Below are 55,308 nucleotides of genomic sequence, written 5' to 3'. Positions count from 1 at the left end.
AAGTTTTAAACATCGAGGTGGTATGTTACGGCATGATGCTCCAGAAAGGTATTATCATACCCGAGTTCGTAAAGGTGCTTCAGGTTTGCATGATACTTGGTTGATTTTAGGTGGTAAAATTTGGGATAAAAATGAAGTTCTTGAAGAAGAAACATTATCATTACGTGTCACTGGCACTAATGGTATGTTACCTAGGAAAGCATTACGAAATGCCCGAATTAATGAATTGTGTAATGCTCACAATAGTATTTCAAAAGTACAAAATTTATGTTCTCCAACATTACCTTGCTATCCACCAACAGAGGATCGTTTTTATTGGCGAGTGTTATCGCATTTAGCACCTAATTATTTGTCATTAATGAACGCTGAGGTTTTGCGAGGGACTCTTGCTTTATATGATTGGACTGATAATGAACTAAATCGCCGGCGTTTAGATGGTATAGTCGAAGTTTCTCATCGAATGATTAAACGCATCGAAAAAGGGATGTTGCAACGTGGTATAGAGATTGAAGTAACAATTAATAGTTACCAATTTACGGGAGAAGGTGATGTGATGCTTTTTGGTGAATTGTTGCACCAATTTTTTGCATTATATGCCGATGTTAATTTATTTACACAATTAATGATTATTCTTTTACCTACAGGAAATAAAATAGTATGGAATCACAGCAAAGCATCGAAAACAGTCCTTTAATGCAGACGCTTGAAAAAGCGTTGCCAAAAATAAATTTTTATCGTTTTTGTCAGTTAATTGAACAAATTTATGCAAATGGAAATATATTAGGTAAAAATGAAAATCCAGCAGCAGATCCTTTGCGTTTTGCCCCATCTATCGATATGTCTTTTCCTGCTAGTGAGTTGAAATATATAGAAAGAGAACCCTATATTAATCGTCCGACTACAGTTCGAACTCGCTTTTTAGGGTTATATGGTGTTGATGCAGTATTACCCCTTGGTTTGCTTGATAATATTATTCGTCGTGAAGAAAATTATCAAGCTATGACAGACTTTTTAGATATCTTTAACCATCGTGTAATAACACAGTTTTATCGAATTTGGTTGAAATATCATTATCCGGCTAGCTTTTTAAGCGGTGGTCGAGATTCTATATCTCAGTGTTTACTTGGATTAACAGGATTTGGTATAGAAGGTGCAGATAAGCAAGTTGGCACACCATTATCTCGTTTTTTGGCTTTATTAGGGGTGATGTCACAAAAAACACGTACAGCCGAAGGGATCGCTGGGTTAGTTCGAGTGTTAGTAAATGATGCAAAAGTTGTTGTAAGTGAATTTTATCCCGTTTGGTATTCAATTAATAATCCTGCACAGTTCGGAGATAAAGGATTACAACGCATTTCTTTAGGTGGAGGGACTATATTAGGATCTCGTTTTAGGGAGTGTAACCAAACAGTTCATATAGCAATTACACCGCAATATGAAAGTCAGGTTGCTGATTTACTACCTGATGGACAATTATATTATGATTTGTTAGCTTTATTAAGAGCTTATCTAGGTTATCAAGTTGATGCTAAAATAACTCTCTATATTCAGCGTCAATTTTTACCTAGAAGCCAATTGATATCGAAAAATAGTCGACTAGGACAAACTGCATCGTTTACTAAAAAAACAGTAAATGGTAATTTTATTCAAGATGAAGTAGCTGTAAATTTAGGATACTATTCTGGAATTGCTTATGCGGCATAATATAAAGGAAGAAAACATGAAAATAATTAATTTATTTATTGCTATTCTATTAACTATATGGCTAACAGGATGTGGTATTGCTCAGAGTGTTACAGAGGAAGTATCTGATTTAAGCAATTCTCTCTTTACATGGGATATAAGGACATTACATTTAGATATTACGGCAAGAGCTGAATTAAATATGGATGATGAAGGGCGTTCTTCACCAGTTGTTATTCGTATTTATCAATTAAAAGAAGCCGACATTTTTAACTCTATTTCTTATCAAGAATTGGTTGATCAAGATAGCGATATTTTAAGAGAGTCATTGGTTGACAGTAAAGAAATAGTATTAAAGCCAAATACTGCTATTTCTATTGATACCTCATTTAATAAAAAAGCTAAAGCAGTAGGTATTGCAGCACTTTATAAAGAACCAAACCTAAAAGATAATAGCTGGCGACTTATTTTGAATCGAGGGGATTTAAATATTAGTAAGCCGCGTGAAATATCTGCAAGTCAATATACAATAAAATTGGTGGATGAAAGTAGATGAGTGCCTCACTATATGATTTGATCTATGGTTATTTTGAATCAGGTATAGCAGTTGATGATATAACTGAAAATGAACAGACAATTATTAGCGTGATGGATAATATTGAGCGTATTTTAAATAGCCGCGCTGGAGCTATAAAGCACATGCCAGACTATGGGTTACCTGACATGTCAACAATTTTCCAAGCCTTACCCTCATCAGCTTACGTGTTAATGAGAGCAATTGAACAAACATTATTAAAGTATGAACCAAGGCTTGCTTCTATTGATTTGAATATTGATGAAAAAAACAATGATGACATGGTATTAGCTTATGAACTGATTTGTCATTTCAAGCAAGGGGGATTGGTTAAATATGGGACTTATTTTATGCCAGATGGTAAAGCTCGTTTAAAATATATACGAAAGGAACGTCGTTATTAAAATTAAATCGAGTAAGTTTTACCTATCAACCCCTCCACACTCTGGCAATAAAGCCACAAAACCTTTATACTATGCAACAGCTTTTAGTACGACAAATGTCATACTAATATAATCCGTTCTTTAACATCATCAATTGGAATAAATTTATGCATCCGATGCTTAATATCGCTATTCGCGCTGCTCGTAAAGCAGGCAATGTGGCCATTAAGGCTTATGAAAACCCTAGTTCAATCGAAATTGACAGCAAAGGCGCTAATGATTTTGCCACAAATGTGGATCGTGCTGCCGAGGCTTTAATTGTTGAAACAATCAAAAAAGCTTACCCTGACCATACTATCATTGCCGAAGAAAGCGGCTTAGTTAAAGGTAATGATGCCGATACTCAGTGGATTATCGATCCGATTGATGGTACAACCAATTTTATTAAAAATATCCCTCATTTTGCAGTGTCTATCGCGGCTCGCGTTAAAGGGAAAACCGAAATTGCTGTTGTTTATAACCCAATGACTAACGAACTGTTTACCGCTGCTCGGGGTAAAGGTGCGCAACTTAATGGTTATCGTATTCGTGTTAGTAATGCTAAAGATTTAGATAATAGCCTGCTGGCAATGGCTTTTCCTTTTAAACAAAAACAATATAGCGATAGCTATTTTGCTGTGCTACAAAAGTTGTTTGTAAGATGTGGCGATTTTCGCCGTAGTGGTTCTGCTGCTTTGGATCTTGCTTATGTTGCTGCAGGTCGTTTAGATGGCTTTTTTGAAATCGGTTTAAAACCATGGGATATTGCGGGTGGTGAGTTGATTTTGCGTGAGGCAGGTGGTGTGATTACGGATTTTGTTGGTGGTAATAATTATATGGTTTCGGGTAATGTGGTGGCGGGTAATCCTCGAATTGTGAAAGATTTGTTGGTTTCAACCCAAAACGATTGGCCAGAAAAGTTACGCAACTAATTCCTCCTTCCTCCTTTCTGTTTTATCACAGGGTTTGTCAAGCCCTGTGAGCGCTGTTTTATTTTTATTCGACCTTTATATTAAGCATAGGCCGACTTTGTATTCCATTCCATTAATCATTAAGGAAAGCATAATGAAAACAGTTCAATATCATTTTATTGTTGAAGATATGAGTTGTGCATCTTGTGTTGGGCGTGTTGAAAAGGCGCTGAAAAAGGTCGATGGCGTTGTTGATGTTAGCGTAAATCTTGCGACCGAAAAGGCAACGGTTGATGCCGATGAGCATGTGACGCTTGAGTCGTTAATGTCTGCGGTTGATAATGCGGGTTATCATGCCGTTAAAATAACGCAATCAGCAAAGTCTTCTCAATTGAAAACACAATTATCTAGTTGGCCGATTGTTGTTGCTGTTATTTTTGCTATTCCTTTTGTGTTTCCAATGTTGTTGGCGCCATTTGGTGTGCATTTGATGATGCCTGCTTGGTTACAATTGGTTATTGCCTCTATTGTGCAATTTGGGCTAGGCGCTAAATTTTATCGAAGCGGTTTTAATGCGGTTAAGGCGTTGTCAGGCAATATGGATTTGTTGGTGGCTATTGGTACCAGTGCTGCTTATGGGTTGTCGGTGTATCAGTTTTTCGTGGGTAATGATGAGCACCTTTATTTTGAATCTTCAGTGATTATTATCACTTTGATTTTGTTAGGTAAATGGTTAGAGTCAAACGCTAAACGGCAAACCACGCAAGCCATCAAAGCCCTGTCAGCACTGCGTCCTGATGTTGCTTTAGTAAGGCGTGGTGATCAAGAGGTGAGTTTGCCTATTAGCCAAGTTAAAGTGCATGATATTGTTATTATTAAACCAGGCGATCGCATTCCTGTTGATGGTATTGTGATTGAAGGCGTATCAAGTAGTGATGAGTCGATGTTAACGGGCGAAAGCCTGCCTGTAAATAAAACCGTTAATGATGCGGTTACTGGCGGTACGATTAATGGTGAAGGGGTATTGATTGTTAAAACTACGGCTATTCAATCGGATTCTACTTTATCCAAAATCATTGAAATGGTTGAATCCGCTCAAGCTAAAAAAGCACCGATTCAGCGGGTAGTTGATCGTATTAGTGCTGTTTTTGTGCCAGTAATTTTGTTAATTGCATTGGTTACGTTATTGGCTTGGGGGATGATGTCGCATGATTGGCAGCAAGCATTGCTCCATGCCGTTGCGGTGTTAGTGATTGCTTGCCCATGTGCTTTAGGCTTAGCAACACCAACAGCAATTATGGTGGGTACTGGAGTGGCTGCGGGGCATGGTATTTTAATTAAAGATGCTGAAGCGTTAGAAACACTGCATAATATCAATACCATCGCTTTTGATAAAACAGGTACTTTAACAATTGGTAAACCTGAATTAGTCGAGATGGATATTATGGGTAGCGAGACGCCCGATCAGATTTTATCGCTCGCTGCATCATTACAAGCTGGTAGTGAGCATCCACTAGCAAAAGCGATTTTAAGTAAAGCTAAAACGCATTGTTATGCTCAAAATATTACTTCGGTTGCTGGATTTGGTGTGATGGCAACGGTTGATAATACGGAATATTATTTAGGTAGTTTGCGTTGGATGAAATCATTAAATGCTTATTTTGTGAATATGGACGATAAGGTTAGTGAATTATCTAGCAAAGGTTATACCATTTCGTTTTTAGCTAAACAACAATTAGAAGGTGGTGTAGTGATATTGGCTTTGTTTGGTTTTGCTGATGTTATTAAACAAGAAGCAAAAACGGCAATTGAAGCATTATATCAATTGAATGTAAAAACCGTTATGTTAACGGGTGACAGTCAGAAAGTGGCCAATATGGTTGGTCAGCAATTAAGTCTAGATAAGGTTATTGCTGAAGTATTGCCACAAGATAAAGCCAATTATATTTATCAATTGCAACAAAATGAAGATACAACCGTAGTTAATCATAAAGTGGCTATGGTTGGTGATGGTATTAATGATGCCCCAGCTTTGGCGGCTGCAGATATTGGTATTGCTATGGGTACGGGGACCGATGTGGCTATGCATGCCGCAAGTATTACGTTGATGCGAGGAAATTTATTTTTGATTGCTGATGCGATTGATATTTCGCGCCGAACTTATCATAAAATTAAGCAAAATCTATTTTGGGCTTTTTTTTATAATTTAATTGGCATTCCACTTGCGGCACTGGGGTTTTTAAATCCAATGCTAGCAGGTGCCGCCATGGCGTTAAGTAGCGTTAGTGTTGTGACTAATGCTTTGTTGCTTAAGCGTTGGAAAGCAAGATCCGCAAATCAATAATCTGCTGTTTTGATTTTAAATAAAAAGGGCTGCTAGGCATCCCTTCTATTGTTGGGTTAGTTGTTAGTGATATTTAAGTATGTTTTACTTTACCTGTTGTACAGCGCTAGGGCCGTATTTTTTTAACATCATATTACTGAATTTGTTTTCTGGGTCTAACTGTGCTTTAAGCTTGAAAAAGCGTTCGGCTTGTGGATATGCACGTTGAAACTGTTCAGAAGTTGCATGTAATTGATAAGGTAAATAATAACTACCACCTTTTGCTAATACTGCATCGATTAATTCTCGAGTCCAGATTCCGACTTCCTTTTTGCTTTGTTCATCGGTAGCTTGTTGATAATAAATCACAAAAGCAAATACTTCGGTTTTAGCCCATGCCAGTAGCGAGCCACTATCAGCATTGGCATGACGAATAGAAATATTAATCACATTAGCCCGATGTTTTTTCAAAATAGCAATTAATTCAGGATAAAAGTCCTCAAACCGATCTACAGGGATAAAATACTCTTCTAGTGCAAAGCTTTTATCTTTATCTTTGATCGGCTGTAAATTAGATACATCAAAACTAGCTTCATAATTACGCCACATTACGGGTTGTTGTATATAATCTAGATCATCATACAATTTGCGTAAGCGTTTGCCTTCGTCTGATGATGCGACGATTTTGATTTTTTGTTCCTGATCATATGAATATTGATCGGTTGGACGTAGTCTGTCTAAAATAGTTAATGGTTCTTGTGTTTCTTTAAAAGTAACAGCGCGAACTTCTTCAAAATCAGGCGGGTAAATGACCGAGTTATGAAATATTGCCCCTTTATCAGATCGAATCTGTTGCATGAAATATGGGTAGTATTTTGTAATTGGCATAACGTCACTAATGCGTTTTACCTTAACATTATCAGCAAGTCGTAAGGTGACTTCTGTAATTACACCTAAGCCACCATAACCGCCGATAGCGCCATAAAATATATCTTGATTTTCTTTTGGGGTCGCCTCGACGATTGAGCCATCTGCTAATACAATTTTGAATTTTTCTACCGATAATATTATTGGACCTTCGCCAATATAACGGCCATGTACATTGACGCTCAATGATCCACCAATGCTAAAGTTGGCATAGCTTTGCATGATTTTTACTGATAAGTTGTAGGGATCAATTAGCTCCTGTACTTGACGCCAAGTTGCCCCTGTTTCAATGGTTAAAAGTTTTTGTTCGGGGTTGAAATCAATTACATGGTTTAGCTTTTGTGTGTCTATTTGAATTCCATTGTTTATTGCTGTTTGTCCACCCATGCTGTATTTTTTACCGGCGATACTGATTGGTCCCTTAGAATTTTTAATCAGTTCGGCAACTTGTTGGGTTGATTCTGGCTGCATAACTGCAGTAACTTCGACAGGTGTCATGCCTGTAACGTCATTAACTACTACTGCTTGCGTTGTTAATGGTAATGCAAGGAAAAGACAGCAGCTCAAGAAAGTGAATTTTTTCATTGTGAATTGTTATATATATGATATTTAATGATAAAAAATTAATTTTACCTGTACTAGGTATATAAATCAATAGGTTATTATTTTTTGAACTAACAGACAAAAACAAACCATAGCGTTTAATACAGTAGCGTTTAATAAATTAAATCGATGTATTGTTATTCCGTAAGAGTAAACCCGATTTGTGTTCCTTTTCCTTGTTCTGTCACAAATACGCCAACTGCGCAGATCAGTTGTTCATTGTAGTAAATCAGTGGGATTCGAGTTCGCATCCATGGTGGAATATTATGCTCTTGCCATAGTTTTTTTATTGGTCGTGAACCATGACGATTAACGATTTGTAATTTTCCTTGAGCATGGAATTGTACAGTCACTTGTTCGTCTTTTTTCGGTAAACGACACGTTAAATGGTGTTGGTGATTGAGCTGTAATTTACCGGCATTATCGGGCAAGAGCAATTCTGACGTTAAGTCCCAGTGGAGTTTTTGTTGTTCAATATTTTGATATAGCGGTAATAGGTAGAGCCGGTTTTGATAACGGCGTATTTGTTTGTTGTTAAGAATAAATTGTGGATTGGCATCTTCTTTGGCTAAGGCAACGGTTGGCCAAATTAATGCTAATTGTTTTTGTGTTGGCATGGCTATTTGTTGAGTTCGCAACCACATGCGCAAAATAGCATTGCGTTTATATTCTGAATAGTTCATTAAAGGAGCAAGGTGCAATTGTCCTTGTTGAGTAACTATTTGTTGAAATTCGGATAATAATAATTCGTTAATCAGTGCTTCTTGTTGTTGGCATAATGTGGCACTGCGTGCCACCATTTGAGAAAAATGAGGCCAGCGTTGATTAATTGTTGGTAAGACATTGAGTCTTAAAAAGTTACGATCGTAGCGGTCATCTTGGTTGCTTTCGTCTTCTATCCACGTTAGATGATGGTGTTTGGCGTAATTTTCAATTTGAGTTCGTGACACAGTTAATAATGGGCGAAGGTGCTGTTTAGTTTCAATAGGCATTGCCGATAATCCAGCTGGGCCACTACCTCGTTTTAACGCTAGAAAAAAGGTTTCGCATTGATCATCAAGGTGTTGAGCGGTGCATAATGTTTCGTTGCTTTTTAGATGATGATAAATCGCTTGGTAACGTGCGTTTCTGGCTTGTTCTTCGATATTTCCTGCATGGGGGGTTAGCTTAACTTTTTCTATGATGAGCGGTACTTGCCACGTTTGGCATTGTTTTTGGCAATGTGTCGCCCAATTGTCAGCATTGTTGCTTAATCCATGATGAATATAAATTGCCCTAAGTGTTAAATTTGGCAATTGGCGTTTGAGCTGTACTAGCGCATGCATTAAGACGCTTGAATCAACCCCTCCACTATAAGCAATCAGGAGGGATGGGTGGTTTTTTATATGATCAAAAATAGTCTGTTCAATGGTGTTTGTAAACAGGGTTTGGTGTTGGTTATTCATTTTCTACCTAATTATACTAAACTCTGTAATGCATTGGTTTTATTTTTTTGTCGTTTTATTCTGTCTAAACCAGCAGCAAGATCGGCAATTAAATCATCAGGATCTTCAAGCCCAATATGTAACCTAATTAGTGTTCCTTTGAAGTCGATGCCTGATACAGGTCTGATGTTAGTAAGTTCTTCAGGTTGGTTAGCTAAAATTAATGATTCAAATCCACCCCATGAGTAAGCCATTGAAAAGTAAGTTAAGTTATCAAGGAAATCAGCTAACTGAACATCAGTTAAATGATCTTTTAAGACAAACGAGAATAAACCACTTGCACCTGTAAAATCGCGTTTAAAGAATTCATGTCCTTTACAGCTTTCTAATGCAGGGTGATTTACTGTGGCAACTTTTGGGTGATGTGCTAACCATTTGGCAACTTTTATGCCGCTTTCATGATGTTGTTTAAGTCTTATTGCTAGTGTTCGTAAGCCTCGGGTTGCCATGTAAGCTGTGTCTGCATCGCACATTTGTCCCATTAGGTAGGAGCGTTCGCGTAGCCTATCCCAACAACGTTGGTTAGCAACTGCGGTGCCTAGCATGGCATCAGAATGGCCAATGAGGTATTTGGTGCCGGCTTGTATTGAGATATCAATATCATGCGCTAAGGCTTTAAATAATATGCCTGCTCCCCAAGTGTTATCCATCATGATAACAATTTCAGGGTTGGCGCTTCGAATAGCTTTGACAATAGTGGGGATGTCTTGCACTTCCATTGTGATGGAACTTGGTGATTCAAGAAATACGACTTTGGTATTGGGTTTTATATAATTGGTGATATTGCTGCCTATTAATGGCGAAAAGTAATCTGTTTCAACCCCGAGATCTTTTAAGATGTGTTGGCAAAATTCTTGGGTAGGTTCGTAAGCCGCTTCGGATACTAAAATATGATCGCCTGTTTTTACAAAGGCTAAAATTGCATTAGCAATGGCCGCTGCACCACATGGGTAAAGGTAACAACCGGCTCCTCCTTCAATGTCTACCATGGCTTCTTGTAGCGCAAAGTGGGTTAGTGTGCCTCGGCGTCCATAAAAAAGTTCACCGTTTGTTCGATTTTTGGTGGCTTCTTTTTTGGCGGCAATGCTATCAAAAACCAGTGATGAGGCTCGTTGAATCACCGAATTAACCGCACCTTGTGTATAACGTTTTTTACGTCCTGCATGGACTAATTTTGTTGGTAATGACATGATGATTCCTTTTGCAATTTAATAAATTTTAATAACAGTTAGCATAGCATGCTGTTAAAATAGTAAAAAATAATTTTTATAAATACCCGTTTACCAATGACGTTAATAATCCAACTAGCTAATTTGAATCATTCAACAATTGATTTTGCGTTATTGCCAAAGCAGATTGTTGATGAGGCCGATAAATTTAATGATGAGCGTAAAAAACAGTTTTTAGTATGTCGCTCAATATTAGCCAATTTACTTAAGCAGTATTGTGATATTTCGATTTTGCCAACAATCGTTGTTGGTGATAATGGTCGTCCTTGTTTTTTAGAGCGTCATTTGCCCGATTTTAATATTAGTCATAGTCAAAATTGGGTGGCGGTAGCGATTTCATTAACGGGTATGATCGGACTTGATGTCGAAGTGGATCGTCCGCGCAAAAATTATTTGAAGGTGGCTAAGAACTTTTTTGCAGATGATGAATATCAATGGTTGATCAAACAAGATGATTCATTAAGGGCTTTTTGGCAATTATGGACGTTGAAAGAATCGGCGTTAAAATTATATGCTAAAGGCGTTTGGCAAATTAAATCGGTTAATGTTGATTTAACTGAGCAAGTGATTACAGCGCCTTTTGCTCAGCATTTTTATTATCAATATCATCAGGTTGATGATGTTCATTTGTCTGTAAACTGTAACGAGCCGATTTCTGAACTTATTTTATTATCTTGATACTGTATTTGATTGCGATTATTTTTTAAATCAATTTAAATCAAATAGATATCTTGTATTATTTGTCTATTATGTTCGTTTAATTGATATTCTTGTGATAACCATTCGTCAATGGTGCCGTAGCGCGCTTTGATCGCATCTAATGCTGCTGTTAGGTACTCTTTTTTAGTTGCAAAGATGATTTTACGCTTTTCAATTTCATCAGGTGTTGCTTTGTTTTTATATTGGCTTAGTAAATATTCTCGATAATCAGATAACAGCTGTTCTGTCTGTAAGTAATCCTGTATTACGCTGTCTTCGCTAACTCCTAATGCAAATAGCACTAATGCAACCCCAACACCCGTACGATCTTTTCCTACTGCACAATGTTGCACTAAAGGTTTGCCTTGCGAAGTTAGTAATAGCGAGGAAAGTTTTTTGTATGCAGGGTTGTTAAATGGTAGTAATTGGTAAAGCTTAATCATAAAATCAAATGGGGAGTTTTTTTTCAGTGCTTGGGTGTGACTTCCCAAGTCACTTGTTAAACTGGCTGTGACTGTATCGCTCAAAGGGTTTGCCGGTACATTAATATATTTTGCGTTATGCCATAGTTTGTCGGGGTTTCGTGCAATTTCATCTTGGTCACGATAGTCTAAAATATAGTGTAGATTTAATTCGTTAGATAAATAAAATTGTTCTTCTTGCGTAATAAGTGAGAATGCCCCTGAACGGTATAACATACCCGATCGTATTTGACGTCCATCAGTTGTTTTGATTCCTCCCAAATCACGAAAATTAATTCCATTTTTTATTGGTACTATTGCGGCCATTATTCTTCCTTATTTCTGCTTAACTTTGCTTGCTATATTAGCATGTTTCTGATTAGAATTAAGCCACTGTTTTTACTTAACTCATGATTAAGGTTCTTATTATGTCAACGTTATCTATTTTGTTATCTGATAAACCCGCACCAACGCAATGGGGCAAGAATGCGTTGTTGAGTTTTTCGGATGATGCTATTACGATTCATTATGATACTCAGCACCGTTTAGGTGCAATTCAGCGGGCAGGGCGCAAGTTAGATAACCAAGGAATAAGTGCCGTTAAATTAAGTGGTGATAATTGGGATCTTGAAGCTTGTTGGCATTTTTGGTTAGGTTATCGGAATGCTAAAAATAGCACTAAAGTTTCTTGGCCAAAACTCAATACTCAAGATAAACAAGAATTAAAACATCGTTTAGCCATTATTGATTGGTGTCGTGATATTGTTAATGAGCAAGCCGAAACGTTAAGCCCGTTAGCACTAGCAACGAAAAGTGCGGAGTTGATTAGTGCCTATTCGTCTGGTGTCTCTTACAATATTATTTCGGGCGAAGCGTTAAAAGAGCATGATTATATGGGGATTTATTCGGTGGGTAAGGGCTCGGATAGACCTGCTGCCTTGCTTGAGCTTGATTATAATCCTTCCAAAAATCCTAATGCTCCAATTGTTGCTTGTTTAGTGGGTAAAGGTATTACCTTTGATTCTGGAGGATATAGCTTAAAACCAAGTAATTTTATGGAATCAATGCGTTCTGATATGGGGGGAGCTGCGTTAGTGACCAGTGCGTTAGCATTAGCCATTGCACGAGGCGTGAATCATCGAATTAAGCTGTATTTATGTTGTGCTGATAATTTGGTTAGTGGTAATGCATTTAAGTTAGGTGATATTATTCGTTATCGTAATGGTAAAACGGTCGAGGTTGATAATACCGATGCCGAAGGGCGTCTTGTCTTGGCTGATGGTTTAATTTGTGCTGATAATGATAAACCTCATTATATTATTGACTGCGCAACACTGACTGGTGCTGCTAAAATTGCGGTAGGGAATGATTATCACTCATTACTTTCGTTTGATGATAACTTTGCTAACCAATTGTTAGCTAGTAGTGATGTTGAACATGAAGCTTTTTGGCGATTACCATTAGCTGAATTTCACCGTTCGCAATTTCCATCATCATTCGCTGATATGGCAAATTCCGGTATACCTAATACCGCTGGAGCGAGCACTGCTGCGGCTTTTTTATCGCATTTTGTTAAAAATTATCAAAACAATTGGCTACATATTGATTGTTCAGCAACATTCCGCAAAAGTGCGACAGCTTTATGGGCAACAGGTGCAACTGGGATAGGGGTAAGAACGTTAGCCAATTTATTAATAGCTTTAAAATAGCTTGGAAATGATAGTTGTAAGTTTAGGATAGATTATTTGGATAAATACCTCTGTAAATCAATTTATTTGCAGAGGTATTTTTTTATTAAGCCGTTTTTTATTAGGATAATAGACGGTGTCAGTTAATTGCTTGTCGTTGTACTATTCTTGAACTACACTCGCTTTTTTAATGTAAATTGGTTCGGTAGGCACATCTCTATGTGGTCCCACGCGTTTAGTTGGGACACTGACAATTTTATCAACGATATCCATCCCTTTAGTTACTTTACCAAATACTGCATAACCATATTGTTGTGGTGATTGATAATTAAGGAAATCATTATTTACTACATTGATAAAAAATTGGCTTGTTGCACTGTTTACTTCACTGGTTCTTGCCATGGCAATAGTGCCTCGGTCATTTTTTAAACCGTTTTCAGCTTCATTTTTAATTGGTGGGTTAGTATCTTTGAATTTTAATTGATCATCAGCACCACCACCTTGAATCATAAATCCTGGAATGACGCGATGGAAAGTTAAATTTTCATAGAATCCACTATTTACGTAATCAAGAAAGTTTTTGGCGGTAATTGGTGCATGTTCGCTGTCTAGTTCGATTTCAATGTCACCCATGCTGGTTTGTAATAGTACTTTGGTGTCAGCTAAAGTAATGCTAGAAAATAAAGTTAGCAATATTGTGATAAATAACAATTTAATTTTTTTCATATAGTTATTCCTTGCTCCAAAAAGAGGGTAGTTGATTATACCGGATATTTAATTATTTTGAATACTATTATGAAAAACCAGATGATTTTTTGTGTTGCAGATCGTAGAAGTATTTAATTGTATAAAATAGTAAAACCAATTGGTTTATTGTATTGATGTTTCCTGAAAAGGAATGCAAAAAAACAAGTGCGTTTATAAATAAAATTAATTTTTTTGTTGTATGTTTTTTATATTAAAACGCTATATTTTCTGAATTTATTTTATAAATAAGTCTATTGAATTTTATGCGATGTATTTTGTGCGATATGCCTTTATTTTTGTCTCATCATGGCATTTGTTGTCAATGTGTTAATAATTTACCTAAATTCAATAAAATTTGTCATCAATGTTGTTTACCACACTCTTTACCGACAGATATCTGTTATCGATGTCGTGTCAAGAAACCCCATTGGGATGAGCTTATTGCGGTTTCTGACTATGTTAATCCATTAAAAAAATTAATTCATCATTTTAAGTTTTACAACAAAGTAGAACTAAATAGAGCATTAGCCAGATTGATGTTTTTAGCTTGGTATCAAAGACGAGAACGAGATGCTTTAGTTAAACCTGATTTGGTAACTTGTGTGCCATTGCATCATATTCGTTATTGGTCTCGTGGCTTTAATCAAGCAGAATTATTGGCAAAGCCTATTGCTAGATGGTTAAATCGGGATTTTTATCCTTATTTGTTGTCTCGGAATAAAGGTAGGCAAGATCAAAAAAGTTTGTCTCTTACAGAACGAATTGCTAATGTCGAAACGCTTTTTATGTGTCATCAAGATCTGTCAAAAAAATCGATAATGCTTATTGATGATATTGTTACAACGGGTAATACAGTTAATGTCATTAGTCAGCAATTAAAAAAATGTGGTGCAACGAGTGTTCAAGTTGTTTGTTTATGCCGTACAGTATTGTAAAATATTAAACAACCCCTATAATAACCAAGAAAGTTAGTCAACTATTATTATATTATAAATGATATTAGGTTTATTAATTACCTAATGACATTAAAGTGAGGGGTTATGTCTATTATCACTATTTCTGAGTCAGCTCAACAACACTTTAAAAAATTGCTTGCTAATCAACCTGATGGAACACAAATCCGGGTATTTGTTATTAACCCTGGTACGCCAAGTGCTGAATGTGGTGTTTCATATTGTCCTGCTGATACGGTGGAAGATAGTGATATTGAAGAAAAGTATACCGATTTTTCAGTTTATATCGATGAAATTAGTGCGCCATTTTTAGAAGAAACCGTTATTGATTACGTGACGGATGAATTAGGTTCGCAATTAACATTAAAAGCGCCAAATTCAAAAATGAAGAAAGTCGCTGACGATGCGCCACTTATTGAACGTGTTAACTATGCAATCCAAGCGCAGATTAATCCTCAATTAGCTAGCCATGGGGGGCATGTTAGTTTAGTTGAGTTAACTGAAGATAATTATGTTATATTGCAATTTGGTGGTGGATGTAATGGATGTTCAATGGTCGATTACACCTTGAAGGAAGGTATCGAAAAGCAATTAATGGCAGAATTTCCAGAGCTTGCCGGTGTAAAAGATATTACTGAACATCAAGCCGGAGCGCACTCGTTTTGCTGAAAATAAATTTTATTTAAGCCTTGCTTATTGCTAGGATTGAGTCATAATCGACTGATGTTTGCCATTTGATATTATGATGAGGTTTTATGAATCAAGTTAGTATTATTTCAGATCTTATCGTTTGGATTGAAAAAAATTTGGAGCAACCGTTATCTATCGATCATGTTGCACAAAAATCAGGTTATTCTAAGTGGCATTTACAACGTATGTTTAAAGAGGTAACAGGTCAGGTACTTGGTACTTATATTAGGCATCGTCGTTTAACTTATGCAGCACTTGCTTTGCGTATGACAAGTAAGCCTATTTTAGATATTGCGATGCAATATCGTTTTGATTCTCAGCAAACCTTTACTCGGTCCTTTAAAAAACAATTTAATGAGACTCCCGCAAGTTATCGCAGAGGTGAATTTTGGGATCCTACCGGTTTAACTCCTGCGATTGAATTAAATAAAAGTCAGTTTTTATTGCCTGAGCCGAAATTCGTTAATATGCCCAAAAAAACTTTTTGGGGTATTACATTTAAGAATAATTGTAATTTTAGTCAATTATTAGATGAAGAAAATAAACTAAGAACTCAATTTTTTTATAATTATATATCACGCTGTAATAGTAAATGTGAAAACCTACCAGATAAAATTTATGCTTTTAGTCGTATATTGAAAAGCAAAGATAATGCTAATGAACAAGAGCTGTTTTATACAATTACCTTAGATCATAATAATGATCTTGAGCATATTGAGCAGTTTGTTAGTGAGGGGGGATTATACCTTTGTTTTAAATATGTTGGTTCACCAGATAAGTTTAGCGATTTTATTTCTCGAGTTCATTTAGCTGCTATGCCTGCATTAAAAGTGCGTTTACGCTACTCTAGTTGTATAATTGAAATTCATCATAACCTTCACGATGATAGTATCGAATCGGTTAAAGATATTAAGCATATGGAGTGTGATTATTGTTTGCCAGTTGTGGCTGAAAGTGGCGTCAATATCCAATCAAATTTATTGTCATAGCAAAATAAGTCAATTTATTGATAGATATTGACAGTTATATTTAATTATCTGATTTTAATAAATTGTTTTCTAGCCATTTTTTGAATTCAGGTGTTGATTCTTTAAGGCTATTGGAGCCTCTGGTTACTGTTGCAATGCCAATTTTGAGTTGTTCTTTTAGTTGGCGTTGATTGATTGAGCCATCGAGGAGTGAATGTACAATTTTGACTCGAGTGATTAGTGCATCGCGTTCATCAGCGGTCATTAATAGTTTTAATATATCAAGTGAGTAACCATCATTAAATGCTTGGTGTAATATTTCAACCGTTTGTTTCCATTCGTTAGTTTTCATTATAATCACCGTTAATATTGTTTATTAAATTCATTTGAATTAAGAATATTGACATTTTTTTGCCCTAGGATTATTTGATAAATATAATCATATACTAATACGTTTTTGACATAATTACGTGTTTCTGTAAATGGTATACTATCTATAAATGCGACAGCATCAAGTTTTCCGTTGCTCGCTTTTAACCAGCGTTTAACATTATTGGGTCCTGCATTATAAGCTGCTGAAGATAATATACGGTTATTATTATTTTGTAGATAAACAGTGTTTAGATACGAAGTGCCTAACTGTATATTGGTTAGCGGGTTAAATAATTGCTCTGATGAAACATAAGTGACTGAATTGACTTTTTTAGCTGTTTCTTTGGCTGTTGCTGGCATTAATTGCATTAGCCCTCGAGCGCCAGCAGGTGACTTAGCGTTAGTATCAAGTGCACTTTCTTGACGAGAAATAGCTAAAGCATAAGATAACGTAATGGTTTTTTCTTTTAATGCATTATTATATAAGTCTTTGTACATAATAGGTAAACGTTCTGTCCAGTTATTCCAAAGCTTGCCAGCAATAGTTGCTTGAATACTAAGATCACCCCATCCCTTTTGTAAGGCATATTGAGATAACGGTATATATTCATCTTTATTTGTTTGATTATTTAACATATATCGCCATTCTTTGACTGATTCTGATGCCATGCCTAAATAACGTAATTCGTTGATTCTTTTTACATAGTGTTGATTATCATATTTTCTTTTTAATGCTGATATTTCTGATTGTGTGATTTTTTTTGATTGGTTATTGATTGAATAAGGCTGATTAAGCGTTTGTGCACTTATCATGCCATAAAATCCACGGTTGGTTGTGAGCTTTTTCAAAATGCTGTTAGCTTCATTTTTTTGATTTTTATTTAGCAGTACTCGAGCTTGCCAATATTGCCATTCCTCTTTTAATTGATCTTCTGGGGGTAATTGTGCTATCCAATAAGCTATGTCAGTAAAGTTATAAGCATCGATAGCAAGTCGGATGCGTTTTTCAACTAATGCTGTATCATGATATTTTGCTATGTAGCTATCACGCCATTTTATCTGTTCGCTCGTTGCCGAATCATTAAAGTAGCGGTTAGCTAAGCTTTTTTGTAACATAATTTGCTCTGCTTCATTTAAGGCCTGTTGTTTAACTAGTTTTGGTAATAATGATGCAGCTAAGTTTATGTCTGCTTTTGCTAAGCGAGGAAATGATGCTAAGACAACTTTTTTAGTGAAAGTATTAGCTTTAATATTTTTTGAAAAATCTTCTAATTTTCTAGGGTTATCTAGTACAGCCACTAAATTTGTTTTTGTTGTTTTATAACTGTTATCAAGTAAGTTTACTAGATGTTTGGTTAACTTTAAATTATTTGCTTCAAGAGCCAGTTCAATACGCAATAATATTAATTTAGTCGTTTGTTTACCTGCTTGTGACCATGCGTTGAGTAATGGATCGCAAGCCGAAGGAAGTTCTTTACCTGTCATCCAAAGTGATTCAATTGTACTAAAGGCTGTTTTGTCGTTTCCTTTTTGTAATAATGCGTATTGGTAGTGACAATTAGAAAGTATTGAGTTGTCTTTTGGAAACGAAATAATTGAGTTCCAATCTTGACGATTGCTTAATTCTGTTAAGTAAGATTGGCTTAATGAAGCCGTTAGTGGAAAATCATGATACTGGTTAACAAAGTCACTGACTGTTTGTGGTGAAACAATTTTTATGTTGTTTTGAAAAAATTGTACAGCGGCATAAGGATATAATGGGTAATCTTTTATGGCTGAAAGTAATGTTTGTTGTTCTTCAAAATTAAGTGTTTGATAAGAATTAAGCCATTTTTGGTAATGTTCTCGCAGTTTCTTTTCAGAATTATCTGCATAACTACTACTTGTGAATATTAGGCATGTTACCAAAAAACAACGTAATACTAATTTCATCCTTTAACTCCCATATGAATTTAGTTTATTAGATTAGCATATTACGCTATGATTCGTCGACGATGAACTATAGGGTAATTCCTACTAAAATACTCAACTAAATACTTGACTAAATTAAGTGGATATATACAATAAGTATTACCAAATATAGAGGAATGATCAATGAAATTGACATCAAAAGGACGATATGCGGTAACAGCAATGCTTGATGTCGCATTGCATGCTGATTCTGGACCGGTATCTCTTGCAGATATTTCAGAACGTCAAGAAATCTCGCTTTCTTACCTTGAACAATTATTTGCTCGGTTACGCAAAAATGGCTTAGTGCAAAGCGTTAGAGGTCCAGGCGGAGGTTATATTCTTAGTCGTAGTATGGATCAAATCGCTATTAGCTCAATTGTTAAAGCTGTTGATGAAACAGTTCATGCAACAAAGTGCCATGGGCAAGATGGTTGTCAAGGCGGGGTTAGGTGTTTAACGCATACGCTTTGGAATGAATTAAGTGAACGTATTGATGATTTTTTAACGAGCATTACACTGAGTGAGCTTGTGAATAATCAAGAAGTCAAAGCTGTTGCTAATCGACAAAGTAATATACAACACGTCCAAATTAATTAATAAAAATAGAATATAGAATTTGTAATTGGGAGTAATTAATGAAACTACCTATTTATATGGATTATGCAGCCACAACGCCTGTTGATCCTAGAGTCGCTGAAAAAATGATGCAGTATTTAACTCCTGATGGTATTTTTGGTAATCCAGCGTCTCGTTCTCATAAGTTTGGGTGGCAAGCAGAAGAAGCCGTTGACATTGCCAGAAATCAGATTGCTGATTTGATCGGGGCAGATTCGCGCGAAATCGTTTTTACATCAGGTGCAACTGAAGCCGATAATTTAGCAATTAAAGGTGCCGCTCATTTTAATAATGCCAAAGGTAAGCATATTATTACTTGTAAAACTGAGCATAAAGCTGTGCTTGATACCTGTCGCCAACTTGAAAGAGAAGGCTATGAGGTAACTTATTTGGCACCGGAATCTAATGGTATACTTGATCTAGATAAACTTGCATCCGCAATGCGTAGTGATACAACAGTTGTGTCGATTATGCATGTTAATAATGAAACAGGTGTCATACAAGACATTGAAAAAATTGGCAATATGTGTCGTGAACGAGGTATTGTTTTTCACGTTGATGCAACGCAAAGCGTAGGTAAATTGCCGATTGATTTAACTAAGTTAAAAGTTGATTTGATGTCCTTTTCGGGGCATAAAATTTATGGTCCTAAAGGGATTGGTGGACTTTATGTAAGGCGTAAACCTCGTGTACGCATTGAAGCTCAAATGCATGGTGGTGGACACGAGAGGGGTATGCGCTCTGGTACTTTACCTGTGCATCAAATTGTTGGCATGGGTGAAGCATATCATATTGCTAAAGAGGTAATGGCAACTGAAATGCCACGTTTGTTGGCACTTAAAAATCGTTTATGGAACGGTTTAAAAGATATTGAAGAAGTTTATCTTAACGGTTCTTTAGAGCACAGTGTACCAAATATTTTAAATGTTAGTTTTGCCTATATTGAAGGTGAATCTTTGATGATGGCTTTGAAAGATTTGGCTGTTTCATCTGGTTCGGCTTGCACATCTGCTAGTTTAGAACCGTCTTATGTTTTGAGAGCATTAGGTCTTAATGATGAGCTAGCACATAGTTCAATTCGCTTTTCAATTGGTCGTTTTTCGACTGAAGAAGAAATTGATTATGTGATTAAGCTAGTTAAAGAATCAATTGGTAAACTTAGAAATTTGTCCCCACTTTGGGAAATGTTTAAAGACGGTATTGATCTGTCAACCATTAAATGGTCAGCACATTAAGATTAGGAGTAAATTATGGTGTACAGTGAAAAAGTTGTTGATCATTATGAAAATCCACGTAATGTTGGTTCGTTTGATCAAAATGATCCTAATGTCGGTAGTGGCATGGTTGGTGCCCCTGCGTGTGGCGATGTGATGCGTTTACAAATTAAAGTAAATGATAATGGTATTATCGAAGATGCTAAGTTTAAAACGTATGGTTGCGGTAGTGCAATTGCATCAAGTTCTTTGGTGACGGAATGGATAAAAGGTAAATCATTAGACGAAGCTGAAGCGATTAAAAATACTGATATTGCACAAGAGCTTGCATTGCCACCAGTTAAAATCCATTGTTCAATTTTAGCTGAAGATGCAATTAAAGCTGCTATCGATGACTATAAGACTAAAAAAGGACAACGTTAATGGCGATCACGTTAACAAATAATGCAGCCAATCGTGTTCAGGCTTTTTTAGCAAATCGAGGAAAAGGCGTTGGGCTCCGGTTAGGCGTTAAAACATCGGGTTGTTCGGGAATGGCGTATGTCTTAGAGTTTGCCGATGTAATTAACGATGATGATAGTGTCTTTGAAGACAAAGAAGTTAAAGTTATCGTTGATAAAAAAAGTTTAGTCTATATTGATGGCACTGAACTTGATTTTGTCAAAGAAGGATTAAATGAGGGTTTCAAGTTTAATAACCCTAATGCACACCATGAATGTGGTTGTGGCGAAAGCTTTAATGTGTAATTGGGTACCATAGTTATGGTTAATTATTTTGAATTATTAGGTTTACCAGCTCAATTACCAGTAGATGTTGCACAGTTAACCTCTCATTATCAACAATTGCAAAGACAGTATCACCCAGATAATTTTGCTACTGTAGCTGATAGTGATAAAGTGGCTGTTATTCAAAAATCAGCCGCTATTAATGATGGTTATCGAACTTTAAAAAATCCGATCAAAGCGGCGGAGTATTTTTTATCTTTGCAAGGTTTTGATGTGGCAACTGAGCAAAATATTATTCATGATGCTGATTTTTTAATGGAACAATTTTCTTTACGTGAACAGCTTGACGATATAGAAAACCAATCTAATTTTGAGGCTTTAGATCGTTTCCATGAAGAAATTATTAAACGTGAAAAAACAATATATAACGAGCTATTACAATTTATCTCAAAGCAAGATTGGCAAATTGCACTTAATCAAATTTATAAAATCCGTTACCTAACTAGATTGATTGAACAAATCGAAAAGTTACAAGAAAAACAATTTGATTTATAATTTAAGATAAGTAACGTATTGATAGAGATAGATTAAATGGTATTATTACAAATCAGTGAGCCAGGACAAACCCCACTGCCACATCAACGTCGTATTGCTGTGGGTATTGATCTTGGTACAACTAATTCATTAGTCGCAACAGTGCGCAGTGGTCAATCAGAAGTATTGCCCGATTTAGATGGTAATTCGTTGTTACCATCAGTTGTCCATTATGGTGTTGATCATGATGAAAACCCTGTTATTACAGTGGGAAAAAACGCTAAAAGTAATGCCGTTAATGATCCGCAAAATACCGTTAGCTCTATTAAGCGATTAATGGGGCGAAGTTTATCTGATATAGATTTATCACATTTTCCATATACTTTTTCACAAACTGAAAATAGCGTACCTTTATTAAACTTGCCTAATGGTCAAGTCAATCCAATACAAGTTTCGTCCGAAATTTTGATTGCTTTAGCTGAGCGAGCAAGGCAGAGCTTGCAAGGGGAAATAGATGGTGCTGTTATTACTGTTCCTGCCTATTTTGATGATGCGCAAAGGCAGGCAACGAAAGATGCCGCAAAATTAGCGGGTTTACATGTTCTTCGATTATTAAATGAGCCGACTGCTGCTGCAATTGCGTATGGCTTAGATTCAGGAAAAGAAGGTGTTATTGCGGTTTATGATTTAGGTGGTGGAACATTTGATATCTCTATTTTACGTTTACATCAAGGTGTTTTTGAAGTTCTGTCAACTGGTGGTGATTCTGCACTTGGTGGTGATGATTTTGATCGGTTACTTGCTGACTATATAAAAAGAGAGTTAGGATTGGTTAATAATATAGATCCTTATCTTAATCAAAAAATTAGTAATCAAGCTACTGAAATAAAAATTTTGCTAAGTCATCAAGATTCTGCTGTCTTTTCTCTTGATAATCTGTCGTTGACTATTACTCGCCAGCAATTTCAATACTTAATCGAGCCATTGGTCAAACGTACTTTGGCAGTTTGTCGTCGTGCGTTAAAAGATGCAGACATTAATGTCGATGAAATAGTTGAAGTTGTTATGGTTGGAGGTTCTACTCGTGTTCCTTTAGTACGAGAATTAGTAGGTGATTATTTTAAAACCAATCCGTTAACTTCTATTGATCCAGACAAAGTTGTTGCAATTGGTGCGGCTATTCAAGCTGATATTCTTGTAGGAAATAAGCCTGATTCTGATATGTTGTTGCTTGATGTTATTCCATTATCGCTAGGAATAGAAACAATGGGGGAATTAGTTGAAAGAATTATTCCAAGGAATAGTACTATTCCATGTGCAAGGGCTCAAGAATTTACTACTTTTAAAGATGGTCAAACAGCCATGATGATTCATGTGCTACAAGGTGAGCGTGAAAGTGTTAGTGATTGTCGTTCGCTGGCTAAATTTATTTTACGAGGGATTCCTCCTATGCCTGCTGGAGGAGCACATATTCGTGTAACTTTTCAAGTTGATGCGGATGGGTTATTAAGCGTTACGGCAATGGAAAAATCAACAGGTGTTGAAGCTTCAATTCAAGTTAAACCATCTTATGGATTGAGTGATAAAGAAATTGCAACCATGATTCAAGATTCAATTAGTCATGCTCAGCAGGATAAACAGGTAAGAATGCTTGCCGAACAAAAAGTTGAAGCTGCTAGAGTGCTCGAAAGTTTACAAAGTGCTTTAGATAAAGATGCTGATTTATTGAATGAAAAAGAACTTAAACAAATTTTAGTTGCTAAGCATCAATTACAAGCAGCGAGTGAATTAGACGATAGTCAAATAATTGCAGAACAAATTAAAATTGTTGATAACGTGACACAAGATTTTGCAGCTAAGCGTATGGATAGGTCAATTCGCCACGCTTTAACAGGTCATAAAGTTGACGAGATTTAACTAACGAGATTATTATGCCAAAAATTACCTTTTTACCGAACGCCGATCTTTGCCCAGAAGGAAAAACTGTCGAGGCACAAGAAGGTGAATCTATTTTAGACGTTGCTTTGCGTAATGATATTGAGATAGAACATGCTTGTGAAATGTCGTGCGCGTGTTCCACATGTCATTGTATTGTTCGTAAAGGATTTGATTCACTTGAACAAAGTGATGAACAAGAAGATGACATGCTAGATAAAGCATGGGGAGTTGAACCACATAGTCGTTTAAGTTGCCAAGCACGTGTTACTAATGAAGATCTAGAAGTTGAGATTCCAAGATATAGCCTTAATCACGCTAAAGAAGATCATTAATTTGCCATTGTCATTCTAATTAAGGTCAATGTGATTGCCAAAAATAATTAATTATAAAAAATTGGTATTAGACGTTTAAAATTCAATACCTTTAATATGATAGTGTGATTTTTATTATAAGAAACCAATTTGTTAATTACCGCTTGCATTAGTTCACTAATGCCGTATAATTAGTAGCACTTTGCTTATTGTGTTTGGATAAGCAAATGATACAAAAGATATAATTACTAAATTAAAAACAGTTAATTATATCAACAATACCTCCGATCTGGGGGTTACGAAAAAGAACGGATTACACTCTCCTGTCAATCGAAACAGGGCAAGAGGAGTAATCTTTTGTTATAACTTTTAAATAATGGAGCTCTGGTCTCATGTCGAACCAAAGAATCCGTATTCGGTTAAAAGCGTTTGATCATCGTTTGATTGATCAATCAACTGCTGAAATTGTAGAAACTGCGAAGCGCACTGGTGCGCAGGTTCGTGGTCCTATTCCATTACCGACACGCAAAGAACGTTTCACTGTATTGATTTCTCCGCATGTTAATAAAGATGCACGTGATCAATATGAGATTCGTACTCATAAGCGTCTAGTTGATATCGTTGAGCCAACTGAAAAAACAGTTGATGCTTTAATGCGTCTAGACCTTGCTGCCGGTGTTGATGTGCAGATCAGTTTAGGTTAATCCTAAGCTGAATGATTGAGAGGTCGAAACAATGATTGGTTTAATCGGTCGTAAAGTAGGAATGACACGAATCTTTACTGAAGAAGGTGTTTCTATTCCTGTCACCGTAGTTGAAGTTCAAAGCAACCGAGTTACTCAAGTTAAAACACTTGAGAATGACGGTTATCAAGCTATTCAGGTTACAACTGGCAGCAAAAAAGCAAGTCGTGTAAACAAACCTGAAGCAGGTCATTTCGCTAAGGCTGGCGTTGAAGCTGGTCGTGGTCTATGGGAATTCCGTTTTGAAGAAGGCGAATTTACTGTAGGTCAAAGTATTAACGTTGATATTTTTACTGACGTTAAAAAAGTTGATGTTACTGGGACATCTAAAGGTAAAGGTTTTGCTGGCGTGACTAAACGTTGGAATTTCCGTACTCAAGATGCTACTCATGGTAACTCTTTGGCACACCGTGGTCATGGCTCTATCGGTCAAAACCAAACTCCGGGTAAAGTGTTTAAAGGTCGTAAAATGGCAGGTCACTTAGGTAATGAACGTGTAACTGTTCAAAACTTAGATATTGTACGTGTTGATGCTGAACGTAATCTTTTATTAATTAAAGGTGCGGTTCCTGGTGCAATCAATAGTGACGTAATTGTTAAACCGGCAATCAAGGCTTAACGTCGAGGAGATAGAGATGGAATTAGTAGTAAAAGACGCGAAAGCGCTTTCTGTTTCCGAAACTACCTTCGGACGTGAGTTTAATGAAGCGTTAGTTCATCAAGTGGTTGTTGCTTATGCATCTGCTGCTCGTCAGGGCTCTCGTGCACAAAAAACTCGTGCAGAAATCGCTGGTTCAGGCAAAAAACCATGGCGTCAAAAAGGCACAGGTCGTGCTCGTTCAGGTTCTATTAAGAGCCCAATTTGGCGTAGTGGTGGTGTGACATTTGCAGCAAAACCACAAGATCATAGCCAAAAAGTTAACCGCAAAATGTATCGTGGTGCATTAAAGAGTATTTTCTCTGAATTAGTGCGTCAAGAACGTTTAATTGTTGTTGAAACATTTACTGTTGAAGCACCTAAGACTAAATTATTAACTCAGAAATTAAATGATATGAACCTTAATGATGTTCTTATTATCGCTTCTGAAGTTGATGAAAATCTTTTCTTAGCAGCACGCAACTTACATAAAGTTGATGTGCGTGATGTAGCAGGTATTGATCCAGTTAGTTTGATTGCATTTGACAAAGTAGTTATCACTGTTGATGCTGTTAAACAAGTAGAGGAGATGTTAGCATGATTCGTGAAGAGCGTCTGCTTAAAGTCCTGCGAGCACCACATGTTTCTGAAAAAGCATCTATTTCAATGGAAAAAACAAATACATTAGTATTGAAAGTTGCTAAAGATGCTACTAAGAGAGAGATTAAAGCCGCAGTTGAACAACTATTTGAAGTTAAAGTAGATGACGTTAATACACTTGTTGTTAAAGGCAAAGTAAAACGTCGTGGTCAACAAATCGGTCGCCGTAGCGACTGGAAAAAAGCTTACGTTACTTTAGCAGAAGGTCAAAATTTAGACCTTGCTGGCGTCGCTGAGTAATTCGGAGGAGTAAGAACAATGGCAGTTGTTAAGTGTAAACCTACATCTCCGGGTCGTCGCCACGTTGTTAAAGTGGTTAACCCAGAGTTGCATAAAGGTAAGCCTTATGCACCGTTGCTTGATTCAAAAAGCAAAACTGGTGGTCGCAATAATAATGGTCGTATCACTACCCGTCATATTGGTGGTGGTCATAAACAACATTATCGTATTGTCGATTTTAAGCGTAATAAAGATGGTATTCCAGCAGTTGTTGAACGTTTGGAATATGATCCAAACCGTAGTGCAAATATTGCATTGGTTTTATATAAAGACGGTGAACGTCGTTATATTTTAGCGCCTAAAGGCTTAAAAGCAGGTGATCAGATCCAATCTGGTGTTGACGCATCGATTAAAACAGGTAACTGTTTACCAATGCGTAATATTCCAGTCGGTTCTACCGTACATAATATTGAAATGAAACCAGGTAAAGGCGGACAACTTGCTCGCTCTGCTGGTAGTTATGTTCAAATCGTTGCTCGTGATGGTGCATATGTAACATTACGTTTGCGTTCAGGTGAAATGCGTAAAGTATTATCTGATTGCCGAGCTACTATCGGTGAAGTGGGTAATTCAGAGCATATGCTTCGCGTATTAGGTAAAGCGGGTGCTTCGCGTTGGCGTGGTATTCGTCCTACTGTTCGTGGTACAGCAATGAACCCGGTAGACCATCCACATGGTGGTGGTGAAGGTCGTAACTTTGGTAAACATCCTGTGTCTCCATGGGGTCAAAAAGCCAAAGGATTGAAAACGCGTAGCAACAAACGTACTGATAAGTACATTGTTCGCCGTCGCAATAAGAAATAATTAATATAGAGGATTAGCTATGCCACGTTCTCTCAAGAAGGGTCCTTTTATTGACCTACACTTGCTGAAGAAGGTAGAGAAAGCGGTGGAAAGCGGGGACAAGAAACCAATTCGTACTTGGTCCCGTCGTTCAACGATCTTTCCTAACATGATCGGTTTGACCATCGCTGTCCATAATGGTCGTCAGCACGTTCCAGTTTATGTTTCCGACGAAATGGTTGGTCATAAATTGGGTGAATTCGCGCCGACTCGTACTTATCGCGGTCACGCAGCTGATAAGAAAGCTAAGAAGAAATAAGTAGGAGAAAGAGATGGAAACAATTGCAAAGTACCGCCACGCTCGTTCTTCTGCACAAAAAGTTCGCTTAGTTGCAGATCTTGTTCGCGGTAAGAAAGTGTCTCAGGCACTAGATATTTTAACGTACACCAATAAAAAAGCGGCTGTACTTGTTAAAAAAGTATTAGAGTCTGCTATTGCTAATGCAGAGCATAACGATGGTGCTGATATTGATGATCTAACAGTTGCGAAAATTTTCGTAGATGAAGGCCCAACCATGAAGCGTATTATGCCTCGTGCGAAAGGTCGTGCAGATCGAATTTTGAAGCGTACGAGTCACATCACCGTGATCGTCTCAGATCGCTAGGCTGGAGAATAGCAATGGGTCAAAAAGTAAATCCAAATGGTATCCGATTAGGCATTGTCAAGCCTTGGACATCTACATGGTATTCGGGTACAAAGACATTCGCTGATAATTTAGAAAGTGATTTTAGAGTACGTGAATTCTTAAATAAAGAATTAGCTCAAGCGTCTATCTCTAAAATTGTGATCGACCGTTCAGCAGAAACTAACGTTCGCATTACTATTCATACTGCTCGTCCGGGTATTGTGATTGGTAAAAAAGGCGAGGACGTTGAAAAATTACGTAATGCCGTAGCTTCTATTGTCAATAAATATAAAGACAAAAGAGAAAAACGTGATGTTGCAGTACAAATTAATATTGCTGAAGTTCGTAAACCAGAACTAGATGCTAAATTAGTTGCTGATAGTATCACTTCTCAGTTAGAACGCCGCGTTATGTTCCGTCGTGCTATGAAACGTGCGGTTCAAAATGCAATGAAGGCAGGTGCTAAAGGTATCAAAGTTGAAGTAAGTGGTCGTTTAGGCGGCGCTGAAATTGCTCGTAGCGAGTGGTATCGTGAAGGTCGCGTACCTTTACATACATTACGAGCTGATATCGACTATGGTTTGTCTGAAGCATTAACTACCTACGGTATTATTGGTGTTAAAGTGTGGATCTTCAAAGGTGAGATCCTTGGTGGTATGGCTGCCGTTGAACAAGCAGAAAAACAACCTGCTGCTCAACCGAAAAAGCAGCGCAAAGGCCGAAAACAATAAGGAGCGTCGCTGATGTTACAACCAAAGCGTACAAAATTCCGTAAAGTGCACAAGGGCCGCAATCGTGGTCTTGCTGTAAGTACTGACGTTAGTTTCGGTACATTCGGTCTTAAGGCTGTGGGTCGTGGTCGTTTGACTGCGCGCCAGATCGAAGCGGCACGTCGTGCAATGACTCGTGCAGTTAAGCGTCAAGGTAAAATCTGGATTCGAGTTTTCCCTGATAAACCAATTACTGAAAAACCGCTTGCAGTGCGTATGGGTAAAGGTAAGGGTAACGTTGAATACTGGGTTGCACAGATTCAACCAGGTAAAGTCCTTTATGAAATGGACGGTGTACCGGAAGAAGTTGCTCGTGAAGCATTTGCGTTGGCAGCTGCAAAACTGCCAATTAAAACCACCTTTGTGATTAAGACGGTGATGTAAATGAAAGCAAAAGAGCTACGCGAAAAAAGCGTTGAAGAGTTAAATACTGAACTTCTTAATTTATTACGTGAGCAATTTAACTTACGTATGCAATTAGCTGGAGGTCAGTTAACACAAACTCATATGTTAAAACAAGTGCGTCGTAATATTGCACGTGTTAAAACGTTATTAACTGAAAAGGCGGGTGCGTAATATGACTACTGAAGTAAAAATTCGTACTCAGCAAGGTCGTGTTATTAGCGACAAAATGGATAAATCTGTTACTGTTGCTATTGAACGTAAAGTGAAGCATCCGTTATATGGTAAGTTCATTAAACGTACGACTAAATTGCATGTACATGATGAAAACAACGAGTGTGGTATTGGTGATACTGTAGAAATTAAAGAGTGTCGTCCATTATCAAAAACCAAATCTTGGACTCTTGTTCGAATCGTTGAAAAAGCAGTTATCTAATCTTTTTTGATTAAAAACTGTACATAATATAATAAACGGCTCAACGGCCGTTTATTTTATGCTATCCATTTTATCTGAGTGGTGTTATACTATTCGCCCTCACGTAAGTGGGTTTTTGGTTGTCTATTCTTATCCATGGTAGTTGAGGTGGATGAAGGTAGATTAGACAATAATTTATTTATACGGAGCATTAAAATGATCCAAGAACAGACAAGGCTAGATGTTGCCGATAACTCTGGCGCACGTAGTGTAATGTGTATCAAAGTTCTCGGTGGATCACACCGTCGTTATGCAGCGGTTGGTGATATCATCAAAGTTACCATTAAAGAAGCAATTCCACGTGGTAAAGTTAAAAAAGGTGATGTACTTAAGGCTGTTGTTGTGCGCACAAGAAAAGGTGTTCGTCGCCCTGATGGATCTGTCATTCGTTTCGATCGTAATGCTTGTGTTATTTTAAATAATAACAGTGAGCAACCGATTGGTACGCGTATTTTTGGACCGGTCACTCGTGAACTTCGTTCTGAGAAGTTTATGAAGATCATTTCATTAGCACCAGAAGTACTGTAAGGAGCGGGTAATGGCAGCGAAAATCCGTCGAGAAGATGAAGTTATCGTGTTAACTGGTAAAGATAAAGGTAAACGCGGTAAAGTAAAAAGCGTTTTGTCTACAGGCAAAGTGATTGTTGAAGGTATTAATTTGGTTAAAAAACACCAAAAACCAGTACCAGCATTAAATCAAGAAGGTGGAATTGTTGAGAAAGAAGCAGCTATTAATGTTTCTAATGTCGCAATTTTTAACCCGGCTACAGGCAAAGCAGATCGCGTAGGCTTTCGTATTGAGAACGGTAAAAAAGTCCGTTTTTATAAGTCTACTAATGAATTAATCAATTAAGTAATTTGGAGTGTACGATGGCGAAACTGCATGATTACTACAAAGCACAGGTAGTAAATAAACTGCAAGAACAGTTTGGCTACAAATCTGTCATGCAAGTCCCTCGGATCGAAAAGATCACCTTGAATATGGGTGTGGGTGAAGCAATTACTGATAAGAAATTATTAGATAATGCGGTTGCAGATTTAGCTGCAATCAGTGGTCAAAAACCACTTGTCACAAAAGCACGCAAATCAGTTGCTGGTTTTAAAATCCGTCAAGGGTATCCTATTGGTTGTAAAGTGACTTTACGTGGCGAACGTATGTGGGAATTTTTTGAACGTCTAGTTTATATTGCTCTTCCTCGTACTCGAGATTTTCGTGGTTTAAGCGCAAAATCTTTTGATGGTCGTGGTAACTATAGCATGGGTGTTCGTGAGCAAATCGTTTTCCCTGAAATCGATTATGATAAAGTTGATCGTGTTCGTGGTTTAGATATCACTATCACAACAACTGCACAATCAGATGAAGAAGGCCGAGCTTTATTATCTGCCTTTAACTTCCCATTTCGTAAGTAAGGTAGGGCATAATGGCTAAACAATCAATGATTGAACGCGATAAGAAACGCGTAAAGCTAGCAGAAAAATATTTTGCAAAGCGTCAAGAATTAAAAGCGATTATCTCTGATCTTAATGCATCAGATGAAGATCGTTGGAATGCAGTGCTTAAATTGCAAACGCTTCCTCGTGATTCTAGTCCATCACGTCAACGTCGTCGTTGTCGTCAAACTGGTCGTCCTCATGGCGTCCTTCGTAAGTTTGGTTTAAGCCGTATTAAGGTTCGTGAATCAGCCATGCGTGGTGAGATTCCTGGTCTTAAAAAGGCAAGTTGGTAATCAGGGGAGTGTTATAGATGAGCATGCAAGATCCTATTGCAGATATGTTGACCCGTATTCGTAACGGTCAATCTGCGAATAAAGTTGCAGTCACCATGCCTTCCTCTAAGCTAAAAGTGGCAATTGCCAATGTGCTAAAAGAAGAAGGTTATATTGGGGACTATAAAGTTGTTGGTGACACTAAGCCAGAATTGGAAATTACTTTAAAATATTTCCAAGGTAAAGCTGTTGTAGAAAGCATCAAACGTGTTAGCCGTCCAGGTCTACGTATTTATAAACGTAAAGACGAATTGCCAAAAGTAATGGCTGGACTAGGTATCGCAGTTGTTTCTACTTCTAAAGGTGTTATGACTGATCGTGCAGCACGCCAAGCAGGTCTTGGTGGTGAAATTATCTGCTACGTAGCGTAAGGGAGAAAAAAATGTCTCGTGTTGCAAAAGCACCTGTCGTTGTTCCTGCTGGCGTAGAGGTAAAACTCAATGGTCAGGTAATTACGATTAAAGGTAAAAATGGCGAGTTATCTCGCACAATAAACAACGCTGTTGTTATTAATCAAGAAGAAGGTCAAATTAAATTTGCTCCTCGTGATGGTTTTGCTGATGCTTGGGCTCAAGCAGGTACTGCTCGTGCGTTGATTAATGCAATGGTTATTGGTGTTACTGAAGGTTTTACTAAAAAACTTCAGCTAGTTGGTGTCGGTTATCGTGCACAAGTGAAAGGTAATGCAATTGGTTTATCTCTTGGATATTCTCATCCAATAGAACATCAATTACCTGCAGGTGTAACAGCTGAATGTCCTTCTCAAACTGAAATCGTACTAAAAAGTGCTGATAAACAGTTAATTGGACAAGTAGCTGCTGATATCCGTGCTTATCGTCGTCCTGAGCCTTATAAAGGTAAAGGTGTTCGTTACGCAGATGAAGTTGTGCGTACTAAAGAAGCTAAGAAAAAGTAAGGTAACACTATGGATAAGAAATCAGCTCGTATCCGTCGTGCAACTAAAGCGCGTCGCAAGATGCATGAACTACTTGCAACTCGCTTAGTGGTTCACCGTACTCCGCGTCATATTTATGCGCAGATTATCGCACCAAACGGATCAGAAGTACTGGCAGCAGCTTCTACATTAGAAAAAGCTATCAGTGAAAGTTTAAAATACACCGGAAACAAAGATGCAGCAGCAGCGGTTGGTAAAGCAATTGCTGAACGTGCATTAGCGAAAGATATCAAAGAAGTTTCATTTGATCGTTCAGGTTTCCAATATCATGGTCGAGTTCAGGCGCTAGCAGATGCTGCTCGCGAAGCTGGCCTACAGTTCTAAGGTAGGAGTTAAAGATGTCAAACATCGAAAAACAAGCTGGTGAACTGCAGGAAAAACTAATCGCAGTTAACCGAGTTTCTAAAACCGTAAAAGGTGGTCGTATTTTTAGTTTTTCTGCACTAACAGTTGTTGGTGACGGTAATGGCCGCGTAGGTTTTGGATATGGTAAAGCACGTGAAGTGCCAGCAGCAATTCAAAAAGCAATGGAAAAAGCACGTCGCAATATGATTAATGTTGCTTTAAATAACGATACTTTACAGCATCCAGTTAAAGGTGCTCACACAGGTTCTCGTGTTTATATGCAACCAGCATCAGAAGGTACTGGTATTATCGCCGGTGGTGCGATGCGTGCCGTTTTAGAAGTTGCAGGTGTTCGTAACGTTCTAGCTAAAGCATATGGTTCTACTAACCCAATTAACGTGGTTCGTGCAACAATTGATGGCTTAGAAAACATGAAATCACCTGAAATGGTTGCTGCTAAGCGTGGTAAAACCGTCGAAGAAATTTTGGGGTAATTAGCCATGGCAAAAACAATTAAAATTACACAAACTCGTAGTTCTATTGGTCGTCTACCGAAGCATAAAGCGACGTTAGTTGGTCTTGGATTACGTCGTATTGGTCATACTGTTGAGCGTGAGGATACTCCTGCGATTCGCGGTATGGTAAACCAAGTTTATTACATGGTTAAAGTAGAGGAGTAATAGTAATGCGTTTAAATACTTTATCTCCTGCTGAAGGTTCAAAGCATGCACCAAAACGTGTAGGCCGAGGAATCGGTTCTGGTCTAGGTAAAACTGGTACTCGTGGTATCAAAGGTCAAAAATCTCGTTCAGGTGGTGGCGTTCGTCGCGGCTTTGAAGGTGGTCAAATGCCTTTATATCGTCGTTTGCCAAAATTTGGTTTTACCTCACGTAAAGCTCAAGTTACAGCTCAAGTTCGTCTTTCTGATTTAATGAAAGTTGAAGGCGATATTGTTGACCTAAATAGCTTAAAAGTTGCAAATGTGATCAACTCACAAATTGAATATGCAAAAATCATGTTATCTGGCGAAGTAACTAAACCAGTAACTGTTCGCGGTATTCGTGTGACTAAAGGTGCTAAAGCTGCAATTGAAGCTGCTGGCGGAAAAATTGAGGAATAAGTAGAAAGATGGCAAAGCAACCAGGATTAGATTTTCAAAGTACACGAGGCGGCAGTGGTGAGCTTAAAAGACGCTTAATGTTTGTGCTTTTAGCGCTTATTGTTTTTCGTCTTGGTTCTTATGTTCCCGTTCCTGGTATTGATACTAAAGCGTTATCGGACATGCTAGCAAAAGCATCATCAAATGGCATTGTAGATATGTTCAATATGTTCTCTGGTGGTGCTTTGAGCCGTGCTTCAATTTTTGCATTGGGAATAATGCCTTATATTTCTGCGTCAATTATTGTGCAGTTATTAACGTCAATAAGCCCTAAATTAGCAGAATTAAAGAAAGAAGGTGAATCTGGTCGTAAAAAGATTAGTCAGTACACTCGCTATGGCACATTGGCCTTAGCGATTGTGCAAGCTGTTGGTATTGCGACTGGTTTACCAAACATTCCTAATTATGGCAGTGTTGTTATTAATCCAGGATTTTCTTTCTATTTTATTGCATCGGTTAGCTTAGTTACTGGTACTATGTTTCTTATGTGGCTAGGTGAACAGATCACAGAAAGAGGCGTAGGTAATGGTATTTCAATCATTATCTTTGCTGGTATTGTGGCGGGTCTTCCTCATGCTATATATGAGACAATTGAACAAGCTCGTTCTGGTTCATTGCATCCGATTTTATTATTAGTGGTCGCAGCTTTAGTGGTGGGTGTGACTTACTTTGTTGTGTTTGTTGAACGTGGTCAACGACGTATTGTTGTTAACTATGCGCAACGACAACAAGGTCGCCGTGTGTATGCTGCACAAAGTACGCATTTACCGTTAAAGATCAATATGGCTGGGGTTATTCCTGCAATATTTGCTTCAACAATAGCGATGTTACCATCAATGATGGCTTCTTGGTTCCAAGGAGACGGTGAAGGTTGGCGATATTTTGTTGTTCTTATAGGGCAATATTTTTCTCATGATCAACCGTTATACATTATCTTTTTTGCGGCGGCGATTATCTTCTTTTGTTTCTTCTATACGGCATTGGTTTTCAATCCAAGAGAAACAGCAGATCAGCTTAAAAAATCTGGTGCATTTATTCCAGGTATCCGTCCAGGTGAACAAACATCTAAGTACATTGACAAAGTAATGACTCGTTTAACGCTAATTGGCGCAATCTACATTACTTTTGTATGTTTGGTTCCAATGTTTATGACAACCGCAATGAATGTTCCCGTTCAATTTGGTGGGACATCTTTATTAATCGTTGTTGTTGTAATCATGGATTTTATGGCACAAGTACAGACTTTAATGATGCCAAATCGTTATGAGTCAGTGTTAAAGAAAGCGAACCTTAAAGGCTACGGCCGATAAGTTAGCCAGAAGTTACGGAGAAAAAAATGAAAGTTCGTGCTTCAGTCAAGAAATTATGCAGAAATTGTAAAATCATTAAACGTAATGGCATCGTTCGTGTTATTTGCGTTGAAGGTAAACACAAGCAACGTCAAGGTTAATTTATTTAGCCGTAAAGTTGTGCTTTTGCATATTTTACTTGCCAAAGTATAGTAAAGCTGGCTAGAATAGCCAGCCTAGATTTATTTGTGGATTCACTGTTTGAGTATCCTGAAAACGGGCTTTTCAGTATGGTGAATTCACTGAACATTAACAATAAAGGAGTGCATAGTGGCCCGTATAGCAGGCATTAACATTCCTGATCAACAACATGCTGTGATTGCTTTACAAGCGATTTATGGTATCGGAAGTACCCGCGCTAAGACAATTTGTGCTGAAGCTGGTATTCCTGAACATGTTAAGATCAGAGAACTATCTGAAGATCAGATTGAAAAGTTACGTGAACAAGTCGCTAAATTCACAGTTGAAGGTGATTTACGTCGTGAAGTAACTATGAGTATCAAGCGTTTATTAGACCTTGGTTGTTATCGTGGCATGCGTCACCGTCGTGGACTTCCAGTCCGTGGTCAACGCACAAAGACTAACGCACGTACCCGTAAGGGACCGCGTAAGCCAATCAAGAAATAATTGAGGTATAATTAAATGGCAAAGACACCTGTTCGTACACGTAAACGTGTAAAAAAGCAAGTTTCTGATGGTATAGCTCATATTCATGCATCATTCAACAATACAATTGTAACTATTACCGATCGTCAAGGTAATGCGTTAGGTTGGGCAACCGCTGGTGGTTCTGGTTTCCGTGGCTCTCGTAAGTCAACACCTTTTGCAGCTCAAGTGGCAGCGGAACGTTGTGCTGAAGCCGTCAAAGATTACGGAATTAAGAATCTGGAAGTTATGGTTAAAGGACCTGGTCCTGGTCGTGAGTCAACAATTCGTGCATTAAATGCGGCGGGTTATCGCATCACTAACATTACTGATGTTACTCCGATTCCTCATAACGGTTGTCGTCCACCAAAGAAACGTCGTGTTTAATTTTTATTAAACATTGAATGTTTAGGATTATTGGAGAAATAAAATGGCAAGATATTTGGGACCAAAGCTCAAATTAAGTCGTCGTGAAGGTACAGATTTATTCCTTAAATCTGGAGTCCGAGCGGTTGATAGTAAATGTAAATTAGAACAAGCTCCTGGACAGCATGGTGCGCGTAAACCGCGTTTATCAGATTATGGTGTTCAGTTACGTGAAAAACAAAAAGTTAGACGTATTTATGGAATTTTAGAACGTCAATTCCGTAATTACTACAAAAGCGCAGCGCGAATTAAAGGCAACACTGGTGAAAACCTACTTGGTCTTTTAGAGCGTCGCCTAGATAATGTTGTTTATCGCATGGGATTTGGTGCAACTCGCGCTGAAGCTCGTCAATTAGTTAGTCATAAAGCTGTTCTTGTTAATGGTCGCGTTGTGAATATTGCATCTTATCAAGTTTCACCTGAAGATGTGATCAGTGTTCGCGAAAAATCAAAAAAACAAGCACGTATTAAAGCCGCTTTAGAGCTAGCTGAACAACGTGAAAAACCAACATGGTTAGAAGTTGATGCTAGCAAAATGGAAGGCGTATTTAAACGCTTACCAGAACGTTCAGATTTATCTGCTGACATCAACGAACATTTGATCGTCGAACTTTACTCTAAGTAAAGTTTAGCACTTAAGAGAGGACATAATGCAGGGTTCTGTAACAGAGTTTTTAAAACCTCACCTAGTTGATGTTGTTCAATACAGCCAAACACATGCCAAAGTGACTTTAGAGCCACTTGAGCGTGGTTTTGGTCATACTTTAGGTAATGCACTACGCCGCATTTTATTATCATCTATGCCGGGATATGCAGTAACCGAAGTTGAAATTGACGGTGTTCTGCATGAGTACAGTACTAAAGAAGGCGTTCAAGAAGATGTACTTGATATTTTGCTTAATTTGAAAAAATTAGCAGTGCGTGTACATACTAAAGATGATGTTATGCTGACTTTAAACAAATCAGGTATTGGTGCAGTGACTGCGTCTGATATCACTCATGATGGTGATGTTGAGATTGTTAATCCTGATTTAGTAATTTGTCATCTTACTGATGCAAATGCTTCAATTAGTATGCGTATTCGTGTACAACGAGGACGTGGTTATGTCCCTGCTTCTGCTCGCGTTAAGTCAGAAGATGAAGAACGACCAATTGGTCGTCTGTTAGTTGATGCATGTTATAGTCCTGTAGAACGCATTGCATATTCTGTTGATGCGGCTCGTGTGGAACAACGTACAGATTTAGATAAACTTGTTATCGATATGGAAACCAATGGTACTATCGATCCTGAAGAGTCTATTCGTCGTGCATCAACTATTTTGGCTGAACAACTTGAAGCTTTCGTTGATTTACGTGATGTACGTCAACCAGAAGTGAAAGAAGATAAACCGGAATTTGATCCAATTCTATTACGTCCAGTAGATGATTTGGAATTAACTGTTCGGTCTGCTAATTGCTTAAAAGCAGAAGCAGTTCATTATATTGGTGATTTAGTACAACGTACTGAAGTTGAGTTACTTAAAACCCCTAATCTTGGTAAGAAATCACTTACTGAAATTAAGGACGTGCTCGCATCTCGTGGTTTATCTTTAGGCATGCGTCTTGAGAACTGGCCACCAGCAAGTATTGTTGAAGACTAAGATAAAATTTATATAAGAAGGATAAAGTTATGCGCCATCGTAAAAGTGGTCGTCAACTGAACCGAAATAGCAGCCATCGTCAAGCAATGTTTCGTAACATGACTAGTTCACTTGTTGAACATGAAATCATCAAAACTACATTGCCTAAAGCAAAAGAGTTGCGTCGTGTTGTTGAACCGTTAATTACGCTAGCCAAAAGCGATAGCGTAGCTAATCGCCGTCTGGCTTTTGCTCGTATCCGTGATAAAGATACAGTTAAAAAATTATTTTCAGATTTAGGTCCACGTTTTGCTACCCGTCCTGGCGGTTATGTACGCATTTTAAAATGTGGTTTCCGTGATGGAGATAATGCCCCAATGGCTTATATCGAATTAGTTGATCGCCCTGCAGTAGAAGCAGAAGCAGCAGCTGAATAGTTTTAAATCATTGTGCATCAAAACCGGCTTTATGCCGGTTTTTTATTGTCTACTTTATTTTTATTAGCTTTAATATCAAATTGATAACTTACTTAAATTGGGTATCAATCATCAATTCTGTATTATCTTGATAATACCTATCATTAAAAAGTCATTAAATGGCAATGCTGATTGTCACCATACAACTGCTATTAATAATGAGGTGGTGGTGTTTCTTCAGATAAGCTAGCAATATTTGATGGCTGTGTTGCTTGTAGTTTTTGCGATAATAACGCTAATTGTTCTTTTAGCTTACTTACATCTGCTTGTAAATTGGTTACCATTTGATTAAGCTCTTCAATGGTGATTTCTTGAAAAGCCACTTTGGTCTCAAGTAATTCTAATTGTTGGTTCATAAAATAGATTCATATATAGATTAGTTAATTAAGCTACATTGTAAGTAAAAACCACTACGAAATCCATCCACGCTCAGCAAAAGAGACATATTCACCTTTGCCGATAACAATATGATCTATAACTCGAATATCAACCAATTCACAAACTTCTTCTATTTTTTGAGTAAGATGGCGATCTGCTTGACTCGGTTCTGCTATGCCTGAAGGGTGATTATGCGCTAAAATTAATGCGGCTGCATTATGTTGTAGTGCGCGTCTGGCAACTTCACGCGGGTGGACTTCTACACAATTATAGGTGCCAATAAACATCTCTTCCGACGAAATAACATGATGTTGGTTATCTAAAAAAATCACCATAAAAATTTCACGATCTTTATTGGCTAAACGACTAGCTAAATAATGATGTGTTACTGATGGTGAAGAAAGCGAATTTTCGTGCGTCATTTTTACTTTCAAATAACGAGATGAAAGTTCAACAACAGCTTTTAACTGTGTATACTTAGCGGTACCTAAGCCATGTTTTTGGCAAAAGTCATGATGACTTGCATTAATTAAATTATACAAAGAACCAAAATCATTTAATAAACGTTGTGACAACTCCAAAACAGGCAAATCACGTGTACCTGTTCGTAAAAATAGCGCCAAGAGTTCAGCGTCACTTAATGCTTCAACACCAAATTTTAATAACTTTTCACGCGGCATTAATTGGGGATATTGCAAAGGCATTGTACTTTTATTTAGTGATTAAAAGTAGATTATGAATGAATGACTAATTGAATAAACTCGAAAAAGAAAATATTCGGCGTTATTTCACAAAAAAACAAACCGTTTTACACAATTTTACAAAAAAAGAAAAAGCGCTATAAAGCGCTTTTAAATATCGATTAGCAATAGAACTAGTGACAACCACATCCACCATGACCGCCGCCACAACAACCATGATCTTCATCGTCTTCTTCATGAGCATGACCGCCACAACCGCAACCGCCGTGCCCATGATCGTGTCCGTGAGCACCATGAATATGACCGTGTGCGATTTCTTCTTCTGTCGCTTCACGAATTGCTAAAACTTCAACATTAAATTGTAAATCTTGGCCGGCTAACATATGATTACCATCGATAGTTACGGTATCGCCATCAATAGCGGTAATTTCAACAGGTAAAGAACCTTGATCAGTATCAGCAAAAAAGCGCATACCGACTTCTAGTTCATCAACACCCACAAACACATCACGCGGAACATTTTGTACAAGCGCATCATTAAAGTCACCATAAGCGTTAATGATTTCGACATCAAATTTATCGCCAACTTGATGGCCTTCTAATGCATTTTCGAGATCTTGTAATAAGTTACCTGCACCTTGTAAATATTCAAGTGGTGCAGTAGCTGTAGCTTCATCAACTAACACGCCATCTTTAGTGCGTACTTGGTATGCCAAACTAACCACGGTATTTTTTGCTATTTTCATTTTTTCTCCAACAGACTTGTATTGAGCAAATTACTTTAGATTTTAGCGGAAAAAAGGAGTTATGTATTCTAAATTTTCTATTTAATTGAAAACTAACAAAAGAATAACATAACATAGGAAGATAATAATTTGTTATTAACTATCATTAAAAAAGGCATCAAGATAACCATTGATGCCTTTTTTTAGTGTTAGGAATCAATCTTATTTAAGTTCTAACTCATTCATCGCCGCAATGCTAAATCCACCATCGACATGAATCACTTCACCAGTAATACCTGATGAAAGGTTTGAACATAAGAATGCTGCTGAATTACCCACATCTTCAATTGTCACAGTACGACGGATTGGCGTTACTGATTCACAGTGAGATAGCATCTTTTTAAAATCTTTAATACCAGATGCTGCAAGCGTACGAATTGGACCTGCAGAAATCGCATTAACACGAACGCCTTGAGGACCCATAGCATTTGCCATATAGCGAACATTGGCCTCTAACGACGCTTTAGCAAGACCCATCACATTATAGTTAGGAATAGCACGTTCTGCACCAAGATAAGAAAGAGTCACTAATGCTGAATTTGGGTTCAGCATTGAACGGCATGCTTTAGCCATAGCTACAAAGCTATAAGCACTGATATCATGGGCAATAGCAAAACCTTCACGGGTAACCGCATTAACATAATCGCCATCTAATTGATCGCCAGGTGCAAAAGCAATAGCATGAACAAAACCATCAAATTTATCCCATGTTTTTGCAAGTTCAGTAAAAAGTTCATTGATACTTTCATCATGAGCTACATCGCAAGGTAAAACGATTTTAGAACCGAAATCAGCGGCAAAATCTTCAACACGTGTTTTTAATTTATCATTTTGATAAGTAAAAGCGAGTTCAGCGCCTTCACGATGCATTGCTTGTGCAATACCGTAAGCAATTGAACGATTACTTGCAACACCAGTAACGAGTATACGTTTACCTGTTAAAAATCCCATAAATTATTCCTCTAATTTTCACTATATAGTCTAGGATGATGACGATTATATGTTGATCAAGCCAACTTCGCCACTATAATTTATTTTCGTTGATAGGTTTTTATTTCATTGTTTAAAAGAAATGATTGTTTACCACATCAATATCCTACTATAATAGTCAACTATTATCCTTATAGGAATAGGAGACATTATTTTGGATAATTTAGTTTGTTACAAAACATTACCTATTTGGAATGCTGGTACCTTACCTGCGTTGTTTCGTCAAAAGCATAATACCCAAATTGGTACATGGGCAAAATTACAAATTTTAAAAGGAAGTATTGATTTTGAAATGTTAACGGAACAAGGCGAGGTAATCTCTAAACATTATTTTGATACTCAGCAGCAACCGCCATTTATATTGCCACAGCAATGGCACCGCATTGCCGAAATATCAGATGACTTACAGTGTCAGTTAGCTTTTTATTGTTTGCCTGAGGATTATACTCAAAAAAAATACCAAATGACCAAAACCCACTCTGAGGTACTTAGCGCAACAAAGCTTATCCAAGCAGGAAAGGCATTAGATTTAGGTTGCGGTTCAGGTCGTAATTCACTCTATTTGCAGTTACAAGGCTTTGATGTGACCGCTGTTGATAAATCAGAACTCAGTATTGGAAATTTACAAAAAATCATTAATGATGATAACCTTAAACACATTAATGCAATGGTTTATGATATCAATCAAGCAAATTTACAGGGCGAATATGATTTTATCCTTTCGACCGTTGTTATGATGTTTTTACAACCCGAAAAAATTTCAGCTATTATTGATAACATGCAAAAAATCACCAAATCAGGGGGATATAATTTAATTGTCAGCGCCATGTCTACGCCTGATTACCCTTGCACTGTTGGGTTTTCATTTACTTTTAAAGAAAACGAATTGCGCCAATATTACCAAGATTGGGAAATACTAAAATATAACGAAGAGGTTGGGCAACTGCATAAAACGGATATACATGGAAACCGAATCAAATTAAGGTTTGCAACCTTATTGGCTAAAAAACGATAAAATTACAGGATATAGCGTCCTGTGATTTTATCCATTAATCGATTAACGTGTATTTAGTTTTTCGCCAACCGCAAACCAAGCTTTGCGTGAGTTTAACAAATCTTGGGCGGACATTGGTTTTTTGCCTGCGGGTTGTAAAAGGGTCATATTCAATGCGCCGTTGCTAGTTGCAATACAAATGCCATTTTTATCGGCTTGCAAAATTGTACCCGCAGGCTGTTTTGACGCCATTTTTACCACATCGGCTTGCCATACTTTTACCGGCTCACCATTAACCTCAAAATAACTCACTGGCCATGGATTAAAAGCCCGAACGCAACACTCCAGTTGTTCGGCAGACAAATTCCAATCGAGTTTAGCTTCTTGTTTTGATAATTTTTCGGCATAAGTTGCTTGTGATGGATCTTGCTTTTCGGGTTGGATTTTTTGTTCAGTGAGTAAGGCCAATGTATCAAGCAACGCTTGCGGTCCTAATTTTGCCAGTTTTTCGTATAGCGATGCGCTAGTATCGGTCTGCTCAATTGGGCAGGTCAGCTTATATAGCATATCGCCCGTATCAAGCCCTGCATCCATCTGCATAATGGTAATGCCTGTCTGCTCATCGCCCGCCCAACAAGCACGTTGAATTGGCGCAGCACCACGCCAACGAGGTAATAACGAACCGTGCACATTTAAACAACCCAGTTTAGGCATATCCAATACCGCTTGTGGCAAAATCAGTCCATAGGCAACCACAATCATAATATCGGCATTGAGATCGGCAATGATTTTTTGATTCTCTTCTTTTTTTAGCGTGGCAGGTTGATAAACGGGCAAATTGTACTCGATTGCAAGTTGCTTAACTGGGCTTGCTGTTAATTTATTACCACGACCAGCAGGGCGATCGGGTTGGGTAAAAACGGCGATCACATTATGTTCCGAACTAATAAGTGCCTTTAAGTGAGTGGCGGCAAAATCAGGCGTACCAGCAAAAATGATATTTAAAGGTTTAGTGACATTAGACATAAGTATTCGTATCCATATTCATAATCAAAAAATAACCTCAATTATACCCGAAACTTAATTAAGAATCTTTAACCCAAAAAAAGACTATTTTTTTGCAGTTTGTTTTTTTGCCAAAAAGTGGTCAGGAAAGGTATTGATTTTATTGAAGTTTTTATTTGACTCTTTTCAAGAAAAATCAACCACTTGCATAACTAGCATTAAACGCCCACAACGAACAAATCACAAAACCAGTAAAAATACGCTCAGGATAACAACACTTAACTGCAAAAAAACATTCAGGAAAGGAACTGATTTTATTGAAGTTTTTATGGGCATTTTTTAACAAAACAGCCTTATAAAAACACAATAATCTTTACAAAAAACAATCGGTTATGTTATCTGCCTTATTCCGGCGTCAGAATGTGCCGACAACAGAGCGAGGTCAGCACGCCAAACAGGGATGTTTGGCGTCGGGATGTTTTATTTTCTGAAACAAACTATAGTTGATAAATTAATCACAATAGCGAGATTGCCATCATCATAGTTTAAATCGGTAAGTGAACCTTATAAAGGTAGATTACGCCTAATCATACATTCTTTATAAGCTTCAAAAACTTTTTGATTTAATTTCATGCCATACATATAAAGAATGCCGTAGCACAAAAATGCAAGAAAAACATTATCTTTATGTTTTTTTAACATATTATAGTGTTGTATCAATATTTCATCACTTATTTTATCACTTCTTTTATCTGATTTTACTTGCTTTATAATTACGTAACATAGCAATAGAATAAATAAACCTACGAAAGTCATCAATCCGATAATGAATGCAGCAAAAACTGCAAGTCCCATAATATTTTGTAGAAAATTCATCATTCTTTAATCCTCCTATTTCTCAATTTAATAAAATATGTTTGTCTATTAGTATTATTTTCAATCATTACCATCGTTAGGCTTTAAAACGGGAAAAACACCGGTACTAAAGCAATATCCACCGCCATTACTAAAAACGTTAACGGTACGCCAACTTTGACAAAATCCCCAAAGCTATATCCACCTGGTGCTACAACCATAGTTTTAATTGGCGATGATACAGGCGTGATAAATGATGCCGATGTGGCAATCGCTACTGTCATGGCAAAAGGATGGGGTGAATAACCAAATTTTAATGCTAAATCAATGGCGATAGGTGCAATTAAAATTGCGGTTGCGGTGTTGGATATAAATAATCCGATAGTTGAGCAGAGCAAGAAAATAAATGTTAGCACCATGTATGGACCAAAAGCGCGTAAATGGACTTCTAGCCAAGCTGATATGAGCGAAATCCCCCCCGTTTTGTTGAGCGCTAATGCAAATGGCATCATGCCAATAATTAATATTAAGGTTGGCCAGTGTATTGATTTATAGGCATTGGTCATATCAATGCAACGTGTTGCTCCCATCAGTAAACAAGCAATTAAGGCCGCAACAACGTTTGGCACAATGCCTGTTACCATTAAAGTTATCATGATTGCTAAGTTGATTAATGCTGCTGGCGCTTGGGTGCTTGCGGGGGCTATGTCGTCGATATCTGCTGGGTAGTCTAATACGACAAAATCGTTGGTGCGTGTTTGTAATTTTTGAATCGATCCCCAGTCACCGCAGACTAATAATGTGTCGCTCATTTCTAAGCGTTCTTGGAATAAGTTGTTGGTTTCAACAGGTGCGTGGTTACGCCAAATTCCGATAACGGTTAGAAAGTATTTGCCTCTAAAATCAATTTCGTTGAGGGTTTTGCCACAGAGTGTTGATTCAGGGAGTAGGGCTACTTCGGCCATGCCGACTTGTTTTACTTGTTCTGAAAAATATTCACCACGCAATATTTTGGGTTCTAGGTTATTGGTGGTTAAGAAAGTGCGGTAATCGGCTTCAGAATGCGACATGTCCAATAGTAATATGTCATTTTCACGAAATTCGGTTGATCCATTAACGGGAATTAATACTTTGTGGAATTTACGCCAGCGTTCAATACCAATAACATTGACACCGTGTTCACTACGTAAGTGTAAAGCATCGATAGTGCGTCCAATAAACGGTGAGCCAGTTAATATTTGAGCACGGTGGGCACGACCAATTAGTTTGTAATCGCGGATAAGATCGGTAATTTTGCGTCTTTGTGGTTGTGTGTTGTTTGGCGTGATTTGTTCCGCAGTAAGTAGCCAATTGCGTGTTAATAAGCAATAAATAACGCCGACAACTAAGACCCCAATGCCAATTGGTGTGATCGAAAAGAAGCTAAATTCAGTTAATGATGAGCGATTTAATTCGCTATTAACCACAAGATTAGGAGCTGTGGCGACTAATGTCATCATGCCGCTAATTAGGGCTGCAATACAAAGTGGCATCATGAGTTTTTTGACATGAATACCCGTGTGATTTGCGATGCTAATGGCAACTGGAATAAAGATAGCTACGACACCAGTTGAGCTCATTATTGAGCCCAGTAAAGCAGCACCGAGCATGATGCAGGTGATGATGCGTATGTCGTTTTTGCCAGCTATTTTTAATATGTATTCGCTCATTTTGTATGATATGCCTGTTCTAACTAGACTTTCACCAATAACAAATAGCAAGGCAATTAATATGATGTTGGGGTCACTAAATCCGGATAATGCTTCGGTGGGGGTTAGTACGCCTGTGATGGTGATTGCTGTGATTGTGAGTAAGGCGATAATGTCCATTCTTAATTTACTGAAGGAAAACAGTAAAATTGCGATTAATAACAATAAGCAAACGGTAATGAGTGGATAGTATTCAATAAAGTAATTTGGTAAAAATTGAGTAATTGATGATATTAAATCATGTTCAGATGACAAGTGTTCCACAGAAAGTAGCTCTATGATGCCGATTAGATTTTTAACATAATACCTTGATTTGTTACAGTAGGGAATATTTTCAATTTATTTGGTGTAGTTTTTTATTATTTATTTTCTTGTTTTAATATTAGGCATTAACTTTGTGATACTGATTTTGTCGGTTTCTGCCGCAATGTGCGGCAGATTTTTTGTCTTAAAAGCTTACTGCACCTTCTTCGGCTGAGGTTAAATTTTCACGAATAACCGTGAAAAGTTCACGGCCATAGCCATGATGTGAGTCAGCTAAGTTAAATTTTTCAGGTTCACGTTTAGCTAGTTCAGCTTCATCAACAAGTAATGTTATTTCGCCAGTTTGACCGTTAACACGAATCATGTCGCCTTCTTGGACTTTACTTAATAAGCCTCCGTCATAAGCTTCTGGTGTGACATGAATAGCAGCAGGAACTTTGCCTGAAGCGCCTGATAATCGACCATCAGTTAATAATGCGACTTTATAGCCTTTATCTTGTAGTACGCCTAGTGGGGTTATTAGTTTGTGCAATTCAGGCATGCCAATTGCTTTCGGTCCTTGATAGCGTACAACGACAACACAATCTTTATCTAATTTTCCTGCTTTATAGTCAGCATCTAAATCATATTGGCTATTAAAAACAACGGCAGGTGCTTCGATAATTTGATGTTCAGGTTCGATAGCCGATGTTTTCATTACTGCTCGTCCTAGGTTGCCTGACATAACTTTTAATCCACCATGTGAGTTAAATGGTTTTTTAATCGAGGCGATGACGTTTTCGTCTAATGATTTGGTTGGACCTTCACGGTAAACTAATTTGCCATTTTCTAAAATTGGTTCTTTGGTGTAACGGCTAAGACCATGGCCTGCAACGGTTTCAACATCTTCATGTAATAAGCCACCAGCGAGTAATTCTCGAACCAGTAGAGATGTTCCCCCTGCTGCTTGAAAATAGTTTATATCAGCAGGACCATTTGGATAGATTCGGCAAAGTAGTGGTACAACGGTTGAAAGATCTGAAATATCATCCCAATTAATAATAATTCCAGCGGCTTTTGCCATTGCTACAATATGCATGGTTAAATTGGTTGATCCACCTGTTGCCAGTAGTGCAACTAAGCCATTGACGATGACCTTTTCGTCTACCATTTTACCCACAGGCATGTAATTACCGGATTGTTTTGTTAGGCGTGTAATTTGTTTGGCCGCCGCATTAGTTAATTCAAAACGCAATGCGGTTTCTGGGTGAACAAAGGCTGCACCAGGTAAATGTAATCCCATTAATTCAATGACCATTTGATTACTATTGGCGGTGCCATAAAAAGTACAAGTTCCGCTAGTGTGATATGACGCAGATTCTGATTCTAGCAGATCTTCACGAGACGCCTTGCCTTCAGAATAAAGTTGGCGAATACGTACTTTTTCTTTATTTGATAATCCTGATGGCATTGGTCCTGCTGGTATAAAAATAGCCGGTAAGTGTCCAAATGTTAATGCACCTACAAATAAGCCCGGTACGATTTTGTCACAAATGCCAAGGTATAGTGCGCCGTCAAACATGTTATGCGAAAGACCAACAGCCACAGACATGGCAATGATGTCTCGGCTCATTAATGATAGCTCCATTCCCGGCTCACCTTGGGTAACGCCATCACACATTGCAGGTACTCCACCCGCCATTTGCCCAACAGCCCCGACTTCGTGCAGGACTTTGCGGATTTGTTCGGGGTAAAATTCGTAAGGTTTGTGAGCTGAAAGCATGTCGTTGTAAGAATTGATGATACCAATATTGCTTTTTAAAATATTTTTTAGGTCATTTTTATCATCAATACAACAAGCCGCAAAACCATGGGCTAAATTACTGCAAGGTAAGCTTGCTCGGGTTACTTTATTGAGCATTGCTTGTTCTATTTTTTGTAAATAAGCTTCGCGAGTTGCTTTTGAACGCTCAATAATACGTTTTGTTACAGCTTGAACAGTAGGATTCACATTAACCTCGACATTTATTTTGTTATTCTTTTTATTCTATTGGTATTATTCACAATGACATATAGAACGAATGACTTGCTCTGTATCATTGACAACGTTGATCAATGGTTGTGCAATGTCTATTCTGTAGACATCGTTTTCATCACTAGTTGGTTCTTCAAGAGTGTCAAATTGTGATTGAAGCATGCCAGTTTTTTGGTAGTGACCTTGACGCTTAGCTAAACGTTCAGCAATGACATCGTAATCGCCTTTTAGATAGATAAAATGAACGTTTTCATTTTCACCACGGATAATATCTCGATAGCATTTTTTTAATGCCGAGCAGATAATAATCGATACGTCATTGACATTACTCATGGCAAAAGCGGCATTACTGATTAAATGGAGCCAAGGCATACGATCTTCATCATTTAATGGCGTGCCACTGCGCATTTTTAGAATATTAGACTTAGGATGTAAAAAATCGCCATCTAAAAAAGCGGCATCTAAATCATAAGCAACTTGTTTGGCTACTGCTGATTTGCCACAACCCGACACACCCATTAATACAAAAACTTGTTTACTTTTTTTAGTCATTGTTGTTCCTTAATTCCATCTTGTTTGTTACGGGTAACATTTTGTCATTTTAATCTTTTATTGCAATTTAAAAAAGTAATTTTTGTGATCTTGATCATAATTTGCTGTTGGAGTGTGTTCTTACACCGATTTAAGAAGCAATCTTTATTTAAAAAATAGATTTCGATCACAAAATAATAAAATCTTATTTGTTTTTTAATTCGAAAGTAATTAATCTTTCGGTATTGTTTTTGTTTTCGAAAGTTATAAGTTGGATCGTAACATAAAAAAGACAAAAAATGGAGATTAAATATGAGAGAATGTCAACTTGTTTTTGATGACAATGTTAATTTTAACAATAGGTTAGATTTGCTAATTCATCTAAGCCGGCAATTACAGCAAAAAGGTATTGTGAAAGAAAGTCATTTGAAAGCTTTGATTGATAGGGAAGCTTCATTTCCAACGGGTATTTTACTTGATGGTTATGCTGTAGCTATTCCACATTGTGGAGCTGAGCATGCAAATAGTCCAGCGATTTTTATTCTTCGTACGCAATCTCCTGTTTTATTTCAACGAGCAGATGATGATGGAACTGTTGATGTTTCATTAATTATTTCATTGGTTGTTACTTCACCAGAAGATCAGCTCACACTTTTAAAAACACTTTTTACAAATCTACAAAATAAAGAATTTTATCATTTTTTATTGAATAGTCCGCAAGATGAAATCGCCAAACATTTTAATGAAATTATATTCAATCAATAAGTTGTTTAGGAGGCATTATGAAAAAAAAGATTATTGTCGCATGTGGTGGTGCAGTTGCAACATCAACTTTAGCTGCTGAAGAGATAAAAGAGTTATGTAATGAAAATAATATTCAGCTTGATCTAGTGCAGTGTCGGATTAATGAAATTAGTACCTTTACTGATGATGTCGACTTGATCTGTACTACAGCAAAGATGGATCAAACTTTTGGTGATATTCCGATTGTGCATGGTATGCCTTTTGTATCTGGCGTTGGAATTGAGCAGTTAAAAGCAAGAATATTATCTATTTTAAAAGGATAAAAATATGTTTACTGAAATTATGCAGTACATTTTGGATCTTGGTCCATCAGTGATGTTACCCATTGTGATTATTCTCTTTTCTCTCTCACTAAGAATGAAAGTGGGTGATGCATTAAAAGCAGGTATTCATATTGGGATTGGCTTTGTTGGTATTGGTTTAGTCGTGGGATTATTAACTAGTTCGGTTGGACCTGCAGCCCAAGCAATGGCAGAAAGATTTGACATTAGTTTAAATGTTGTTGATGTTGGTTGGCCTGGTGCAGCCCCTATGACTTGGGCTTCGCAAATTGCACTAGTTGCTATTCCTATAGCTATTACCGTTAATATTGCGATGTTACTTTTAAAATTAACCCGAGTTGTTAATGTTGATATTTGGAACATTTGGCATATGACATTTAGTGGAGCGTTAGTTTACATTGCAACTGACTCTTACTGGCTTGGTATTGCAGGTGTGATTGTACATGCGATTATTGCTTATAAATTAGGGGATTGGTTTGCTAAAGATACCAAAGATTTTTTTGAGCTTGATGGTATTGCTGTACCACATGGTACTTCGGCATATTGTGGCCCGATAGCGGTATTTGTTGATACTGTTATCGAAAAAATACCAGGCATTAATAAAATTAATTTTAATGCTGTTGATATGCAAAAAAGATTTGGTGCATTTGGTGAACCGGTCACTGTTGGTTTATTTATGGGAATTTTATTAGGTCTATTAGCGGGTTATGGTGTTAAACAAACCTTACAACTTGCAATTCAAACCGCTGCCGTAATGCTGTTAATGCCAAGGGTGATAAAACCAATTATGGATGGTTTAACCCCAATATCTAAACAAGCACGAAAACATTTGCAATCTAAATTTGGCGGGCAAGACTTCCTTATTGGTTTAGATCCAGCATTATTGTTAGGTCATTCAACTGTTGTTTCTGCTAGTTTGATTTTTATTCCTTTGAGTATTTTCATTGCCATTGTACTTCCCGGTAATGAAGTCCTACCGTTTGGTGATTTGGCAACCATTGGCTTTTTTATCGCTATGGGGGTAGCTATTCATCAAGGTAATCTATTTAGAATTATTATTTCTGGCTCAATCATTATTGCTATTACTTTATGGATCGCCACTCAAATGGTGCCGTTAACTACTCAACTTGCTGTTAATGCAGGCACTATTACTGCCGGTAATGACATTTCAGTTGGCGCAATGGATCAAGGTGGTTCACCAATTACCTATATTTTGGTTCAGCTTGTTAATTCGAAACAGCCTATTGGTTTTGCATGTATCGGAATTTTTTATCTATTTTGCTTATTTTTGACATGGAAACGGGCGCAAAAATTTAAACTATTGTTGAAAAAGCAACAGCTAGACGATACCGATAATGTGTGAATCGATAATGAAAAAGAGTAAGTTTTAAATTTGTTCAGTAACGTTCACTGACAAACCGGTGAACGTTAAAACAGCAACCTAATTTGATTATTAACATAGGAACATAACATGAAAGCAGTCGTTGTTAATGATGAGGGGACTTTATCTGTAGAAGATATTGAGATGCCCAAAATCACTTCATCAGATCAAATTCTGGTAAAGGTGGCATATTGTGGGTTATGCGGTTCTGATATTCCACGCATTTTTCATCATGGAGCACATTTTTACCCAATCACTCTTGGTCATGAATTTAGTGGTACCGTTGTCGAAATGGGAAGTGATGTTACAGAGTTTGATATTGGTGATTTAATTTCTTGCGTACCTTTATTACCCTGTTTTAAATGTGATGAGTGTCAAAAACATTATTATTCTTTGTGTAAATATTATACATTTGTTGGTTCAAGAATAACAGGAGGATTGGCGCAATATATTGTAATTAATAAGAAAAATGCTTTCAAATTACCCAAAAATGTTAGTCCTCTACAAGGCGCATTTTTTGAGCCAATAACAGTTGGGATGCATGCATTGTTATTAGCAGATGGTTGTCAGAACAAAAATGTGGTGATTGTTGGTGGTGGCACAATTGGCTTACTTGCCATGCAATGCGCAAAGGCAATGGGGGCTAAGTTTGTTGCTGTATTGGATATTAATGAAGCGCGATTGGATCTGGCCAAAAAATTAGGTGCTGATGCAGTTTATCACGCTAAGAATATGACAGTATCTGCGATCAATGATGCATTATTATCTCATAGGTTTGCTCAAGTGGTATTAGAAACCGCTGGCACACCAGCAACCGTTAGCTTAGCTATTGAAATAGCAGGTCCAAAAGCCAAAGTTGGTTTAGTTGGTACATTACATAATGATGTAACCCTTTCAGAAAAAACATTTGGATTGATATTACGAAAAGAAATTCAAATTTTAGGCAGTTGGATGAACTATTCAGCACCTTGGCCAGGAAAAGAGTGGCAACTAGTTAGCCAATTTTTTGTAGATGGAAAAATAAAGCTTGATGAACTGGTTGCAGGTGTTGGTAATTTTGATGAATTTGTTCAGCAAGTTAGCGCTTTGAATGGTCATCCAATGAACGGCAAAATTTTATTAAATTGCATGTGATTATTTGATTTATAGTCGTCATCAAAAATGAGTGCTTATCTTTTGATTTTGTTTGTTATACACTGCTGAAAAATTTTCGAAAAAGGAAATATTATGAACGCAGGTGAAAGACGCCAACAAATAGTTGAACTTCTTAATACGAAAGGAACGGTTCTTGTCAGTGACTTATCGCAGCAATATGATGTTTCGGAAGTGACAATTAGAACGGATCTTCGTTTATTAGAAAAGCAAGGAGTTCTTACTCGATTTTATGGTGGTGCAAACAAAATCATGAATAAAGGTGATTTAAAGTCATTTAAAGAATTGCAATTAGAAGAACGCCATCAGCGTTTTATAGAAGCTAAAAAACGTATTGCAATTGCAGCGGTTAAACATGTCAAAGAAGGTGATACCATTATTTTAGATAGTGGTAGTACAACGATGTTGATAGCTGAAGAGTTGGTTAAACTTAAACATATCACAGTCATTACTAACAGTCTTACTTCTGCATTTATATTATCGGATAACAGTGACATTATGTTATTTATGTGTGGTGGTACGCTAAGACATAAAACACGTTCTTTTCATGGAAAAATTGCCGAGCAATCGTTAGATGGCATTTCTGCTGATATTTTGTTCGTTGGTGCAGATGGAATCGATGCAATAAGAGGAATAACAACGTTTAACGAAGGTTACACCATCAGTAGTATGATGGCTAATGCAGCAAGTAAAGTGATTGCTGTTTTAGATTCATCAAAATTTGGACGAAATGGCATTAATGTCGTATTACCACTTAATAAACTTAATACGATCATTACTGATAATGATGTCAATGGCGATTATAAGCAACAATTTGAAGACAAATGCATTGATTTTATAACTGTTTAAATTTTTTAACTGGTGGTTGTGTATCTTTTAAACAGAGCTTAAACGATCTGTAAACTAAACAAAAATAATTTGTACGAATTAAATAGTGACTACATTGTGTATTACTGACTATTTAATTGATTAACAATATTGAACTAGTTTGATTATTTAAGTTTGTTATTTCTCCCAACGATATTACTTCGTAATGAATGCGTAGGTGAGAATATGATATTAACAATTACCATGAACCCTTCAGTGGATATTTCATATCCACTTAATAAACTCCATATTAATGATGTTAATCGTATTGCTAATGTCAAAAAAACAGCTGGTGGTAAAGGACTAAATGTTACCCGAGGTGTTAAATTTTCAGGTATTGATGTTTTAGCTACTGGTATTGTAGGGGGAACAACTGGTGAATATATTCAAAAGCAATTAGATAATGATAATATTCACTACAGCTTCTATGTTACCAAACATGAGTCTAGAAATTGTATTGCAGTTTTGCATGAAGGTAATCAAACCGAAATTCTTGAATCCGGACCGATATTAGATCAAAAAGAGGTAACTAGCTTTTTAGATCACTATCAAAAATTGGTTAACCAAGCAAAAGTAATAACCATTTCAGGATCACTGCCACAAGGTTTTCCGATTGATTTTTATGCCACATTAATTCAAATCGCCAATAAAAAGGCTATTCCTGTTTTGCTAGATTCATCAGGCAAAATATTATTAGCTACATTGGTATCTGAACATAAACCTTACTTAATTAAGCCCAATAAAGATGAATTACAACAAATTATTAAAATAAATATTGATGTTAATGATACTACATCGTTAATAAAAGCCGTGAATCATCCGCTGTTTAATAATATTCCTTTTATCGTTATTTCCTTAGGTAAAAATGGTGCTTTTGTGCGTTGTTATCATCAATATTATCAGATTTCAATACCCAAAATAAATGTTGTCAATCCAGTGGGATCTGGCGATGTCACTTTAGCTGGACTTGCCGTTAGTATTTATGAAAACGAACCGATAGAAGTCATGCTTAAACGGGCGATGACAATGGGCATGTTAAATGCGATGGAGTCACAAACTGGTTTTGTCAATATGCGTAATTATGATGAATATTATCAACAAGTTAGAATTACCCAAATTAATTAAAAATTTATGTTAATTAAGGAGTTATTATGTATCTTATTTCCAGTCAAGAAATGTTAAAAAAAGCACAACGTGAAAATTATGCTGTTCCGGCATTTAATATACATAATCTTGAAACAATTCAAGTCGTAATTGATACCGCTAAACAGATGCAATCACCAGTAATATTGGCAGCTACACCTAGTACTTATCGCTATGCTGGTACAGAGTATTTAATTAATATTTGTAAAACAGCTGCACAAACCAAGCATTTTCCTTTTGCTCTACACCTTGATCACCATGAAGATATCAAAGATATTCAAGCTAAAATTGAAGCGGGTATTCGTTCAATTATGATCGATGCTTCACATCATCCATTTGAAGAAAATATTAACATTGTGCGTAAAACGGTTGAATTTAGCCACAAGTTTAACGCCAGCGTTGAAGCCGAATTAGGGCGGCTTGGTGGGCAAGAAGACGATCTTATTGTCGATAACAAAGATAGTGCTTTTACAGATCCCAGTGCGGCAAAAGAGTATGTCGAACGCACAGGAATAGATTCACTTGCGGTAGCTATTGGTTCAGCTCATGGTATGTATAAAGGTGAGCCAAAACTCGACTTTGAACGATTAGCCAAAATACGAGATAAAGTTGATATTCCACTGGTGTTACATGGCGCATCAGGTATACCTGATGCAATGGTGAAAAAATCGATTTCATTGGGTATTTGCAAAGTAAATGTGGCAACTGAATTAAAAATTGCTTTTTCAGATGCATTAAAACAAGATTTTAAAACTCACCCTGATGCAAATGATCCAAGACATTATATGCAACCAGCTAAATTAGCTATGGCACAAATTATCGAAGATAAAATTCGTATTTGTGGTAGTGCTGGTAAATTGTGATATAAAAGCTAAAGGTATTTTGTTTGATTTAGATGGAATATTGTTAATTTGTAGAAATTCCTCGTATTCTTTACAGTAATTTGAGAAATGGCTGTAATAAATATCCATAAAAAACACAATTAACGCCCTATCACAATCAAACGATAGGGCATCTATATCATAAATAAAATAACGGTCACTGATTTGACTAAATACTTTATGATCAGTCGCTCACCCATTGATAACTTGCTAAAACCTACCCCCCATTTTTGTTAAAAGCTTTCAGGAAACATCGTGTTTAAGTAAAAAAATCATGACTAAATTGATAAAAATGAACTTATCGTTATTCCTTTTTTAACAAAAATTTAACTACA

At 37.2% G+C, this 55,308-nt stretch carries 70 protein-coding genes (1 of these 70 only partly in view); 54 read left to right on the top strand and 16 right to left on the bottom strand.

The window, feature by feature from the left end:
• The 6 genes from tssF to GQ589_RS07885 all read left to right on the top strand — a co-directional run.
• A protein-coding gene (gene tssF / locus GQ589_RS07910; protein ID WP_160425458.1) for a type VI secretion system baseplate subunit TssF crosses the window boundary here: on the top strand, window positions 1-694 show its 3' end. It extends 1,070 nt beyond the left edge of the window; only the last 694 of its 1,764 coding nucleotides appear in the window; the start codon falls outside the window, past its left edge; it ends in the stop codon at window positions 692-694.
• Window positions 658-1,704, top strand: coding sequence for a type VI secretion system baseplate subunit TssG (gene tssG / locus GQ589_RS07905; protein WP_160425455.1), 1,047 nt, complete (start codon window positions 658-660; stop codon window positions 1,702-1,704). The genes tssF and tssG overlap by 37 nt, the downstream gene beginning before the upstream one ends.
• On the top strand, window positions 1,694-2,239 hold the full coding sequence (gene tssJ / locus GQ589_RS07900) for a type VI secretion system lipoprotein TssJ (protein ID WP_160425453.1): 546 nt from the start codon (window positions 1,694-1,696) through the stop codon (window positions 2,237-2,239). Before tssG ends, tssJ begins: the two co-directional genes overlap by 11 nt.
• The gene (tssE, locus tag GQ589_RS07895) at window positions 2,236-2,661 is read left to right on the top strand and encodes a type VI secretion system baseplate subunit TssE (RefSeq protein ID WP_160412346.1); all 426 of its coding nucleotides are present in this window, start codon (window positions 2,236-2,238) and stop codon (window positions 2,659-2,661) included. Before tssJ ends, tssE begins: the two co-directional genes overlap by 4 nt.
• A 146-nt stretch (window positions 2,662-2,807) precedes the next feature.
• A complete protein-coding gene (gene suhB, locus GQ589_RS07890; protein ID WP_160425451.1) occupies window positions 2,808-3,611 on the top strand; it encodes an inositol-1-monophosphatase in 804 nt (267 codons plus the stop codon).
• A 133-nt stretch (window positions 3,612-3,744) separates the two neighbouring features.
• A complete protein-coding gene (locus tag GQ589_RS07885) occupies window positions 3,745-5,934 on the top strand; it encodes a cation-translocating P-type ATPase (protein ID WP_160425449.1) in 2,190 nt (729 codons plus the stop codon).
• A gap of 84 nt (window positions 5,935-6,018) precedes the next feature.
• Here the strand turns inward: GQ589_RS07885 and GQ589_RS07880 are convergent, their stop codons facing one another.
• The 3 genes from GQ589_RS07880 to metC form a co-directional block, all read right to left on the bottom strand.
• Complete coding sequence (locus tag GQ589_RS07880; protein ID WP_160425447.1) at window positions 6,019-7,425, bottom strand: FAD-binding oxidoreductase; 1,407 nt, start codon at window positions 7,423-7,425, stop codon at window positions 6,019-6,021.
• Between the two features lie 155 nt (window positions 7,426-7,580).
• Window positions 7,581-8,867 (bottom strand): tRNA lysidine(34) synthetase TilS, encoded by a 1,287-nt coding sequence (gene tilS, locus GQ589_RS07875; RefSeq protein ID WP_370519427.1) that lies wholly within the window; start codon window positions 8,865-8,867, stop codon window positions 7,581-7,583.
• Between the two features lie 32 nt (window positions 8,868-8,899).
• Window positions 8,900-10,117 (bottom strand): cystathionine beta-lyase, encoded by a 1,218-nt coding sequence (metC, locus tag GQ589_RS07870; protein ID WP_160401487.1) that lies wholly within the window; start codon window positions 10,115-10,117, stop codon window positions 8,900-8,902.
• A gap of 96 nt (window positions 10,118-10,213) precedes the next feature.
• On the opposite strand from metC, the gene GQ589_RS07865 reads away from it, so the two are divergent.
• Window positions 10,214-10,834: a 4'-phosphopantetheinyl transferase superfamily protein gene (locus tag GQ589_RS07865; protein WP_160401485.1), complete on the top strand. Its 621-nt coding sequence runs from the start codon at window positions 10,214-10,216 to the stop codon at window positions 10,832-10,834.
• 35 nt (window positions 10,835-10,869) lie between these two features.
• Here the strand turns inward: GQ589_RS07865 and GQ589_RS07860 are convergent, their stop codons facing one another.
• Window positions 10,870-11,643, bottom strand: a complete 774-nt coding sequence (locus GQ589_RS07860; protein ID WP_160401483.1) for a tyrosine-protein phosphatase — start codon at window positions 11,641-11,643, stop codon at window positions 10,870-10,872.
• A gap of 101 nt (window positions 11,644-11,744) precedes the next feature.
• Between GQ589_RS07860 and pepB the strand changes: the two genes are divergently transcribed.
• The gene (pepB, locus tag GQ589_RS07855) at window positions 11,745-13,025 is read left to right on the top strand and encodes an aminopeptidase PepB (protein WP_160412356.1); all 1,281 of its coding nucleotides are present in this window, start codon (window positions 11,745-11,747) and stop codon (window positions 13,023-13,025) included.
• 141 nt (window positions 13,026-13,166) lie between these two features.
• Here pepB and GQ589_RS07850 read toward each other — a convergent pair whose 3' ends face one another.
• Window positions 13,167-13,730: a peptidylprolyl isomerase gene (locus GQ589_RS07850; RefSeq protein WP_160401480.1), complete on the bottom strand. Its 564-nt coding sequence runs from the start codon at window positions 13,728-13,730 to the stop codon at window positions 13,167-13,169.
• Window positions 13,731-14,035: 305 nt separating this feature from the next.
• On the opposite strand from GQ589_RS07850, the gene GQ589_RS07845 reads away from it, so the two are divergent.
• The 3 genes from GQ589_RS07845 to robA all read left to right on the top strand — a co-directional run bounded on the left by GQ589_RS07845 (window position 14,036) and on the right by robA (window position 16,383).
• A complete protein-coding gene (locus GQ589_RS07845; protein WP_160412358.1) occupies window positions 14,036-14,686 on the top strand; it encodes a phosphoribosyltransferase family protein in 651 nt (216 codons plus the stop codon).
• 111 nt (window positions 14,687-14,797) lie between these two features.
• Entirely contained in the window at window positions 14,798-15,373 is a 576-nt protein-coding gene (gene nfuA, locus GQ589_RS07840) for a Fe-S biogenesis protein NfuA (protein ID WP_160401497.1), read from the top strand.
• A gap of 86 nt (window positions 15,374-15,459) precedes the next feature.
• A complete protein-coding gene (gene robA / locus GQ589_RS07835; RefSeq protein WP_160401476.1) occupies window positions 15,460-16,383 on the top strand; it encodes an MDR efflux pump AcrAB transcriptional activator RobA in 924 nt (307 codons plus the stop codon).
• Window positions 16,384-16,423: 40 nt separating this feature from the next.
• Here robA and trpR read toward each other — a convergent pair whose 3' ends face one another.
• Window positions 16,424-16,714, bottom strand: a complete 291-nt coding sequence (gene trpR, locus GQ589_RS07830) for a trp operon repressor (protein WP_160401475.1) — start codon at window positions 16,712-16,714, stop codon at window positions 16,424-16,426.
• Window positions 16,715-16,725: 11 nt separating this feature from the next.
• Window positions 16,726-18,666, bottom strand: coding sequence for a murein transglycosylase (gene sltY / locus GQ589_RS07825; protein WP_160425443.1), 1,941 nt, complete (start codon window positions 18,664-18,666; stop codon window positions 16,726-16,728).
• Window positions 18,667-18,828: 162 nt separating this feature from the next.
• Between sltY and iscR the strand changes: the two genes are divergently transcribed.
• The 35 genes from iscR (at window position 18,829) to rplQ (ending at window position 38,160) form a co-directional block, all read left to right on the top strand.
• Complete coding sequence (iscR, locus tag GQ589_RS07820; protein ID WP_160401473.1) at window positions 18,829-19,284, top strand: Fe-S cluster assembly transcriptional regulator IscR; 456 nt, start codon at window positions 18,829-18,831, stop codon at window positions 19,282-19,284.
• A 38-nt stretch (window positions 19,285-19,322) separates the two neighbouring features.
• Window positions 19,323-20,537 carry an IscS subfamily cysteine desulfurase gene (locus GQ589_RS07815; RefSeq protein ID WP_160425441.1) on the top strand — a complete coding sequence of 405 codons (1,215 nt, stop codon included), beginning with the start codon at window positions 19,323-19,325 and terminating at the stop codon, window positions 20,535-20,537.
• A gap of 15 nt (window positions 20,538-20,552) precedes the next feature.
• Window positions 20,553-20,939, top strand: a complete 387-nt coding sequence (gene iscU, locus GQ589_RS07810; protein WP_160425439.1) for a Fe-S cluster assembly scaffold IscU — start codon at window positions 20,553-20,555, stop codon at window positions 20,937-20,939.
• The gene (gene iscA, locus GQ589_RS07805) at window positions 20,939-21,262 is read left to right on the top strand and encodes an iron-sulfur cluster assembly protein IscA (RefSeq protein ID WP_160401468.1); all 324 of its coding nucleotides are present in this window, start codon (window positions 20,939-20,941) and stop codon (window positions 21,260-21,262) included. Before iscU ends, iscA begins: the two co-directional genes overlap by 1 nt.
• 15 nt (window positions 21,263-21,277) lie before the next feature.
• Window positions 21,278-21,796, top strand: a complete 519-nt coding sequence (gene hscB, locus GQ589_RS07800; RefSeq protein WP_160412364.1) for a Fe-S protein assembly co-chaperone HscB — start codon at window positions 21,278-21,280, stop codon at window positions 21,794-21,796.
• Between the two features lie 36 nt (window positions 21,797-21,832).
• A complete protein-coding gene (gene hscA / locus GQ589_RS07795) occupies window positions 21,833-23,692 on the top strand; it encodes a Fe-S protein assembly chaperone HscA (RefSeq protein ID WP_160401465.1) in 1,860 nt (619 codons plus the stop codon).
• A gap of 14 nt (window positions 23,693-23,706) precedes the next feature.
• On the top strand, window positions 23,707-24,045 hold the full coding sequence (fdx, locus tag GQ589_RS07790; protein WP_160401463.1) for an ISC system 2Fe-2S type ferredoxin: 339 nt from the start codon (window positions 23,707-23,709) through the stop codon (window positions 24,043-24,045).
• A 371-nt stretch (window positions 24,046-24,416) separates the two neighbouring features.
• Complete coding sequence (gene rpsJ / locus GQ589_RS07785; RefSeq protein WP_006120582.1) at window positions 24,417-24,728, top strand: 30S ribosomal protein S10; 312 nt, start codon at window positions 24,417-24,419, stop codon at window positions 24,726-24,728.
• Between the two features lie 31 nt (window positions 24,729-24,759).
• Window positions 24,760-25,386, top strand: a complete 627-nt coding sequence (gene rplC, locus GQ589_RS07780) for a 50S ribosomal protein L3 (protein ID WP_065558577.1) — start codon at window positions 24,760-24,762, stop codon at window positions 25,384-25,386.
• A gap of 16 nt (window positions 25,387-25,402) precedes the next feature.
• Window positions 25,403-26,005: a 50S ribosomal protein L4 gene (rplD, locus tag GQ589_RS07775; protein WP_160401461.1), complete on the top strand. Its 603-nt coding sequence runs from the start codon at window positions 25,403-25,405 to the stop codon at window positions 26,003-26,005.
• Window positions 26,002-26,304, top strand: a complete 303-nt coding sequence (gene rplW, locus GQ589_RS07770) for a 50S ribosomal protein L23 (protein WP_034885052.1) — start codon at window positions 26,002-26,004, stop codon at window positions 26,302-26,304. Before rplD ends, rplW begins: the two co-directional genes overlap by 4 nt.
• A gap of 18 nt (window positions 26,305-26,322) precedes the next feature.
• Window positions 26,323-27,147 carry a 50S ribosomal protein L2 gene (gene rplB / locus GQ589_RS07765; RefSeq protein WP_160401459.1) on the top strand — a complete coding sequence of 275 codons (825 nt, stop codon included), beginning with the start codon at window positions 26,323-26,325 and terminating at the stop codon, window positions 27,145-27,147.
• Window positions 27,148-27,166: 19 nt separating this feature from the next.
• Window positions 27,167-27,445, top strand: a complete 279-nt coding sequence (gene rpsS / locus GQ589_RS07760; protein ID WP_024496505.1) for a 30S ribosomal protein S19 — start codon at window positions 27,167-27,169, stop codon at window positions 27,443-27,445.
• A gap of 13 nt (window positions 27,446-27,458) precedes the next feature.
• The gene (gene rplV, locus GQ589_RS07755) at window positions 27,459-27,791 is read left to right on the top strand and encodes a 50S ribosomal protein L22 (protein WP_160401458.1); all 333 of its coding nucleotides are present in this window, start codon (window positions 27,459-27,461) and stop codon (window positions 27,789-27,791) included.
• Between the two features lie 14 nt (window positions 27,792-27,805).
• Window positions 27,806-28,543: a 30S ribosomal protein S3 gene (gene rpsC, locus GQ589_RS07750; RefSeq protein WP_025314388.1), complete on the top strand. Its 738-nt coding sequence runs from the start codon at window positions 27,806-27,808 to the stop codon at window positions 28,541-28,543.
• 12 nt (window positions 28,544-28,555) lie between these two features.
• Window positions 28,556-28,966: a 50S ribosomal protein L16 gene (gene rplP, locus GQ589_RS07745; RefSeq protein ID WP_034911153.1), complete on the top strand. Its 411-nt coding sequence runs from the start codon at window positions 28,556-28,558 to the stop codon at window positions 28,964-28,966.
• On the top strand, window positions 28,967-29,158 hold the full coding sequence (gene rpmC / locus GQ589_RS07740) for a 50S ribosomal protein L29 (protein WP_034902373.1): 192 nt from the start codon (window positions 28,967-28,969) through the stop codon (window positions 29,156-29,158). It begins immediately after the preceding gene.
• 1 nt (window position 29,159) lies between these two features.
• Complete coding sequence (rpsQ, locus tag GQ589_RS07735) at window positions 29,160-29,420, top strand: 30S ribosomal protein S17 (RefSeq protein WP_160401456.1); 261 nt, start codon at window positions 29,160-29,162, stop codon at window positions 29,418-29,420.
• 195 nt (window positions 29,421-29,615) lie between these two features.
• On the top strand, window positions 29,616-29,987 hold the full coding sequence (gene rplN / locus GQ589_RS07730; protein ID WP_025314392.1) for a 50S ribosomal protein L14: 372 nt from the start codon (window positions 29,616-29,618) through the stop codon (window positions 29,985-29,987).
• A gap of 10 nt (window positions 29,988-29,997) precedes the next feature.
• Complete coding sequence (rplX, locus tag GQ589_RS07725) at window positions 29,998-30,312, top strand: 50S ribosomal protein L24 (RefSeq protein WP_065558583.1); 315 nt, start codon at window positions 29,998-30,000, stop codon at window positions 30,310-30,312.
• A gap of 17 nt (window positions 30,313-30,329) precedes the next feature.
• Window positions 30,330-30,869 (top strand): 50S ribosomal protein L5, encoded by a 540-nt coding sequence (rplE, locus tag GQ589_RS07720; RefSeq protein ID WP_025314394.1) that lies wholly within the window; start codon window positions 30,330-30,332, stop codon window positions 30,867-30,869.
• A gap of 11 nt (window positions 30,870-30,880) precedes the next feature.
• Window positions 30,881-31,186: a 30S ribosomal protein S14 gene (gene rpsN, locus GQ589_RS07715; protein WP_025314395.1), complete on the top strand. Its 306-nt coding sequence runs from the start codon at window positions 30,881-30,883 to the stop codon at window positions 31,184-31,186.
• A gap of 17 nt (window positions 31,187-31,203) precedes the next feature.
• Window positions 31,204-31,596 carry a 30S ribosomal protein S8 gene (gene rpsH, locus GQ589_RS07710; protein WP_065567155.1) on the top strand — a complete coding sequence of 131 codons (393 nt, stop codon included), beginning with the start codon at window positions 31,204-31,206 and terminating at the stop codon, window positions 31,594-31,596.
• 11 nt (window positions 31,597-31,607) lie between these two features.
• A complete protein-coding gene (gene rplF / locus GQ589_RS07705) occupies window positions 31,608-32,141 on the top strand; it encodes a 50S ribosomal protein L6 (RefSeq protein WP_065638311.1) in 534 nt (177 codons plus the stop codon).
• A 9-nt stretch (window positions 32,142-32,150) separates the two neighbouring features.
• Window positions 32,151-32,504, top strand: coding sequence for a 50S ribosomal protein L18 (rplR, locus tag GQ589_RS07700; RefSeq protein WP_025314398.1), 354 nt, complete (start codon window positions 32,151-32,153; stop codon window positions 32,502-32,504).
• Window positions 32,505-32,518: 14 nt separating this feature from the next.
• Complete coding sequence (gene rpsE, locus GQ589_RS07695; protein ID WP_025314399.1) at window positions 32,519-33,019, top strand: 30S ribosomal protein S5; 501 nt, start codon at window positions 32,519-32,521, stop codon at window positions 33,017-33,019.
• A gap of 6 nt (window positions 33,020-33,025) precedes the next feature.
• Complete coding sequence (gene rpmD, locus GQ589_RS07690; RefSeq protein ID WP_025314400.1) at window positions 33,026-33,205, top strand: 50S ribosomal protein L30; 180 nt, start codon at window positions 33,026-33,028, stop codon at window positions 33,203-33,205.
• A gap of 5 nt (window positions 33,206-33,210) precedes the next feature.
• Entirely contained in the window at window positions 33,211-33,645 is a 435-nt protein-coding gene (gene rplO, locus GQ589_RS07685; RefSeq protein ID WP_039127711.1) for a 50S ribosomal protein L15, read from the top strand.
• A gap of 8 nt (window positions 33,646-33,653) precedes the next feature.
• On the top strand, window positions 33,654-34,994 hold the full coding sequence (gene secY, locus GQ589_RS07680) for a preprotein translocase subunit SecY (protein WP_160425437.1): 1,341 nt from the start codon (window positions 33,654-33,656) through the stop codon (window positions 34,992-34,994).
• Window positions 34,995-35,020: 26 nt separating this feature from the next.
• On the top strand, window positions 35,021-35,134 hold the full coding sequence (gene rpmJ / locus GQ589_RS07675; RefSeq protein ID WP_025314403.1) for a 50S ribosomal protein L36: 114 nt from the start codon (window positions 35,021-35,023) through the stop codon (window positions 35,132-35,134).
• Between the two features lie 169 nt (window positions 35,135-35,303).
• Window positions 35,304-35,660: a 30S ribosomal protein S13 gene (rpsM, locus tag GQ589_RS07670; RefSeq protein WP_065586686.1), complete on the top strand. Its 357-nt coding sequence runs from the start codon at window positions 35,304-35,306 to the stop codon at window positions 35,658-35,660.
• 15 nt (window positions 35,661-35,675) lie between these two features.
• On the top strand, window positions 35,676-36,065 hold the full coding sequence (rpsK, locus tag GQ589_RS07665; RefSeq protein ID WP_025314405.1) for a 30S ribosomal protein S11: 390 nt from the start codon (window positions 35,676-35,678) through the stop codon (window positions 36,063-36,065).
• 43 nt (window positions 36,066-36,108) lie between these two features.
• Window positions 36,109-36,729, top strand: a complete 621-nt coding sequence (gene rpsD / locus GQ589_RS07660) for a 30S ribosomal protein S4 (protein ID WP_065567150.1) — start codon at window positions 36,109-36,111, stop codon at window positions 36,727-36,729.
• A 25-nt stretch (window positions 36,730-36,754) separates the two neighbouring features.
• Window positions 36,755-37,744 carry a DNA-directed RNA polymerase subunit alpha gene (gene rpoA / locus GQ589_RS07655; RefSeq protein WP_034911133.1) on the top strand — a complete coding sequence of 330 codons (990 nt, stop codon included), beginning with the start codon at window positions 36,755-36,757 and terminating at the stop codon, window positions 37,742-37,744.
• A 29-nt stretch (window positions 37,745-37,773) separates the two neighbouring features.
• Window positions 37,774-38,160: a 50S ribosomal protein L17 gene (rplQ, locus tag GQ589_RS07650; protein ID WP_034884211.1), complete on the top strand. Its 387-nt coding sequence runs from the start codon at window positions 37,774-37,776 to the stop codon at window positions 38,158-38,160.
• 191 nt (window positions 38,161-38,351) lie between these two features.
• Here the strand turns inward: rplQ and GQ589_RS07645 are convergent, their stop codons facing one another.
• From GQ589_RS07645 to fabI, 4 genes are all read right to left on the bottom strand, one after another.
• On the bottom strand, window positions 38,352-38,555 hold the full coding sequence (locus tag GQ589_RS07645) for a SlyX family protein (protein WP_160401454.1): 204 nt from the start codon (window positions 38,553-38,555) through the stop codon (window positions 38,352-38,354).
• 54 nt (window positions 38,556-38,609) lie between these two features.
• On the bottom strand, window positions 38,610-39,281 hold the full coding sequence (radC, locus tag GQ589_RS07640; RefSeq protein WP_202112544.1) for a DNA repair protein RadC: 672 nt from the start codon (window positions 39,279-39,281) through the stop codon (window positions 38,610-38,612).
• Window positions 39,282-39,451: 170 nt separating this feature from the next.
• A complete protein-coding gene (slyD, locus tag GQ589_RS07635) occupies window positions 39,452-40,024 on the bottom strand; it encodes a peptidylprolyl isomerase (RefSeq protein WP_160425435.1) in 573 nt (190 codons plus the stop codon).
• Window positions 40,025-40,225: 201 nt separating this feature from the next.
• Complete coding sequence (fabI, locus tag GQ589_RS07630; protein ID WP_160401452.1) at window positions 40,226-41,014, bottom strand: enoyl-ACP reductase FabI; 789 nt, start codon at window positions 41,012-41,014, stop codon at window positions 40,226-40,228.
• 193 nt (window positions 41,015-41,207) lie between these two features.
• On the opposite strand from fabI, the gene tehB reads away from it, so the two are divergent.
• On the top strand, window positions 41,208-42,068 hold the full coding sequence (gene tehB / locus GQ589_RS07625; protein ID WP_160425433.1) for an SAM-dependent methyltransferase TehB: 861 nt from the start codon (window positions 41,208-41,210) through the stop codon (window positions 42,066-42,068).
• 42 nt (window positions 42,069-42,110) lie between these two features.
• Here the strand turns inward: tehB and fmt are convergent, their stop codons facing one another.
• From fmt to GQ589_RS07600, 5 genes are all read right to left on the bottom strand, one after another.
• Window positions 42,111-43,073: a methionyl-tRNA formyltransferase gene (gene fmt, locus GQ589_RS07620; protein ID WP_160425431.1), complete on the bottom strand. Its 963-nt coding sequence runs from the start codon at window positions 43,071-43,073 to the stop codon at window positions 42,111-42,113.
• Window positions 43,074-43,616: 543 nt separating this feature from the next.
• Window positions 43,617-43,931, bottom strand: a complete 315-nt coding sequence (locus tag GQ589_RS07615) for a hypothetical protein (RefSeq protein ID WP_160425429.1) — start codon at window positions 43,929-43,931, stop codon at window positions 43,617-43,619.
• 80 nt (window positions 43,932-44,011) lie between these two features.
• Window positions 44,012-45,853 carry an SLC13 family permease gene (locus tag GQ589_RS07610; RefSeq protein WP_370516488.1) on the bottom strand — a complete coding sequence of 614 codons (1,842 nt, stop codon included), beginning with the start codon at window positions 45,851-45,853 and terminating at the stop codon, window positions 44,012-44,014.
• A 250-nt stretch (window positions 45,854-46,103) separates the two neighbouring features.
• A complete protein-coding gene (gene edd, locus GQ589_RS07605; RefSeq protein WP_160412376.1) occupies window positions 46,104-47,909 on the bottom strand; it encodes a phosphogluconate dehydratase in 1,806 nt (601 codons plus the stop codon).
• A 45-nt stretch (window positions 47,910-47,954) separates the two neighbouring features.
• A complete protein-coding gene (locus GQ589_RS07600; protein ID WP_160425427.1) occupies window positions 47,955-48,485 on the bottom strand; it encodes a gluconokinase, GntK/IdnK-type in 531 nt (176 codons plus the stop codon).
• Window positions 48,486-48,776: 291 nt separating this feature from the next.
• Between GQ589_RS07600 and gatA the strand changes: the two genes are divergently transcribed.
• From gatA to GQ589_RS07565, 7 genes are all read left to right on the top strand, one after another.
• A complete protein-coding gene (gatA, locus tag GQ589_RS07595) occupies window positions 48,777-49,229 on the top strand; it encodes a PTS galactitol transporter subunit IIA (protein ID WP_160425425.1) in 453 nt (150 codons plus the stop codon).
• A gap of 17 nt (window positions 49,230-49,246) precedes the next feature.
• Window positions 49,247-49,531: a PTS galactitol transporter subunit IIB gene (gene gatB / locus GQ589_RS07590; RefSeq protein WP_160425424.1), complete on the top strand. Its 285-nt coding sequence runs from the start codon at window positions 49,247-49,249 to the stop codon at window positions 49,529-49,531.
• Window positions 49,532-49,535: 4 nt separating this feature from the next.
• Window positions 49,536-50,912, top strand: a complete 1,377-nt coding sequence (locus GQ589_RS07585) for a PTS galactitol transporter subunit IIC (protein WP_160412382.1) — start codon at window positions 49,536-49,538, stop codon at window positions 50,910-50,912.
• A 108-nt stretch (window positions 50,913-51,020) separates the two neighbouring features.
• Window positions 51,021-52,064 (top strand): alcohol dehydrogenase catalytic domain-containing protein, encoded by a 1,044-nt coding sequence (locus tag GQ589_RS07580; RefSeq protein WP_160412384.1) that lies wholly within the window; start codon window positions 51,021-51,023, stop codon window positions 52,062-52,064.
• A gap of 93 nt (window positions 52,065-52,157) precedes the next feature.
• Entirely contained in the window at window positions 52,158-52,931 is a 774-nt protein-coding gene (locus tag GQ589_RS07575) for a DeoR/GlpR family DNA-binding transcription regulator (protein ID WP_160412386.1), read from the top strand.
• A gap of 204 nt (window positions 52,932-53,135) precedes the next feature.
• Window positions 53,136-54,074: a hexose kinase gene (locus GQ589_RS07570; RefSeq protein ID WP_160412388.1), complete on the top strand. Its 939-nt coding sequence runs from the start codon at window positions 53,136-53,138 to the stop codon at window positions 54,072-54,074.
• Window positions 54,075-54,100: 26 nt separating this feature from the next.
• A complete protein-coding gene (locus GQ589_RS07565; protein WP_160425422.1) occupies window positions 54,101-54,955 on the top strand; it encodes a tagatose bisphosphate family class II aldolase in 855 nt (284 codons plus the stop codon).
• Window positions 54,956-55,308 lie beyond the last annotated feature (353 nt).

This window comes from Gilliamella sp. Pas-s27 (genome assembly GCF_009795865.1).
In the GTDB taxonomy this organism is placed as follows: domain Bacteria; phylum Pseudomonadota; class Gammaproteobacteria; order Enterobacterales; family Orbaceae; genus Gilliamella.
This window is presented reverse-complemented; position numbering and strand designations above follow the sequence as displayed.

What these genes read in the sequence shown, in the direction of transcription:
- tssG (WP_160425455.1), top strand. Translation starts at nt 658, where the DNA reads ATGGAATCACAGCAAAGCATCGAAAACAGTCCTTTAATGCAGACGCTT.
- tssJ (WP_160425453.1), top strand. Translation starts at nt 1,694, where the DNA reads ATGCGGCATAATATAAAGGAAGAAAACATGAAAATAATTAATTTATTT.
- tssE (WP_160412346.1), top strand. Translation starts at nt 2,236, where the DNA reads ATGAGTGCCTCACTATATGATTTGATCTATGGTTATTTTGAATCAGGT.
- suhB (WP_160425451.1), top strand. Translation starts at nt 2,808, where the DNA reads ATGCATCCGATGCTTAATATCGCTATTCGCGCTGCTCGTAAAGCAGGC.
- GQ589_RS07885 (WP_160425449.1), top strand. Translation starts at nt 3,745, where the DNA reads ATGAAAACAGTTCAATATCATTTTATTGTTGAAGATATGAGTTGTGCA.
- GQ589_RS07880 (WP_160425447.1), bottom strand. Translation starts at nt 7,425, where the DNA reads ATGAAAAAATTCACTTTCTTGAGCTGCTGTCTTTTCCTTGCATTACCA.
- metC (WP_160401487.1), bottom strand. Translation starts at nt 10,117, where the DNA reads ATGTCATTACCAACAAAATTAGTCCATGCAGGACGTAAAAAACGTTAT.
- GQ589_RS07865 (WP_160401485.1), top strand. Translation starts at nt 10,214, where the DNA reads ATGACGTTAATAATCCAACTAGCTAATTTGAATCATTCAACAATTGAT.
- GQ589_RS07860 (WP_160401483.1), bottom strand. Translation starts at nt 11,643, where the DNA reads ATGGCCGCAATAGTACCAATAAAAAATGGAATTAATTTTCGTGATTTG.
- pepB (WP_160412356.1), top strand. Translation starts at nt 11,745, where the DNA reads ATGTCAACGTTATCTATTTTGTTATCTGATAAACCCGCACCAACGCAA.
- GQ589_RS07850 (WP_160401480.1), bottom strand. Translation starts at nt 13,730, where the DNA reads ATGAAAAAAATTAAATTGTTATTTATCACAATATTGCTAACTTTATTT.
- GQ589_RS07845 (WP_160412358.1), top strand. Translation starts at nt 14,036, where the DNA reads ATGCCTTTATTTTTGTCTCATCATGGCATTTGTTGTCAATGTGTTAAT.
- robA (WP_160401476.1), top strand. Translation starts at nt 15,460, where the DNA reads ATGAATCAAGTTAGTATTATTTCAGATCTTATCGTTTGGATTGAAAAA.
- trpR (WP_160401475.1), bottom strand. Translation starts at nt 16,714, where the DNA reads ATGAAAACTAACGAATGGAAACAAACGGTTGAAATATTACACCAAGCA.
- sltY (WP_160425443.1), bottom strand. Translation starts at nt 18,666, where the DNA reads ATGAAATTAGTATTACGTTGTTTTTTGGTAACATGCCTAATATTCACA.
- iscR (WP_160401473.1), top strand. Translation starts at nt 18,829, where the DNA reads ATGAAATTGACATCAAAAGGACGATATGCGGTAACAGCAATGCTTGAT.
- GQ589_RS07815 (WP_160425441.1), top strand. Translation starts at nt 19,323, where the DNA reads ATGAAACTACCTATTTATATGGATTATGCAGCCACAACGCCTGTTGAT.
- iscU (WP_160425439.1), top strand. Translation starts at nt 20,553, where the DNA reads ATGGTGTACAGTGAAAAAGTTGTTGATCATTATGAAAATCCACGTAAT.
- iscA (WP_160401468.1), top strand. Translation starts at nt 20,939, where the DNA reads ATGGCGATCACGTTAACAAATAATGCAGCCAATCGTGTTCAGGCTTTT.
- hscB (WP_160412364.1), top strand. Translation starts at nt 21,278, where the DNA reads ATGGTTAATTATTTTGAATTATTAGGTTTACCAGCTCAATTACCAGTA.
- hscA (WP_160401465.1), top strand. Translation starts at nt 21,833, where the DNA reads ATGGTATTATTACAAATCAGTGAGCCAGGACAAACCCCACTGCCACAT.
- fdx (WP_160401463.1), top strand. Translation starts at nt 23,707, where the DNA reads ATGCCAAAAATTACCTTTTTACCGAACGCCGATCTTTGCCCAGAAGGA.
- rpsJ (WP_006120582.1), top strand. Translation starts at nt 24,417, where the DNA reads ATGTCGAACCAAAGAATCCGTATTCGGTTAAAAGCGTTTGATCATCGT.
- rplC (WP_065558577.1), top strand. Translation starts at nt 24,760, where the DNA reads ATGATTGGTTTAATCGGTCGTAAAGTAGGAATGACACGAATCTTTACT.
- rplD (WP_160401461.1), top strand. Translation starts at nt 25,403, where the DNA reads ATGGAATTAGTAGTAAAAGACGCGAAAGCGCTTTCTGTTTCCGAAACT.
- rplW (WP_034885052.1), top strand. Translation starts at nt 26,002, where the DNA reads ATGATTCGTGAAGAGCGTCTGCTTAAAGTCCTGCGAGCACCACATGTT.
- rplB (WP_160401459.1), top strand. Translation starts at nt 26,323, where the DNA reads ATGGCAGTTGTTAAGTGTAAACCTACATCTCCGGGTCGTCGCCACGTT.
- rpsS (WP_024496505.1), top strand. Translation starts at nt 27,167, where the DNA reads ATGCCACGTTCTCTCAAGAAGGGTCCTTTTATTGACCTACACTTGCTG.
- rplV (WP_160401458.1), top strand. Translation starts at nt 27,459, where the DNA reads ATGGAAACAATTGCAAAGTACCGCCACGCTCGTTCTTCTGCACAAAAA.
- rpsC (WP_025314388.1), top strand. Translation starts at nt 27,806, where the DNA reads ATGGGTCAAAAAGTAAATCCAAATGGTATCCGATTAGGCATTGTCAAG.
- rplP (WP_034911153.1), top strand. Translation starts at nt 28,556, where the DNA reads ATGTTACAACCAAAGCGTACAAAATTCCGTAAAGTGCACAAGGGCCGC.
- rpmC (WP_034902373.1), top strand. Translation starts at nt 28,967, where the DNA reads ATGAAAGCAAAAGAGCTACGCGAAAAAAGCGTTGAAGAGTTAAATACT.
- rpsQ (WP_160401456.1), top strand. Translation starts at nt 29,160, where the DNA reads ATGACTACTGAAGTAAAAATTCGTACTCAGCAAGGTCGTGTTATTAGC.
- rplN (WP_025314392.1), top strand. Translation starts at nt 29,616, where the DNA reads ATGATCCAAGAACAGACAAGGCTAGATGTTGCCGATAACTCTGGCGCA.
- rplX (WP_065558583.1), top strand. Translation starts at nt 29,998, where the DNA reads ATGGCAGCGAAAATCCGTCGAGAAGATGAAGTTATCGTGTTAACTGGT.
- rplE (WP_025314394.1), top strand. Translation starts at nt 30,330, where the DNA reads ATGGCGAAACTGCATGATTACTACAAAGCACAGGTAGTAAATAAACTG.
- rpsN (WP_025314395.1), top strand. Translation starts at nt 30,881, where the DNA reads ATGGCTAAACAATCAATGATTGAACGCGATAAGAAACGCGTAAAGCTA.
- rpsH (WP_065567155.1), top strand. Translation starts at nt 31,204, where the DNA reads ATGAGCATGCAAGATCCTATTGCAGATATGTTGACCCGTATTCGTAAC.
- rplF (WP_065638311.1), top strand. Translation starts at nt 31,608, where the DNA reads ATGTCTCGTGTTGCAAAAGCACCTGTCGTTGTTCCTGCTGGCGTAGAG.
- rplR (WP_025314398.1), top strand. Translation starts at nt 32,151, where the DNA reads ATGGATAAGAAATCAGCTCGTATCCGTCGTGCAACTAAAGCGCGTCGC.
- rpsE (WP_025314399.1), top strand. Translation starts at nt 32,519, where the DNA reads ATGTCAAACATCGAAAAACAAGCTGGTGAACTGCAGGAAAAACTAATC.
- rpmD (WP_025314400.1), top strand. Translation starts at nt 33,026, where the DNA reads ATGGCAAAAACAATTAAAATTACACAAACTCGTAGTTCTATTGGTCGT.
- rplO (WP_039127711.1), top strand. Translation starts at nt 33,211, where the DNA reads ATGCGTTTAAATACTTTATCTCCTGCTGAAGGTTCAAAGCATGCACCA.
- secY (WP_160425437.1), top strand. Translation starts at nt 33,654, where the DNA reads ATGGCAAAGCAACCAGGATTAGATTTTCAAAGTACACGAGGCGGCAGT.
- rpmJ (WP_025314403.1), top strand. Translation starts at nt 35,021, where the DNA reads ATGAAAGTTCGTGCTTCAGTCAAGAAATTATGCAGAAATTGTAAAATC.
- rpsK (WP_025314405.1), top strand. Translation starts at nt 35,676, where the DNA reads ATGGCAAAGACACCTGTTCGTACACGTAAACGTGTAAAAAAGCAAGTT.
- rpsD (WP_065567150.1), top strand. Translation starts at nt 36,109, where the DNA reads ATGGCAAGATATTTGGGACCAAAGCTCAAATTAAGTCGTCGTGAAGGT.
- rpoA (WP_034911133.1), top strand. Translation starts at nt 36,755, where the DNA reads ATGCAGGGTTCTGTAACAGAGTTTTTAAAACCTCACCTAGTTGATGTT.
- rplQ (WP_034884211.1), top strand. Translation starts at nt 37,774, where the DNA reads ATGCGCCATCGTAAAAGTGGTCGTCAACTGAACCGAAATAGCAGCCAT.
- GQ589_RS07645 (WP_160401454.1), bottom strand. Translation starts at nt 38,555, where the DNA reads ATGAACCAACAATTAGAATTACTTGAGACCAAAGTGGCTTTTCAAGAA.
- radC (WP_202112544.1), bottom strand. Translation starts at nt 39,281, where the DNA reads ATGCCTTTGCAATATCCCCAATTAATGCCGCGTGAAAAGTTATTAAAA.
- slyD (WP_160425435.1), bottom strand. Translation starts at nt 40,024, where the DNA reads ATGAAAATAGCAAAAAATACCGTGGTTAGTTTGGCATACCAAGTACGC.
- fabI (WP_160401452.1), bottom strand. Translation starts at nt 41,014, where the DNA reads ATGGGATTTTTAACAGGTAAACGTATACTCGTTACTGGTGTTGCAAGT.
- fmt (WP_160425431.1), bottom strand. Translation starts at nt 43,073, where the DNA reads ATGTCTAATGTCACTAAACCTTTAAATATCATTTTTGCTGGTACGCCT.
- GQ589_RS07615 (WP_160425429.1), bottom strand. Translation starts at nt 43,931, where the DNA reads ATGATGAATTTTCTACAAAATATTATGGGACTTGCAGTTTTTGCTGCA.
- GQ589_RS07600 (WP_160425427.1), bottom strand. Translation starts at nt 48,485, where the DNA reads ATGACTAAAAAAAGTAAACAAGTTTTTGTATTAATGGGTGTGTCGGGT.
- gatA (WP_160425425.1), top strand. Translation starts at nt 48,777, where the DNA reads ATGAGAGAATGTCAACTTGTTTTTGATGACAATGTTAATTTTAACAAT.
- gatB (WP_160425424.1), top strand. Translation starts at nt 49,247, where the DNA reads ATGAAAAAAAAGATTATTGTCGCATGTGGTGGTGCAGTTGCAACATCA.
- GQ589_RS07585 (WP_160412382.1), top strand. Translation starts at nt 49,536, where the DNA reads ATGTTTACTGAAATTATGCAGTACATTTTGGATCTTGGTCCATCAGTG.
- GQ589_RS07580 (WP_160412384.1), top strand. Translation starts at nt 51,021, where the DNA reads ATGAAAGCAGTCGTTGTTAATGATGAGGGGACTTTATCTGTAGAAGAT.
- GQ589_RS07575 (WP_160412386.1), top strand. Translation starts at nt 52,158, where the DNA reads ATGAACGCAGGTGAAAGACGCCAACAAATAGTTGAACTTCTTAATACG.
- GQ589_RS07570 (WP_160412388.1), top strand. Translation starts at nt 53,136, where the DNA reads ATGATATTAACAATTACCATGAACCCTTCAGTGGATATTTCATATCCA.
- GQ589_RS07565 (WP_160425422.1), top strand. Translation starts at nt 54,101, where the DNA reads ATGTATCTTATTTCCAGTCAAGAAATGTTAAAAAAAGCACAACGTGAA.